This window comes from Mycobacterium sp. IEC1808 (assembly GCF_002101935.1).
Taxonomy (GTDB): domain Bacteria; phylum Actinomycetota; class Actinomycetes; order Mycobacteriales; family Mycobacteriaceae; genus Mycobacterium.
Map to the genome: position 1 here is coordinate 165,736 of NZ_LQPV01000006.1, position 55,610 is coordinate 221,345.

Consider the following 55,610-nt stretch of genomic DNA (forward strand, 5'->3'; position numbering starts at 1 on the left):
TCTCGCCCACCACGTGGTCAGCGAGGCGGCCCGGGATCTCGACACCGCGCGGGTCGACGACGTGATCCTGGGCGAGGGCCTCTACGGCGGCGGAGTCGTCGCCCGCCACGCCGCCATCACGGCGGGCCTGCCGCATGTGCCGGGGCTGGCCAACAACCGGCACTGCGCGGCCGGTCAGGCGGCGGTGCAGGGCGCCGCGGCAAGTGTGCGCGCCGGGATGGATCAGCTCGTCATCGCCGGCGGCGTGAACTCGGCGTCCACGTCCCCCCGGTCGCGCATACAGGTCGACGGGGAATGGGTCGACTGGTTCCCGCCGACCCACCCGGACCGCCCCGACGCACCCAACATGGACATGTCGATCACCGTGGGCTGGAACGCCGCGGTCAAGGCGGGCGTGAGTCGCGAGGAGATGGACGCGTGGGCGCTGCGGTCGCACCGCAATGCCATCGCCGCGATCGACGAGGGGCGCTTCAAGGAAGAGGTCGTCCCGATCGAGACGCCACACGGGCTGTTCTCGGTCGACGAGCACCCGCGCCGCGACACCACCATGGAGAAGCTCGCCGCGCTCAAGCCGCTGCATCCGGAGATCGAGGGCTTCTCGATCACCGCGGGCAACGCCTGCGGCGCCAACGATGGTGCCGCCGTGCTGACCATCGCGAGCGACGCCCTCGGCCTGCCCGCGCTGGCCACCGTGCGGTCCTGGGCGTCCGTCGGCGTCGATCCGGCCATCACCGGTTTGGCGCCCGTCGAAGCCATACCGAAAGCACTTGCACGGGCGGGGCTTTCGATCTCGGATGTGGACCTGTTCGAAATCAACGAGGCGTTCGCGGCGATGTGCGTGGCCACCATCAAGCTGCTCGACCTGGACCCCGAGAAGGTCAACGTCAACGGTAGCGGCTGCTCGCTGGGACACCCGGTTGCGGCAACCGGGGCCCGGATGCTGGTCACATTGGTGCACGAATTGCGCCGCCGCGGTGGCGGAATAGCGGTGGCGGCCATGTGCGCGGGCGGTGGAATGGGTTCCGCGACGGTCATCGAGGTCGCTGCGCCATAATGCGCACATGACGATCGCCGACCTGATTGCGGGAGCGCGCAACGGATCTCCGCGCGCAGCGGGTCGGCTGCTCAGCCTCGTCGAAAGCGACCAGCGGGACGAGGTGCTGGCCAGCATCGGGCCGGCAACCGCGGTCGACGTCCGCGTCATCGGCATCACCGGGCCGCCGGGCGCGGGCAAGTCGACGACGGTCGGTGCCCTGGTCGGCGCCTACCGCGAACGCGGGAGCCGGGTGGCCGTGCTGGCCGTGGACCCGTCGTCGCCGTTCAGCGGCGGGGCGCTGCTGGGCGACCGGATCCGAATGACCGCACATATCAACGACTCCGACGTCCTGATCCGTTCGGTGGCGACCCGCGGTCACATCGGGGGGCTGGCCGCCGCGGTTCCCGCGGCCATCCGGCTGCTGGGTGCCATCGGATATGACGTGGTGCTGCTCGAGACGGTGGGAGTGGGCCAGTCGGAGATCGAAATCGCCGCCGTCGCCGACCCGACCGTCGTCATCCTCAATCCGGGCGCGGGGGACGCGGTGCAGGCGGCCAAGGCGGGCGTGCTCGAGGTTGCCGACATCGTCGCGGTGAACAAGGCCGACCGGGAGGGCGCCGAACAGACCGTGCGGGATCTGCGCGCCGAGACCAAAGCCCCGATCGTCAGCCTCATCGCCGCCCGCGGCGAGGGCATCGCCGATCTGGTTTCCGCCATCGAAGACCATCACCGAACCGACAGCCGGCAGCGACGGTTGGCGCGGGCTCGAGCGCAAATCCTGTCGATGGCGCAGACCCGGCTGCGGACCCAGCCGGGTCTCGACCGGCTCGCGGAGGCGGTGGTCGACGGTCACGACGATCCGTACACGGCCGCCGAAAAGTTGTTGTCTCCCACGCCCGAGTAGATACTCGTTGGTCTTGATTTGCCCAGCGTCACTGTGTTGCATGAACTCATGACACGTTCCGCCGATGAGCTGGTGACCGACTTCTGCAAACGCTGGGCGTCCCCCGATCCGGACGAGCTGTCGGGGTATTTCACGGAAGACGCCGTCTACCACAACATCCCGATGGATCCGGTGCGGGGTCGCGAGGCGATCAAGGAATTCATCGCGGGCTTCCTCGCCGCATTCGACGGCATCGACTTCAACGTGCACCGGCAGGTCAGCGACGGCACGTTGGTGATGAACGAGCGCACTGACGTGATGCGCCGGAAGGATGGCGGGACGTTCCCGTTGGCGGTGATGGGTGTCTTCGAGGTGCACGACGACCGGATCGTCGCGTGGCGCGACTACTTCGACATGGGCGCGATCACCAGCGCGTTCAGCTAGGCGTCCCAAATCTGGCCGGCAACTCGACGGAAGTTCCCGCCCAGTACGGCATGGATGTCGGCAACACTCCATCCGCGACCACGCAGATGGTCTTCGAGCCCCAGAAAAGTCTCGGGCGGCATCCACTGGATCGGACCCCAGCGGGTGTAGCTGTCGTCGAACAAGTGCGGGTTGCGCACGACCTCGTCGACGAAATCGGCGAAATCGAACGAGAAGTCGGTGCTGACGCCGACGTGGTCGATGCCGACGAGCTCGACGGCATACTCGAGATGCCGTGTCATCGCCTCGAGCGTGGGGGTGTTGGGCCCCAGGAAAATGCCGACGCCGGTGATTCCGATGACCCCGCCGGTGGCGGCGCACGCCCGGGCCTGGTCGTCGGTGATGTTGCGCGGGTGATCCCAGAGCGCGCGCATGCAGGAGTGGCTGTAAACGACTGGGCCCGTTGAGACCTCGCACATATCCAATCCGGTGCGGGCGCTGCAATGCGATCCGTCCGGAACGACGCCGACGTCGTTCATCTCCGAGACGAGTAAACGGCCCCACGCGGTGAGCCCGCCGTCCGTGGCGTCCAGGCAGCCGCTGCCGGCGCGGTTGGCCTGGTTGTAGGTGGGCAGCAGCGTGCGCACACCGAGGCCCATCAACGCCGCGAGGTTGTCGAGGTCACCGTCGAGCGGCGCGGAATCTTCCAGGTCGAACGCGACCGCGATTCGACCGGCACGGCTGATCGCGTCGACCTCAGCGACATTGGCCGCCAACTCCAGGTCCGGGTGGGCCTCGACCGCGGCGCGGTAGTGCCGCAGCAGCGCCACCGTGTCGTCGAAGGAATGCGGCGCATACCCGGCGTTGACCGACAGGAACGCGCCGCCGTCGCGCCGGTACCGGGTCAGCGGGTGGACCTCGGCGCCGGTCTGCAACGGCAGGCAGGTGTGTTGGTCCCACAAAAGTGACATTGCGAATGCCGTTAGTCGAGCAAGCGCTGGCGCATCGCCTCGGCGACGGCCGCCGCCCGATCGTTGACGCCGAGCTTCTCGTAGAGGCGTTGCACGTGGGTTTTGACCGTCGAGGGCGCTATGTACAACTCGCCCGCGATCGCCGGGATGCTTTGACCGCGCGCGATCCGGCTGAGCACCTCGCGCTCCCGCTCGCTCAGCACGGGTGCCGTTGGCGCCGCGCGCTGGCGGATTTCCCCGGCAAGCCCCCCGACGAGTGACGGCGCCACCACATCGCGACCATTGGCGCAATCGAGCACGGCCTTGACGATTTCGGTGCGGGTCGAGTCCTTCAGCACGAACCCGGCGGCGCCCTGCTGCAGCGCCTGGTACACAATCGCCGGCTCGTCGTGGGCAGAAATCAGCAACACGCGAGTCGGCAAGTCGTTGCTTCGGACGGCCTCCGCCACCTGCGCGCCATCCATGCCCGGCATCTTGTAGTCCAGCAACGCGACGTCGGGCAGGTGGGCCTTGATCAATTCCAGCGCGGCCTGGCCGTCGTCCGCCTCGCCGACGACATTGACCGAACCGCTCGACGAGAGCGCCCGGACCACACCCTCACGAAAGAGCGGGTGGTCATCGCCAACGACCACACGCACTTTCTCGGCCGCCGCGGAGCCGACCATGGCGATGAGTTTAACCGTTCACCGAAAGGAGCCTTTCGCAATTAGCCGACGATACGGCGCGGATTTCGCATTTGCCGCAAGAACCACAATTCGGACGGTCGCCGTGCGTACGGTGTTTTGGTGGCGGTGACTCGCGACGTCGAACTGGATCGGGTGCGCAGGGCCCACCAGTTGCGTTCGTATCGATTCGCATCGGTTCTTCGGATCGGTGTGGTGGGGCTGATGGTTTTCGCCATGGTCATCGGAACTTACCGATCCGAATGGGCCCAACAGACGGTGTTGGTCGTGATGTACGCGGTGGCCGCGCTGTGCGCGCTGATATTGGCGTTTGCCCCTTTCCGCCGCGGGGCCGGGATTGGCCGGTTCTCCGAGGTGGGCCGATTGGAGCCATTTGCATTCACCGTCATTGACATAGTGACCTTGACGGTCTTTCAGTTGTTGTCCACCAATGGGATCTACCCGCTGCTGATCATGACGATGCTGCCGATCCTGGTCGGTCTCGACGTGTCCTCGCGCCGCGCCGGGGTGGTGCTGGCGTTTTCGATGGGTGGGTTCGCACTCGCGGTGCTCGAAGACCCGGAGATGGTGAAGGACATCGGGTGGGCGCAGGCCGCTTTCCGGTTCGTGCTGTACGGATTCCTGTGTGCCACAGCGTTCGTGGTCGTTCGCATCGAAGAGCGGCACACCCGCTCGGTCGCCGGTCTGAGCGCGTTGCGCGAGGAGTTGCTTGCCCAGACGATGACCGCCTCCGACCTATTGCACCGCCGGATCGCCGGATCCATTCACGACGGGCCGCTGCAAGACATCCTGGCGGTGCGCCAGGACATCGTCGAGCTGGGTGCGGCCTTCCCCGGCGACGCGCGCGTCGCACGCGCGCTGACCGGGCTCCAGGACGCTTCGAAGCAACTGCGGCAGGCAACTTTTCAGTTGCACCCTGCCGTGCTCGAACAGGTCGGTCTGGCCGCGGCGGTGCAGCAGTTGGCCTCCGACACCGCGCAGCGCTCGGGCATCGACGTCTCCACCGACATCGACTACCCGATCCGCAACGAGATCGACCCGATGGTCTTCGGTGCGGTGCGCGAATTGCTGTCCAATGTGGTGCGGCACTCGCGGGCGAGCCACGCGTCGGTCACCATTGGAATCACCGACGGAACATGCGTTTTGCAGGTTCAGGACGACGGGGTGGGGCTCACCGGCGAGGCCATGGCGCGCCGCCTGGGGGAGGGCCACATCGGTTTGGCGTCGCATCGGGCCCGGGTGGAGGCCGCAGGCGGGACGTTCGTCTTCCTCGACTCACCCGCGGGCACCCATGTCCGGGTGCAGCTACCGCTGCGGTAGCCAACCCGCTACTGCAGGTCGACGGATTTCCCGGTCGCGGCCGCATGACCCCCCCGATACCCGAAAACCATTGCCGGGCCGATGGTTCCACCCGCACCGCCATAGGCCCGTCCGGTCACACCGCCCATGGCGTTGCCGGCGGCGAACAGGCCCGGTATCGGGTCGCCGCCTACGTGCAGCACCCGGGCGTCGGCGTCGGTGCGCGGGCCGCCCTTGGTCCCCATGGCACCGATGGACACCGGCACGGCGTAGTACGGTGCGGTGTCGATCGGGCCGAGCGTCTTGCCGGCGAGCGTGGTGGCCGTGTCGTCTCCCCAGTAGCCGTCGTACGCGCTGGAGCCGCGGCCGAAGTCGGGGTCGGCGCCGGCGGCCACATTCCGGTTCCAGTTCTCGATGGTGCGGGCGAGGCCGTCGGCGTCGATGCCGGTCTTGGCGGCCAGCTCGGCGAGATCCGCGGATTCGCAGAACCAGTCCGGAACCGCTTGCCCCGGTTCGACACCCAGGAAGCCATAGCGTTGCAGGTGGACCGAGTCGAACACCATCCATCCGCGGTCGTTGACATACCCGCCGCGCGGGTCGAGGTACTGGAACGCGCCGGCCATCGAGTTGTAGTCGGATGCTTCGTTGACGAACCGACGCCCGGCGGAGTTGACGATGATGCTCCGCGGTCGGGTGCGTTCCAGCCGGACGCTGCGGCTTCGCGGCTTTCCTTCGATGGTGTCGCCCGGGATCTGGACGATCGGTACCCACCAGGCTTCACCCATGTTGGCCAGATCCGCTCCGTGAGACATCGCCATCCGAAGCCCGTCCCCGGTGTTGTACGGCGGGGAGACGGCGCCGTGCATGGGACCGCGCAGAAATGCTTGGGTGAGAACGGGATCCCATTCGAAGCCGCCGGTTCCCAGGATGACTCCGCGGCGCGCGCGCACCCGGATGGTCTGTCCCGGCAAGGCGATCTGGACTCCGGTGATCTCCCCGGCATCGGCGATGAGCTGCTCGGCGCGGGCCCCGACGCGGACCGTCGCGCCGGCCTCCAGCGCGCCGCTGAGGAGGCCCGCGATCAGGGCGGCGCCGGCGACGCACAGTTTGCCGGGTTGTTCGTCGGCCGCCGCGTCCAAGCGCGACGCGTGCAACCGCGCCAGCGTCTCGGCGTCAAATCCCACGTTGGAAAAATCGATCGGAAACGCCGTTATCCGGGTTGCCCACTCGCCCAATCGATTCAGGTCGAATGGAGCCGGGATGTGCGATCGTCCGCCGCCCGGCCGCCCCCCGGGCAACTCGGGCCGGTAGTCGGGGAATCCGGTGGCGATCTCGAAGCGCAGCCTGCTGTTGGTCTCGACGAAGTCGAGCATCGCCGGGCCGGTCCGCACGAACGTCTCGACCAATGCATCGTCCATCGCGCCGAGAGCTTGTGCGCGCAGGTATCGCAAGGCGTCCGCGACCGTCAATTCCCCTTCGGGAGAACGGTTATGGGCGGGAATCCACACCACGCCGCCGGACACGGCGGTGGTGCCGCCGACGGTGGGGGCCTTCTCGAAGACCTCCACCGACGCACCGGCCACCGCTGCCGTCAGCGCGGCGGTGAGGCCGGCGCCTCCGGTGCCGAGCACGACGACATCGACTTCACGGTCCCACGACATGGACGGTTATCCCTTCGGCTCAGTGGCTAGCTCAACAGCTCCGACAACTGCTTTGCGGCGGTGATGACCGCGTCCTTGCCGCGCATCACGACGTCCTCACGGTGCGAGATGAGGTTGATGCACGTCGGCGGGGACGGCGGGGGGCGGTTGACCGGGACGGCCAAACCGTAGGTGTTCGGTTCGATCTCGCCGTAGGTGATCACCCAGCCGCACTCGCGAGTTTTCGCGACCAGGTCTCGCTCGCCCGGGCGCGGCGGCATGTTCGCGAGCAAGGCGATTCCCGCGGCGCCGCGGTCCAAGGGATATCGACTGCCCTCGTGGAAGGACAGTTGATAGGCGACATGACTGGGCACGATCACCGCGACCGCCACCTGCTGATCGCCCTCGGCGATGAGCAGTGACACGGTGGTGCTCAGGTCGTCCGCCAGCGCGCGCAGGATCGGCAGGCTGACCTGTCTTACGTTGCGATCGAACGACGCGCCGAGCACCGCCAGGCCGGCCGCGGGCCGGTAACGCCCGTCTTCTCCCTTGGCCACCAACCGAAAGTCGGTGAGCGTGCCAAGCAGTCGATAGGCGATGGTGCGATGCACCCCGAGCTGGTCGGCCAGTTGCTGCATGGTGAGCCCGTTCGGGGAATCGGCGACCAGCTGCAGCGCCGTGAGCCCCCTGGCCAGCGTCTGGGAGCCGGTCATGACCTTGACAGACCCTCGTGGGAGAGCGAAGCTCTATAGATAGCGCACATCAGTGTGCGATATTAGCACACGGCATAGGCCAAAGACGAGAACGAAATTTCCCACTACCAGCAGGCGTGAGAGGAACCGTGGCGGAATTCGAGAGCATATGGAGCGATCTCCAGGGTGTCGCGTTTTCGCAGGGCTACCTCCATGCCGGGGGAGTGCGCACCCGCTACCTGCGCGCCGGGGATTCGGGCAAGCCGGTGCTGGTGTTCCTGCACGGATCGGGTGGCCACGCGGAGGCATACGTTCGGAACCTGGCGGCGCACGCCGAGCATTTCTGGACGTGGTCCATCGACATGCTGGGCCACGGCTACACCGACAAACCGGGTCACCCACTGGAGGTCGGCCACTACGTCGACCACTTGCTGGAGGTGCTGCGCGCCATCGGGATCGATCGCGCCAGCCTGAGCGGTGAATCCCTCGGCGGCTGGGTGGCGGCGCGCGCCGCCATCGACCATCCCGACGCGGTCGACCGACTGGTCCTCAACACCGCCGGCGGCTCGCAGGCCGATCCGGCGGTGATGCAGCGGATCATCACGCTGTCGATGGCGGCCGCCGAGAACCCGACCTGGGAGACGGTGCAGGCGCGGATCAAATGGCTGATGGCCGACAAGTCCAAGGACTACGACGACCTGGTCGCCAGCCGCCAACGGGTATACCGCCAACCGGGATTCGTCGACGCCATGCGCGACATCATGGCGCTGCAGGATCCCGAGATCCGGGCCCGCAACATCATCTCCCCGGACGAATACGGCTCGATCACGGCGCCGACGCTGGTGCTGTGGACCAGTGATGACCCGACCGCCGACGTGACCGAGGGCCAGCGCATCGCGTCGATGATTCCCAACGCGCGCTTCGAGCTGATGCCCGGCTGCGGTCACTGGCCACAGTACGAGGACGCCAAGACCTTCAACCGCCTGCATCTCGACTTCCTGCTGGGCCGGTGATGGTCGCCGTGGAGCGGGACGCACCGGTCGACGCCGAGGTCCTCGTCGTCGGTGCCGGCCCGGTGGGGCTGACGCTCGCCAATATCCTTGGCCTGCAAGGCGTCCGCACGCTGGTGGTCGACGAACGGGACACGCTCATCGACTATCCACGCGGAGTCGGGCTGGACGACGAGGGGCTGCGCACCTTCCAGTCGATCGGCCTGGTCGACCGCATCCTGCCGCACACCGTCCCGAACCAGATCCTTCGCTTCGTCGACGCCAAGCGTCGCGTGCTCGCCGAAATGGCACCGCCCGATGCGCGGTTCGGCTGGCCGAAGCGCAACGGGTTCGTGCAGCCGCTCGTCGACGCCGAATTGCTGCGCGGTCTGGACAGGTTCCCCCACGTCGAGGTGCGGTGGGAACGCCCCATGACGGCCTGCCGGCAGGACGGCGACGCGGTCACCGTCGAGCTAGGCGGCGACGGCGGCGCATCCACGACGCGGGCCCGCTACGTCGTCGGCTGCGACGGCGGCCGCAGCATGACCCGGCGCATGATGGGCGTGTCGTTCGACGGCACGACCTCCTCGACGCGCTGGCTGGTGGTCGACGTCGCCAACGATCCGCTCGGCCACCCGAACAGTGAGGTGGGAGCCGACCCCGAACGCCCCTACGCGTCGATCTCGATCGCGCACGGAATTCGCCGCTTCGAGTTCATGATTCACGCCGACGAGTCCGACGAGCAGGCCGAGGATCCGGCGTTTCTGCGGCAGATGCTGTCGCGGATGGTGCCACACCCCGACCAGGTCGACGTGATCCGGCGTCGCGTCTATACCCATCACTCGCGGATCGCCGGCGCGTTCCGTTCGGGCCGGCTGCTGTTGGCCGGGGACGCCGCACACCTGATGCCGGTATGGCAGGGGCAGGGCTACAACAGCGGGATTCGCGACGCGTTCAACCTGGGCTGGAAGCTCGCCGCGGTGGTGCGCGGCCTGGCCGACGACGCACTGCTGGATACCTACGACATCGAGCGCCGCAAGCACGCGCGGGCGATGATCGACCTGTCCACAATGGTCGGCCGCGCGATCTCCCCGACCAACCGCCGGGTGGCCGGTCTCCGCGATGTCCTGGTGCGCTCGGCGTCAATTGTGCCTTCGCTCAAGCGGTATGTGCTGGAGATGCGGTTCAAGCCGATGCCGCGTTACGACCAGGGGGCCGTCGTGCACACGGAGCCCGGCCGGGCCGACCCGCCGGTCGGCACGCTGTTCATCCAGCCCCGGGTCGACACCCGTACCAAACAGGATGTGTTGCTGGACGACGTGCTGGGCAACTGGCTGGCCGTGGTGTGCTGGAACAACAACCCGCGCAAGATTCTCGGGGGCGAGGCGTTCGAGAGTTGGAAAGCCTTGGGCGCGAAGTTCTTTGCGGTACGCCCGCTGACCCAACTGCACTGGGATGGGCATGACGACCCTGACGTCGTGATCGTCGGGGACCGCAACGGCGGGCTGAAGGCGTGGTTCGACACCCATCGGGAATCGGTGTTGTTCCTGCGGCCAGACCGGTGCATCGCCGGTGCATGCATCGCCCAGCGCGCGCCCGAGCTGAGCGCCCGCCTCTTCGACGCGCTCGCTCTCAAGCCGGGAGGGGGTGAATTGCCAAGTGACACTGGCTCTGTGCTGTATGTCGCACAGCCCACTGCTGAATCTTCCGGGGCCGTCGCGGGACCTGCTTGACGACATCGAAGGCGCGATCGCGAAGGCACGAGACTTCGTGGCGGACTACCGGCCCGATGTCGTCGTGACCTTCTCCCCGGACCACTACAACGGGTTCTTCTACAAGGTGATGCCGCCGTTCTGCATCGGCACCAGCGCCAACGGCGTCGGGGACTACGGCACCTACGCCGGGCCGCTGGACGTCCCGGAAGACCTTGCCAACGAATGCGCCAACGCTGTTCTGGGCGCCGGGGTCGACGTGGCGGTGTCGGCCAGCATGGACGTCGATCATGGCACCGTGCAGCCGCTGGAAAAGCTCTTCGGCAACGCGACTGCGCGCCCGGTGATCCCGATTTTCCTCAACGCGGTCGCCGCACCGCTGGGGCCGCTGCACCGGTGCCGGGCGCTGGGCACCGCGGTGGGCAACTACCTGGCCACCTTGGACAAGCGGGTGCTGCTGTTGGGGTCGGGGGGACTCTCCCACAGCCCACCGGTGCCGACGCTGGCGACCGCGGCCGCCCCAGTGCTGGAGCGGATCGTGCATGGCCGACCGATGACGCCGGAGCAGCGGCAGGCCCGGCAGCTCGCCGTGATCGACGCGGCCAAGACGTTCGCGGCCGGCGAGAGTGCTCTCCAACCGCTCAACCCGGCGTGGGACCACCGATTCCTCGAGATCATCGACAGCGGAAGGCTTTCCGAGCTCGATCAATGGTCGAACTCGTTTATCGCCCGCGAGGGCGGCAGCTCCGCCCAGGAGATCAGGACGTGGGTGGCGGCGTTTGCGGCCCTGGAGGCCGTCGGGGCGTACCGGACGACGTTGCAGTACTACAAACCGGCTCCCGAACTGATCGCAGGTTTCGCCATCCGGACGGCAGTGCCGCAATGACTTCTTCGTTGCCCGGCGCCCCGGACGTCTTCGACCACATCGTCGAGGTGCTCGTCGTCGGCTCGGGCGGCGGCGGCATGACCGCGGCGCTGACCGCGCACGCGTCGGGGCTGGACGCCCTGGTGGTGGAGAAGTCCTCCCACTTCGGTGGCTCCACCGCCCTTTCGGGCGGGGGCATCTGGGTTCCCGGAGCACCGGCGCAGCGCAGGGAGGGCTACGCCCCGCCGCCCGAAGGGGTGGTCGAGTACCTCCGGCAGATCACCGACGGTCTGGTCGACGAGGCACGGATACGCCAGTACGTCGATTCGGCGCCGAGAATGCTAGAGTTCCTGGAGAACCTTTCCGGCTGGTTCGAGTTTGTCTGGAAGCCGGGGTATGCCGATTACTACCCGGAGCTGCCCGGCGGCTCCGAGCTTGGCAGCACGATCAATGTGCCGCCCATCGACCTGCGCCGACTGGGCCCCGACGAGCAAAAGCTGCTGGCGCCGTTGGCGCTCGCGCCGAAGGGAATCTGGCTGGGCCCCAAGGAGCTTCGGACCTTCTACCGGATCAGACAGTCCTGGGCCGGCAAGGGCGTGCTGTTGAAGCTGATTGCGCGGATGGTCCGGGCCAGAGTGTTCGGTGAGCGGATGGCGGCGATCGGCCAGTCGTTGGCCGCCCGGCTCAGGCTGGCGATGCGGGAACGCGGTGTCCCGCTGTGGCTGGACTCGCCGATGGTCGAATTGCTCACCGACGCGAGCGGCGCGGTGACCGGGGTCGTGGTGGAGCGCGACGGCGCCACCCAGCGGGTCGGCGCGCGGCGGGGGGTCATCCTGGCTTCGGGCGGCTTCGACCACGACCTCGCCTGGCGCAAGGAACAGCTGCCGGTCATCGAGCAGGATTGGAGCTTCGGCAACCCCGCCGCCATGGGCGACGGCATCCGCGCGGGCGAGAAGGTCGGCGCCGCAACCGAACTACTGGACGAGGCGTGGTGGTTCCCCGCGATCCAATGGCCGGACGGCCGAATGCAATTCATGCTCAACGAGCGGATGATGCCCGCACAGTTCATCGTCAACGGCGACGGGAAACGCTTCATCAACGAGGCGGCGCCCTACATGGACTTCGGCCACGCCATGATCGACGGCCAGAGGTCGGGGGTGACCCACATCCCGTGCTGGCTCATCACCGATCACCGTTCGTGGAATCGCTATGTCATCGGCGGCCATCTCCCGATCCCGAAGATCCCTGGCGCGCCGGTACCCACCGGCCGTAACGTTCCCGCCGCCTGGCTGGAATCGGGCGTGGTCAAAGCGGCCATGACGTGGGACGAAATGGCCGCCAAGATAGGAGTACCGCCACGTCAACTTTCCGAAACCGCAAGCCGCTTCAACGAACTCGCGCGCAAAGGCCACGACGACGATTTCAACCGCGGCGACAGCGTCTACGACAATTACTACGGCGATCCGACCTTGCCCAACCCGAACCTGTATCCGTTGGGCAAGCCGCCGTACTACGCATTCCGAATCGTCCTGGGCGACCTGGGTACCTCGGGTGGCCTGCGTGTCGACGAACATGCCCGCGTGCTGCGGCCCGACGGCACCGTGGTGCCGGGGCTCTACGCGGTGGGCAACACGTCCGCCCCGGTCATGGGCCGCAGCTATGCCGGTGCCGGGGCGACCATCGGCCCGGCTATGACGTTCGGCTACGTCGCCGCCAAACACCTTGCGGCCCAGCCTGACAAACAGACCCCTTAACTCATATGGGAGGTAATCAATGAAAATTTCGCTGTTCTACGAGTTCGCCCTGCCGCGTCCGTGGGCACCGGACGACGAACACGTCCTGTTGCAGGACTGCCTGGACGAGGTGGAGGCCGCCGACAAGGCGGGGTTCTCGACGGTCTGGCTCACCGAGCATCACTTCCTCGAGGAGTACTGCCATTCCACCGCGCCGGAGATCTTCCTGGCCGCGGCCAGCCAGCGGACCAAGAACATCCGGCTCGGGTTCGGGATCATGCACCTGCTGCCCGCGGTCAATCACCCCGCGCGGGTGGCCGAACGCATTGCGACCCTCGACCTGCTCTCCAACGGGCGCGTCGAGTTCGGCACCGGGGAGGGTTCCTCCGTCGGCGAACTCGGCGGGTTCGATGTCGACCCCGCCGACAAGCGCGCCCAGTGGGAGGAGGCCCTCGAGGTTTCGATCCGATGCATGATCGAGGAGCCGTTCACCGGTTTCAAGGGCGAGCAAATCCAGATGCCGCCCCGCAACGTCATTCCCAAGCCGCTGCAAAAGCCGCATCCGCCGGTCTGGGTGGCCTGCACGCGGCCGGCGAGCGTACAGATGGCCGCCCAAAAGTGCATCGGGGCACTGAGCTTCGCGTACACGGGTCCCGGGCCGCTGACCGACCGGGTCAACGGCTACTACAAGGAATTCGAGGAGAGCGGCGTGCCCATCACGCCACAAATCAACGCGAACATTCTGGCCATCGGTGGCGACCTGTCGATGATGGTCGCCAAGACGGAAGAGGAGGCCCTGCAGCGACTGGGGCAGGGCGGTGGATTCTTCTCGTTCGGGATCATGCACTACTACCTGACCGGGATGCACGTCCCCGGCCGGACCGGGGTGTGGAAACGGTACCTCGAAGAGGTCGAGAAGGACCCGACGCTGGCCTACGGCCCCGGACGCGGCGCGATCGGCTCCCCGGACACCGTGCGCGAATTCCTGCGCGGTTACGAGCAGAGCGGCGTCGACGAGATCATCCTGCTGCTCAACCCGCGCAGCCACGAGGGCACCATGGAATCCATCGAGCTGATGGGCAAAGAGGTGCTTCCCGAGTTCATCGAGCGAGACGCAAAGGCGGTGGCCGACAAGGCCAAACGGCTCGAGCCCGTCATCGAGAAGGTGGAGGCGCGGCGGCCGAAGTCGACGGCACCGCTGTTCGACGAAACGTACGCGTTCGGCGGCCTGCCCACCGGCCGTGACAAGTTCACCGCCAGCGAGATCCCCGAGGCCATGGCGGAGATCAACGAAGGCCGCGTCCAGGCCGCGCGACGCGCTAAGGAGCAAGAGAAGGGCAAGTGACGCCGGAAGCGGATTGAGCCGTGGGACAGATCGACGATCTGTGGCGTTACGACGGCCGCCGTGCCGTGGTGACCGGATGTGCCTCGGGCATCGGCGAGCACGTGGTGCGGCAGCTTAATGAACTCGGGGCCGACGTCGTCGGGCTGGACAAGCGCCGCCCGGCGTTCGAGCTCAACGCTTTTCACGAGGTTGACCTTGCCGATCCGGCCTCGATCGACCGGGCGGTGGCGTCCGTCGAGGGGCCCGTCGACGCGCTGTTCAACGTGGCCGGTGTCTCGTCCGGGATCGGCGACCCCCCGCTGGTCGTCACCATCAACTTCCTCGGACTGCGAATGCTCACCGAGGCGCTGATCGAAAAGATGCCCCCGGGGTCGTCGATTGTCAGCGTGTCGTCACTGGCCGCGGCGGCGTATCGCGACCACCTGGGGGCGGTGGCGCCGCTGCTGAACACCGCGACGATGGCCGAAGGCATCGACTGGTGTCATGCGCATCCGGATGCGTTGGCCGGCGGCGGCTACCAATTGTCCAAAGAGGCGATCATCCTTTACACCATGCGAAAAGCCGCACCCCTTGGCGCACGGGGCATCCGCATCAACTGCACCGGACCCGGCGTCACCGAAACCCCGATCCTCGACCAGCTGCGCACGGCGTACGGACAAGGCTTCCTCGACGACATCCCCAAGCCGCTGGGTCGCGTTTCGGAGCCGGCCGAACAGGCCTCGGTTTTGGTGTTTCTCAACAGCCGAGCGGCCAGCTACATTACCGGTCAGGTGGTGTGGGTCGACGGCGGAAACGTGGGCGCGTCGATTGCGCGCGAGCTCGAGAAAGGAGCGCCGTGGCCGACGTAACCGACTTTCGGCGAGTCGCTCGCGACGTCTGCAACTGGGGGCGGTGGGGAACCGACGACGAGCTGGGCACGCTGAACTTCATCACCGCCGACAAGGTCGCGCAAGCCGCGGGCCTGGTTCGGCACGGCAAGGTCTTTCCGCTCGGCGTGGACTTCGGCGCCTCGGGGCCGCAGGGCGCCTTCGAGTTTCGGCACAATCCCGTGCATGTCATGACGGTGGACGGTGGGGACGTCCACACGCTCACGAAATACGGTCCCGATTGGGCACGCAACCCGCTGGCCAAGCAACTGAGCGACTATATGACGGCCGACAATCCGTTCCGCTTCAACGACGACATGATCATCATGCCGTTGCAGGCCGCCAGTCAGTGGGATGCGCTGTCGCACGTCTACTACGACGGTCAGCTCTACAACGGCTTCCCGGCGGATTCGGTGACGAGCATGGGCGCCTTCCACTGTGGCATCGACAAGGTCGACGGCAAGGGCATCACCTCGCGCGGTGTGCTGCTGGACCTGGTCCGCCATCGCGGTGCACAGGTCTTCCTGGAGGCCGGAAACCCGATCACGCCCGAGGAACTCGATGACGTGGTTCGCGCGCAGGGGGCGACGATCGGCCGGGGCGACATCGTCTTGATCCGAACGGGTTGGTGGGCAAGGTTTCTGGAGACCGGCAACAAGCTGGAGGGCTACTCCGGATTGGACTGGCGGTGCGCTACGTGGCTGCACGATCACGAGATCGCGGCGGTCGCGGCCGACAACCTCCAGGTGGAGGACCTGGTCTCCGGAGTGGAAGGGATCACCTTCCCCTTGCATCTGCTTTGCCTGCGTGACATGGGGATGATGTTCGGCGAGTACTGGGACCTCACCGCGCTGGCGGACGACTGCGCGGCCGACGGCGTGTACGAATTCCAGCTCGTCGCGCCGCCCCTGAGAGTCGTTGGCGCCGTGGGTTCCCCGGTGAACCCGATCGCGATCAAGTAGACAAGGCGGGCGCTTGGAGATTCATCGCAAGACACTGCTGGTCGACGGCCTGCACACCAGCTATCTGGAGGCGGGCAAAGGCGACCCGGTGGTACTGCTGCACGGCGGCGAATTCGGCGCCAGCGCGGAACTCGGCTGGGAGCGCAACATTGCCGCCCTGGCCGCGCACTACCGAGTCCTGGCACCGGACCAGTTGGGGTTCGGGCAGTCGGCGAAGGTCATCGACTTCGTGGAAGGGCGCCGGATGCGGATTCGGCACGTGGCGCGATTCTGCGAGGAGCTCGAAGTCCACTCCGCGCATTTCGTCGGCAACTCGATGGGCGCCATCAACCTGCTCACCGACGCCACCTCGGACACGCCGCTGCTGCCGGTCCGCAGCCTGGTGATCATCTGCGGGGGAGGCGAGATCAAGCAGAACCGGCATTTCGACGCGCTGCAGCAGTACGACGCGACGCTGCCGGCGATGCGCCGCATCGTCGAGGCGCTGTTCCACGATCCCGGGTACCCGGCGGACGAGGACTTCGTGCGGCGCCGTTACGAGTCGAGCACCGCGCCGGGCGCGTGGGAGGCGGTGGCGGCGGCCCGATTTCGGCGGCCCGACGCCGCGCCATCCGCGACCCCGTCGAGCGCGCGCGCCTACGAGCGCATCACCGTGCCGACGCTCGTCATCGAAGGCGGGGACGACAAACTCCTCCCGCCCGGCTGGGCCGCTCAGATCGCGAAACAGATCGACGGTGCCCGATCGGTGGTCGTGCAAAAGGCCGGTCACTGCCCACAAATCGAACGGGCCGCCGCCGTCAACGAGTTGCTGCTCGACTTCCTCGCGACCGCCTGAGATCTAGAAGACGTACTCGAGCCGGGTCTGCATGCCGGCTTCCTGGTGATAGGTGTTGTGGCAGTGCAACTGCCACACGCCCGGGTTGTCGGCGACCAGCACGGCCTGCACCTTCTGCTTGGGCAACACGATGACGGTGTCCTTGCGGGGGCCGGGGCTGCCGTCGGCCTTGATCAGCTGGTAGGTGTGGCCGTGCAGGTGAATCGGGTGGTACATCATCGTGGTGTTGTCGAACGTGATCGTGGGCCGTTCACCCTCGCGGACGTGCAGCGGATCCGTCTGGCTGTAGGGTTTGCCGTTGATGGTCCAGTTGTACTGCATCATGTTGCCGCCCAACACCACCGGAAGGTCGAGGTCGGGCTGCGGTCGGCCCAGGTTGACGGGCGTTGTGGCAGTGAACATCTCGATGGTGCCGACCCGCTGCTTGAGTTCGGCCGGCTGAAACCCCGCGTCCGGTGGGCTGCCGGCCCCGGTGGACAGCAGCGCGCGCGCCAGGCCGTTTTTCCCTTCCGCGAGCGCGACCAGCGGGAAGACGCCGTCGGCGGCGGTGACGATGACGTCGTAGCGTTCGGCCATGCCGATGAGCAGGGCGTCGACCGGGGTGGGGACGACGGGGAAGCCGTCGGTGTGGGTGACCGTCATCGAATGGCCGGCCAGCGCGACGCGAAATGCGGTGTCCGATCCGGTGTTGATGAAACGGATCCTGATGCGCTGGCCGGGCTTCGCGGTGAATGTGTTGGGCGCCACCGGGATTCGGCCGTTGATCAGATAGTAAGGATAGTCGATGTCACCGGCGTCGCCGCCGAGCAGGTCGCTTCTGCCGCCGCCGTTCCCGGACATCCCGGAGGTGGACGTCGTCGAGGTCGGCGAGCCGCTCGGCGTCGTCGAAATGGTCGAGCTCGTCGTGGTCGTGGTCGTGAACATGTTCGACCTGCTGGGCTTGTTCGGGCCGGTTAGCTCGCCGTAGAGCTGCTGCGGACTCTTGCCGACGCCGTCGGTCCAATCGTCAAGGACAACAATCCATTCGGCGTCGTAGTCGCCCTCGCTGGGATCGTCGACGATGACCGGCAGATAAAGGCCTTTGTCGGCGTCCAGCCCAGTGTGCGGATGACCCCAGTAGGTGCCCGAATTCGGGACGGAGAACCGGTAGGTGAAATCCTGGCCGGCCGGGATGTTCGCAGTGGCCGGCGCGGCCCCGTCCATGTCGTTGCGCAGCGCGACGCCGTGCCAATGCACGGACGTCGCGGCGTCCAACCGGTTGGCGACCGTGACTTCGAGCTCGTCGCCTATCTTGGCCCGGATCAGCGGTCCGGGAATGCCGTTGCCATACGCCATCGTGCGCACGACCGGCCCGCCCAGATCGATATCTGTCAGCTGCGGCGTCAGGCTGGCGGTGACGGTGCGCCCGCTGTGTGGCCGGACCGCCTCGGCGGCGGCGATGGCGGCGGCCATTTGGGCGGACGTGCTCGACCCCTGGGACTTGGTTTGGCTGCAGGCCGCCAGCGCCAGGCCGCCGGCGATGCCGGCGGCCATGAAGCCACGGCGGGTGAGCCGCGTCGCGTCGAAGGGGACGGGCATGGAGCGCTCCTCGTCTCGGTCGAATCACCCCGGCGACTTATACCGTGCTCGGCGGTTGGCCGGAACGCAAGTACCGGCTGGTTATCGGGCGGCGCGGTAGATCTGGTGGGCGGGGATCGAGGCCACACCGAGTTCGGCCGCGACGGCGTCGACCGCGCGCCGGGCGACGTCGAGGTCCACCCGGCCGTCGGCGGTGAAGTGGGGGCCGATGTAACGCTCGTAATGGCGTCGGGCCTCATCGCGCGTCAGCCGGTTCAAAAACGATGCCAGGTAATCGATCGCAACATCGGGTCGGTCGGCCATCGTCTGCAGGGCGCGCCTGTTGGCCCGCACCACGGCCTGCACCGCCGGTCCGTCGATCGCCAGGCGTTCCGCATCCACCGCCACTCCGACGGTGGGGATCTGGAAGTGATCTCCCACCCACGCCAGCACGTGGAAGCCTTCCTCCTCGGCGACCTGCTCCGGGGCAAGAGTGCTACCGACATAGGCGGCGTCGATCGACTTGTCCCGCAGCCGCCGCAGATCCATCTGATAGTCGCCCGGGGACCGCACCACGCACTCAAGGTCGCGATCGGGATCAAGACCGTGCTGGCGCAACACGATTCGCGCGAAACAACCGGGTGCGGTGTGCGGCGCGTGTACGGCGAGCCGGCGCCCGCGAAGGTCCGCCATGGAAGGCACGTCGGCGCCGCCCAGAAACCAGAACAACGGGCGGTGGGTGTTGACGGTCAGCACCGCCCACTCGATGCCATGGGTCAACCGCGACAAGACGGCACGGCCGAGGCCGATCGTGGCGCAAGAGCGCAGACGTTCCGTGTCCCAAGCGATTCCGTCCCGCACGGCGACGTGGACACCCTCATCCGCAAAGCAACCCTCCTGGTCGGCGACGTAGGCGACAAGTTCCTCGTGGACGCCGCGCCCGACATAGGCCAGGTCGATCGTGTGCATGGCGGATTCAGTCCATCGCAAGTCCGCCGTTGACCGGCAGGTAGTGTCCGGTGGTGAAACCCGAATCCTCGCTTGCCAAGAACGCAATCGTCTTGGCCACCTCGTCGGGAGTCACGAGTCTTCCCATCGGTGAAGCCTCTCCGAGCTGACCCACCCGCTCCGGCGAAAGCTGCCCCGTCACCTTCGTTCCGCTGACGGTGGCCGGCGCGACCAGGTTCGCGGTGATCCCGTGCGGCGCCAGCTCGAGCGCGAGGTAGCGGACGAACTGGTCCAGGGCGGCCTTGGCCGTGCCCAGCGCGATCATCCCGTCGCGCGGACGCCGCGAGAGGCCGGTGCTGAGAAAGATCAGCCGGCCGTACTCGCGCGAAATCATGCCCGGCACAACGGCCTTCGTCAGCGAGTACGCGGCGTGCAGTTCGTTGTCCAGCTTGCCGCCGAGCTGTTCCCAGGTGAGGTCGGCGAACGAGGTGACGACGAACGGAATCAACGCGTTGTGCACCAGCACGTCGACCCCGCCCCAGCGTTGCGCGATTTCGGCGGCCATGGCGGAAACGTCACCCGGCGCGGTGACGTCGGCCCGAATGGCCACGGCCTCGCCGCCGGCCGATGTGATGCCGGCGACCACCTCGTCGGCCTGCTCGCCGCTGGCGCGATGGTTGACCACCACCCGAAATCCGCGTTCGGCGAGAACTCGTGCCGTCGCCGCACCGATGCCGCGGCTGGCGCCGGTGATCAATGCGACCCGAGGCATCAGCGTCGATCCCCCGCGTTGGCTTACTGCGCGCCGCTGGAGGTGTGGGAGGCCTTCCAGTCGCTGAACCGGGTGGGGTAGATCGTCGGGTCTTCGCCGTCGATCGGAACGATGCTCTGGTCGTCGAGCACCGCGCCGTAGTAGGGGGCCGTGGGATCGGTCACGACTTCGCGTGCGTCGCCGTCCGCGGCGAGGCTGGCGCGGGCGAAGTCGTCCATGCCCAGCTTTTCAGGACCGGCGATGTTGGTGATGCCGTTGGTCGGATCGCCGATCGCCGCTTGGGTGACGGCCGTGGCAACGTCCTTCGCGGCGATCGGCTGGAACGCCGCATGCGGCAGGTGAATGGTGTCGCCGTCGGCCGCCGAATCGGCGATCCCGCTGACGAATTCGAAGAACTGGGTCGCCCGCACGATCGAATACGGGACTCCCGATTCCTCGACCACCTTTTCCTGCGCGACCTTGGCTCGCATATAGCCGCTGTCCTGGGTACGGTCGGCACCCACGATCGTGAGCGCGACGTGGTGCTGCACACCGGCCTCGCGCTCGGCGTCGAGGAGGTTACGGCTCGAGGTGGTGAAGAAGTTCAGCACGGCATCGTCTTCCCAGGATGGCGAGTTGGCCACGTCCACCACGGTGTGTACGCCCGCCATAGCTTCCGCGACACCCTCGCCGGTGACGGCGTTGACGCCCGAGCTCGGTGAGGCCGAAATCGCCTCGTGTCCCATCTCGGTGAGGTTGGCGATGACCTGCGAGCCGATGAGTCCGGTGCCGCCGATAACCAAGACCTTCATGAAACGATCCCTCCCGAGGTAGCCGTGAAGTGGCGAACTCAGCATTGCACGTACGCGCGAACGCGGATAGGTGCCCAGACCCGGCACCGCTTAAATCACTTGCTTGACTTAACGCCGCGCACGCCGATTAACTCGTCGTGTGGTCAACGATCTGGCGGGCAAGGTAGCCATTGTCACCGGTGGCGCCTCGGGAATCGGTCGCGGCATCGTGGAGAAGTTTGTGGCCGAGGGTGCGCGGGTCGTCATCGCCGACGTCGAAACCGAAACGGGGGAGGCGCTGTCAACGAGCCTGGGACCCGACACCTTGTTCCGGCGAACGGACGTGTCCGATCCCGAGCAGGTGGGGTCGCTGGTAACCGCGGCTGCCGAGAAGTTCGGCGGCCTGGACGTCATGGTGAACAACGCCGGAATCTCGACCACCATGCATCCCCGATTCTTCGACGACGACTTGGCCGACTTCCACCGCGTCATGGCGGTCAACGTTCTCGGCGTGATGGCGGGTACCCGAGACGCCGCCCGGCACATGGCCGCCCACGGCGGGGGTTCGATCATCAACATCAGCTCGATCGGGGGAATCCAGGCCGGTGGCGGCGTGATGACCTACCGGGCCTCCAAGGCGGCGGTCATCCACTTCACCAAGTGCGCGGCAATCGAGTTGGCGCACTATGAGGTTCGGGTCAACACCATCGCGCCCGGCAGTATCCCCACCCCATTGGTGGCGAAGTCGGCGGCGAACATGGATCCGGAGCAGCTCGAGCGCTTCGAGGCGAAGATCCGCCAGACGATGCGGGACGACCGGCCGCTGAAGCGCGATGGCACCCCCGAGGACGTCGCCGAGGCGGCGCTGTACTTCGCCAGCGACCGGTCGCGCTACGTCACCGGAACGGTGCTGCCGGTGGACGGCGGGACGGTCGCGGGCAAGGTGATTCGGTCCAAGCGCAAGGAGTGAGCGCACCGGTCGGAGATATTTAAATCAAGCGCTTGACTTAAACTGGGGGCCGGGGTTGACTAGCAGGATGACCACCACCGCAGGCAGGGCCGTCCGCACCGAGCGGGCCAGCTCGACCCAGGAGGCGATCCTGGCGGCGGCCGAGCGGCTATACGCCGAGCACGGCATGTTCGCCGTGTCGAACCGCCAGGTCAGCGAGGCCGCCGGCCAGGGCAACAACGCGGCGGTCGGCTACCACTTCGGTACCAAGGCGGACCTGGTCCGGGCCATCGAGCAGAAGCACCGCGGGCCCGTCGAGCAGCTGCGCGAGCAGATGGTGGCCGAGCTGTTGGAGTCGGGCACCAAAGACGGGCGGGTCGCGCAGATGCGGGACTGGGTGGCCTGCCTGGTGCGCCCGCTCACCGACCACCTGGCGGAGCTGGGAAACCCCACCTGGTACGCGCGCTTCGCCGCGCAGGCGATGACCGACCCGGCCTACTACAACATCATCGTCAAGGGCGCGCTCAGCTCACCGTCGCTGGTGCAGGTGGTCGACGGCATCAACGGTTGCCTGCCCGACCTGCCGGCCGAGGTGCGATTCGAACGCAACATCATGGCCCGCAACGTGTTGATGCACACCTGCGCGGACCGCGAACGCGCGCTGGCGGCGGGTTCGACCATGCACCAATCGTCGTGGCGCGCCGCCGCATCCGGCCTTATCGACGCGATCGTGGGCCTGTGGCTGGCGCCGGTCACGCCGGACGAGTAGGGGCCCGCCGATGAAAGTTACTGTCGACCAGAACATTTGCGCGTCCTCGGGCAATTGCGTCATGAACGCGCCCGAGGTGTTCGACCAGCGCGACGACGACGGGGTCGTCGTGTTGCTCAATCCGAATCCGTCGGCCGAGCAGGCCGAGGGTGCGCGCCGTGCGGCCGCGGCGTGCCCCGCGCTGGCCATCCACATCGAGGAATGACATGTCGGACACACTGACGAGCACCGAGACCAGAGCGGATCCGCAGATCCCCGACTATCCGATGGCGCGCGATGCCACGTGCCCGTTCGCGCCGCCTCCGGACGTCATGGCGCTCGCCGAGGCAAAGCCGCTGTCCAGGGTTCGGATTTGGGACGGCAGCACACCGTGGCTCATCACGGGCTACGACCAAGTGCGGGAACTGTTTTCCGACTCCCGGGTCAGCGTCGATGACCGGGCGCCCGGGTTTCCGCACTGGAACGCGGGCATGTTGGCCACGGTGCACAAGCGCCCGCGGTCGGTCTTCACGTCCGACGGCGAGGAGCACACCCGCTTCCGGCGCATGCTGTCAAAGCCCTTCACCTTCAAGCGGGTTGAGGGATTGCGGCCCAACATCCAGCAGATCACCGACGACCACATCGACGCGATGCTGGCCGGACCCAAGCCCGCCGACATCGTCAGCGCCATCGCGTTGCCGGTCCCGTCACTGGTGATCAGCCAGATGCTCGGGGTGCCCTACGAAGACGCGGAGATGTTTCAGCACCATGCCACCGTCGGCCTCGCGCGGTATGCGACGGGGGAGGACACCGCCAAAGGCGCGATGAGCCTCCACAAATATCTGAGCCAGCTGGTCGAGGCGAAGATGGAAGACCCGGCGGAGGACGCGGTGTCCGATCTCGCGGAGCGGGTCAAGGCCGGCGAGCTGAGCGTGAAAGAGGCCGCCCAGCTGGGTACCGGGTTGCTGATCGCCGGGCACGAGACGACCGCCAACATGATCGGGCTCGGCGTGCTTGCGCTACTGGAAAATCTCGACCAGTTGGCCGTCATCCGCGACGCCGACGACCCCAAGATTGTCGCCAATGCGGTCGAGGAGCTGTTGCGTTACCTCAGCATCATCCAGAACGGCCAGCGCCGGGTGGCCCTGGAAGACATCAGCATTGCCGGAGAGGTCATCCGCGCCGGTGAAGGAATCATCATCGACCTGGCCCCGGCGAACTGGGATCCGCACGCCTTCACCGAGCCGGATCGGCTGTACCTGCACCGGTCCGGGGCCGATCGCAATGTCGCGTTTGGTTATGGCAGGCACCAGTGCGTGGGACAACAGCTGGCCCGGGCGGAGCTGCAGATCGTCTACCGGACGTTGTTCCGCCGCATCCCCACTCTCGCGCTGGCGATCCCGTTCGAGGAAGTGCCGTTCAAGGAGGACCGGCTCGCCTACGGCGTATACGAATTGCCGGTCACCTGGTGAAATCTTTTTCCAAGCAGCCCGAAGTGCCGATCCGAACGGAGAGTCAACGATGACGACACAGACCAGCGCCCCGTCGCTCTACCCGCCCCAAGGCTTCGGCGCACCGAAGGATCGCCGTGGGCACGCCGACGGGGTCAACGTGGGCCTGCCGGAGGGCACCGTGGTGTTCTCGGCGGACAACCACATCTCCCTGGCCGACGACATTTTCTACCAACGCTTCCCCGACGAGTTCAAGGAGAAGGCCCCGCGAATCTGGTACGAAGACGGCGCCTACCAGGTCGGGCGGAAGGGACAATCATTCCTCCCCGGCGACTTCAGCGCGGTGCTCATGCAGTACGACGACCTGCCCGGCGCCGCGAGCACCAACATCGAGGCCCGGATCCAGGAGCTGCACGACGACGGCGTCGACAAGGAACTGGCATTCCCCAACGCGGTGCTCGCGCTTTTCCACTACCCGGACAAGCAACTTCGCGAACTCACGTTCCGCATCTACAACGAGTACATCGCCGAACTCCAGGAACGCTCGAGCGGCCACTTCTACGGCGCCGGCCTGATCAACTGGTGGGACCCGAAGGGCACGCGCAAGACGCTGGGCGAGCTCAAGTCGTTGGGAATCAAGACGTTCCTGATGCCGCTGAATCCGGGCAAGGACGACGACGGCAATCCCATCGACTACTCGAGCACGTCCATGCGCGCCGTCTGGGACGAGATCGAGGCCTCCGGCCTGCCGATCACCCATCACATCGGCGAAACCCCGCCGAAGAGCCCGTGCGAGTTCAACAGCGTCGTCGTCGGGATGATGATCAACATCGACGGGTTCCGGGAGACGTTCTCCAAGTACATCTTCGGCGGCATCCTCGACGATCACCCGAGCCTGCGGATCGGGTGGTTCGAGGGCGGAATCTCATGGGTTCCCTGGGCGCTGCAAGACGCCGAGCACCTGGTGGCCTCGTACCAGCACATGTTCAACCGGCCGCTGCAGCACGACGTGCGCTACTACTGGGACAACCACATGAGCGCCTCGTTCATGGTGGACCCCCTGGGCCTTGAGCTGATCGACAAGATCGGCGTCGACAAGGTCATGTGGTCCAGCGACTACCCCCACAACGAAAGCACCTACGGCTACTCGGAGAAGTCACTGGCCGCGGTCGTCGAGGCCGTCGGACCGGAGAACGCGGCGCGGATCGTCAGCGGCAATATCACCAAATTCCTGGGCCTGTAGGGGTGGCGTAATGACGACGCTGGCACAGTCGGACGCCGGCCTGGTGCTCCCCGAGACCCCGGATTTGGCCCGGATGCGTCGCGAGACCGGCGCGCGATTGCGCACGGCCATGGCGGAACGCGGTGTCGACGCGATGGTCCTGCTGGGCAACAACGCGGTGGTGTACGCCACCGGAACCAGTTGGCCGCTGGGTGATGCGGGCCTGTCCTACGTCGAGCGGCCGGTGGCCGTGGTGCTCGGCGACGACGAGTGGCCGCACCTGTTCCTGCCGTTCCGTGAGGGCGTCGCGCACGAGTCGGAGCTTCCCGCCGACCATCTGCACGGACCGGTCTACCTCGAATTCGACGAGGGCGTCGGCGATTTCGCTCGTCAATTGGCCGATCTGATACCTGCCGGAGCCGTGATCGCGGTCGACGAGTGCACCGGCGCGATGTCACGTGCCACGAAGTCGTTGTTCCCCAACGGCAGGCCCGCCGACGCGGCGCCCATCGTCAGCGCCGCGAAGGTGGTCAAAACCCCGGACGAACTGGCCTGCATCCGCACCGCCGTGCGGATCACCGACGAGGCGATGATCGACGTTCACAAGGCCCTTGCCCCCGGCGTCCGCCAGACCGACCTATCCGCAAGCTTTTTGCGGCGGGCCTTCGAGTTGGGCGCCATGGCCAGCATGCTCGAGCCGATCTGGCAGGTGATGCCGCCAAGCAAGGCCGAAGGAGTCTGGACGACGCACGGCGACCTGGCGCTGCCACTGCTGAGCACCGAGCGCGAACTGGCCGAGGGGGACGTCCTGTGGACCGACGTCAGCATCACCTACCACGGCTACTGCTCGGATTTCGGCCGCACCTGGATCGTCGGCCGTGAGCCGACGCCTCGCCAGCAGGCGCAATTCGAGCGGTGGCAGAACATCATGACGGCCGTCGAGGCCGTGGCTCGTGCCGGCGCCACCGCCGGCGATCTGGGCAGGGCCGCCATCGCGGCCAACGACGGCACCCGGCCTTGGCTGCCGCATTTCTATCTCGGCCACGGGATCGGCGTCAACGCGGCCGAAATGCCCATGATCGGAACGGATCTCGGTCAGGAGTTCGACGACAACTTCGTTCTGCAGTCGGGAATGGTGCTGGTGCTCGAGCCGGTGGTCTGGGAGGACGGTACCGGTGGCTACCGCAGCGAAGAAGTCGTGGTGATCACCGAGGAAGGCTCGACTCGATTGACCGACTACCCTTATGCCCCTTACGGCTCCCATGTCCGTTGACGTTCTGCCCGATGATCGGGCGCTACGATCGGGTCGCCGTCAGCGCGTCCTGGACCAGATGGCGACGCACGACCTCGATGTGCTGGTGTTGGGTCGTCAGGCCAACACCCGCTACGTCACCGGGACCCCGCAGCTGTGGGTCGCCGGCACCCGGCCATTCGGCCCGTCCTGCGTGCTGGTTCGCGAGACGGGCGCCATCCACTTGCTCAGCACGTGGGACGAGGGCGTCCCGGAAGACATTCCCCACGAGAACCTGTACGGCATCTCGTGGAACCCCGCCAACACTATGTCGGCGCTGCAACGCATCGACGGTGCGGCAACGGCGCGGCGCGTCGGAACCGACGCGCTCTCACCGGCTTTCGCGCAGCTGTTGCCAACCGCATTTCCCAATGCCGAACTGGTCGACGGCGAGCTGGCGATGCGCGCCGCCCGGCGGGTCAAAACCGCCGAGGAGATCGTCGCGCTGCGGGAAGCCTGTGCGGTGGCCGAGTCCGGCCTGGCCGCCGCGGTGGCCGAGTTGCACCCCGGCGTGCCCGAGCAGACATTGGCCGGCGTCATGCTGGAGGCCATGGCGGCGGGGGGTGTCAGCACGCCGTCCAATCAGGAATTCGCGTGGATCACCTCGCGCGACCACTCGTGGCGACGGGTCAGCGGCGACGGCCGCGTGAAAGACGGCGATCTGGTGGCATTTTCGGCCGGCGTGCTGGCCGGCGGCTACATGGGCGAGGTCGGGCGCACCTGGCCGGCCGGGAACGTCTCAGGCGCCGCCGACCTGTATCGGCGCTGTAGCTACCTGTGGGCGAGGCTGATCGACGCCTGCCGGCCCGGCGCCGCGGCCGCCGAATTGCTGGCGGCCTACGAGGCCGCCGGGGAACCGGCGCCCACGATGCCGGTGGCCCGGGGGTTGGGCCTGGGCTTCGACCCGCCGGTTGTGTCGAAGCACCTGCCGCACACCGCGGCCGACGAACGACTCGAGCCTGGAATGGTTTTGGCCGTGACGGGCTACGTGTGGGAGCAGGGCGTCGGTGCGGTATTCGGGCGCGAGGCGGTGTTGATCACCGCCGACGGGCCCGAGGTCCTGACCTCGAGCCCGTCATGGCATGAATGAGCAACCGAGGGCCGAATCACCCTTGGCGGGCTGCACGGTGGTCGACCTCTCCACCGGAATAGCCGGCGCCTACTGCACGAAGTTGCTCGCCGACGGCGGCGCCGACGTCGTCAAAGTCGAAGCACCGGAAGGTGATCCGCTACGGCGCTGGTCGTCCTCGGGCGCGTCCATCCCGGCCGACACCGACGGGGCGCTATTCACCTTCCTGTCCGGGTCGAAGCACAGTGTCGTCGCCGACCCCGCGGCCGGCGACGACGTCGAGCTGGTCACCCGGTTGCTGGCCGCGGCGGACGCGGTGGTGTGGTCTCGGGGGTCGCGGGTGGCCGAACACCCACGGTTCACGCCCGACGCGATCCATCGGGCGCACCCACACCTGATCGTCACGTCGATCACGCCGTTCGGCTTGCGGGGCCCCTGGCGAGACCGGCCGGCGACCGAATTCACACTGCAGGCATGGTCGGGCGGGATCGTCGGGCTGGGCCGCGGGTTGCCCGAACGGGCACCGGTCTTCGTCGGCGGACAGGTCGGGGAGTACATGGCCGGCGCGTACGCCAGCGCCGCGACCCTGGCGTCGCGATTGCGCCGCGAAGGCTCGGCGGGATCCGGCGAAATCATCGACCTGTCGATGCTGGAAACCCAAATCCTCTGTCTGACTTACTATCCGGTGACCTACTTCGAGATGCTCGGCCGGCCCTGGCGAGACGCGAGGCGCCTCACGGTGCCAGGCGTGGCGCAGGCAAAGGACGGCCTGGTCGACCTCGGCTGCGGGACCGCGCAGCAGTGGTTCGACCTGTGCGCGATGGTCGGCCACCCGGAGTGGATCGACGAGGAATCGCCGCTCACCATCACGGAGCAGGCCAACGTCCACGCCGAAGACATCTACGCCTGGGTCGAGGCCAATCTGGTCGACGAGATCCGCGAACTCGCGACGGCCTTCCGGATCCCCAACGCGCCCGTCGCCAACGGCGCCAACATCGAGTCGTTGGAGCACTTCGTCGAACGGGGTTCCTTCGTACGCAACCCACGCGGCGACTTCGACCAGCCAAGCCACCCCTACCGGATGCGCCCCGCGACGCTACGCCAGCCGGCGGCCGCGCCGCGGTTGGGCGAGCACACCGCGCGGTACCGGGCCGCGGCCCTGAGCCCGCGACCCGCGCCGGTGACCTCCCGGTCGCCGAAGCCCCTGCCGTTCAGCGGACTTCGGGTCTTGGACATGACCACCTTCTGGGCCGGGCCCTGCTGCACTCACTTTCTGGCCATGCTCGGCGCCGAAGTCATCCACGTCGAGTCCGCCCGCCGGCCCGACGGCACCCGGCTCATCGCCGGAATACCGAGCACCGAAAAGCAGTGGTGGGACAAGTCGCCGATCTTCGCGGCGCTGAACACCAACAAGAGGGGCCTGGCGGTGGACCTGCAGCGTCCGCAAGGCCGGGAGGTGCTACTGCGGCTCATTGCGACATGCGACGTGATCGTGGAGAACTTCACCCCCCGGGTGCTGGACCAGATCGGGCTGGATTTTGCTGCGGTTCAAGCGGTTCGGGCCGACGCGGTGATGCTGCGCATGCCCGGGTTCGGGCTCGACGGGCCGTGGCGCGACAACCCGGCGTTCGCCTACGCGATCGAATCGGCGTCCGGCCTGAGCTGGCTCACCGGCTACCCCGACCGCCCACCCTACGAGCCGTATTCGATCGGTGACCCGAACGCCGGTGTGCACGCGCTCAACGCTCTCCTGCTGGCGCTGGAGCACCGGCGCCGCACCGGGCAGGGGGTGCTGGTCGAGGCCTCGATGGTTGATGCGGCGCTGAGCATTTCCGCCGAACAGGTCGTCGAGTACACCGCCTACGGGGCGCTGCTGCAGCGCGCCGGCAACCGCGGACCGACGGCGGCGCCGCAAAACCTTTACCGCAGTGCCGACATCGACGAATTCGGCCGGCCCGACTGCTGGGTCGCCATCGCGGTGCAAACCGACGACCAATGGGAACGGCTGTGCGCTGCGCTCGGGTCGCCTTCCTGGGCAACAGATCCCAAGCTGTCGACGCACGCCGGGCGGCGCGCTTGCCAGGACCTGATCGATGAGCGGCTAGCCGCGTGGTGCGAGCCGTGCGGCAGCGACGAGATCGTCACCGTCCTGTGGGACGCCGGCGTGCCGGTGGCCAAGGTGATGCAGCCGCACCGCCAAACGGAGCTGCAACAGCTTTCATTTCGCGACTTCTTCGAAGTGGTCGACGACCCGTTGAACGGCCGGGCCAGGCTCAGCACCGTACCCATGAGATTCTCCGGAGGGCCCGGGCGCTTCCACGCGACTCCCGCGCCCACGCTCGGACAACACAACCATGAGGTGCTCACCGCGCTGGGCCTGACCCCGGCGGAGATCGCGGACCTGGAAGCCGACGGAGTCATCGGCAGCGCACCCGCGATGTAGGCCGCTCGCCAATGTCGCGGCCGCCGTCGTCACACTTCCGGCTGCCGCGGCGTCTGAAGGGTATGGACGCACTACTTCATCGAGGCGCATTGGTTCTGCTGGGCGCCGGCGGCGCAGTCACGGGCGGGTGGGCCTACGCGGCGCCGCGGCACTGGTATGACAACTTTCCCGGTTTCGGCATGAGCTGGCTCCCGCAACTCGGCCCGTACAACGAGCACTTCGTCAAGGACGTCGGGGCAATGTTTCTGGCCCTGACCGCGCTGACCGCGGTGACCTTTGTCTTGGTCGACAACCAAACGCTGGTCCGGGTCACGGCGGTCGCCTGGCTCGTCTTCAACACGCTGCACTGCCTCTACCACCTGTCGATGCTGCAGATGTACAACACCCGGGACGCGACGCTGAACGGAATTCTGTTGCCGCTGCTCGTCGTAGCCGCCGCGGCGCTGTTCGCTCCGCTGCGAACCGCTAGTGCGCCCAGCCCTCGGCCTGCTGCTCGTCAAAAGTGCGATCAATGCGGTCGAATCGACGCTTGACCGAGGCGCGCGCCGCCTCGTGTGGCAACACGTACAGACGATTGGCCAGGATCGCGTCGGCGGTCAGCCGCGCCACGTCGTCGACACCCAGCGTCTGGTCCTGCGCCGGCAGCGGCCCGAGCGAACCCGTCACGTCGGGCGTCGACGCCAGGCCGTAATCCGCGCCGCGGATTCGTTCCGAGTTGGAGACCAACTTGGTTTCGACCACCATCGGGCACAGCACCGAAACGCCGATGCCGTTGTCCTTGACCTCGCGGGCCAGCGTTTCGGCCAGGGCCACAACGCCGTACTTGGCCACGCCGTACGCCCCGAGGCCCGCGTTGGGGACCAGTCCGGCGAACGACGCGGTGAACGCGATGTGGCCCCCGGTGCCCTGATCGAGCAGCCGCGGCAGGAACGCTTCGACGGCGTGGATGGACCCCCACAGGTCGATATCGATAACCCAGCGCCAGTCCTCGTGCGTCATCTGCGCGATCGGACCCGCGACCACGATGCCGGCGTTGCTGAAGAGGACGTCAACCTGGCCGAGCAGGCGAAACGCTTCGTCCGCGAGGTGAACCATCTCCTCGAGATGCCGCACGTCGCACGTCACGCCGTGCGCGTCGAAACCCTCGCCGCGCAAGTGCGAGACGGCCTGTTCCAGCGCGGGCTGGTCGACGTCGGCGAGCACGAGGCGGGCCCCGCGGCGGGCAAACTCGGTGGCGGTGGCCAGGCCGATGCCACTCGCCCCACCGGTCACGACAGCGGCGCGTCCTTCAAATCCGTCCATAGGACGGACTATTTCAGACAGCTACCCGCATCGATCGGCAGGGTCACGCCGGTGACGTAGCGAGACTCGTCGGAGGCGAAGAACAGCACAGCGTTGCTGATGTCGATCGGGTCCACCCACGGGACCGGCAGCGTGTGGAACATCTGGCAGATCGGCGCCATGTCGTCGGGCCCGGGGTTCTCCAGGTCCGGCCGGAACATCCGCCACGTGCCCTCGTTCATGATCATCGCCGTGCTCACGTGCGTGGGATGCACCGAGTTGACGCGAATCATGTGCTGCCCCAACTCGACTCCGAACGCGCGCATCAACCCCACCACGCCGTGCTTGGCGGCGACGTAGTGCCCGGTGTGCGGGTACGCCTTGAGCCCCCCGACCGAGCTGGTCAAGATGATCGATCCGCCGCGTCCGCCGGCCAGGATGTGCGGGACGCCGGCCTTCACCGTTTTCCACACCCCGGACAGGTTGACGTCGATCATTTCCGTCCAGTCCTCTTCGCTGGTTTTGTCCAGCGTCTGACCGCCATTGCCGATGCCGGCGTTGGCGACGATGATGTCCAGCCGGCCCAGCTGCTCCACTCCGCTGTCGACGGCGGCTTTCAGTGCGGCATAGTCGCGCACGTCGACCTCGGCCGTGACGATCCGGCGGTTGTGCCCCTTGACGAGGTCGGCCGTCTCGGCCAGGTCCTCCGGGGTCGACGCCGGGATCGCCGAGCCCTCCGCTTGGCCCTCGCGGATGGGTTTGCAGATGTCGACGGCGATGATGTCGGCGCCCTCCTGCGCCAATCGCACCGCGTGGCTGCGGCCCTGACCGCGCGCCGCCCCGGTGATGAAGGCGACTTTGCCCTCGACACGTCCAGTCATTGCTCCTACCTCATTTCCTCGGTGGCTCGGCGCAGAACAGCCGGCATGGCCGACGGGCGTCAACGGCGGATCCGTTTCGGTGCATTCTGATTCTAGATATTAGAGAACATGGTTCTCCGCTGGCAATGGCGTGCGCTATGTGCTCGGCCCTACGGGGCGAGTAGGCGTATTAGCCGACGAATCCGCGTGAGCAGAAGTCCCACACCTCGTCGGCGGTGATGGGATGGATCGTTGCGTCGTCGGAGCCGCCGCTGGATTGGGCGATGAACATGACGGTCTGCATGGTCATGGCGGCCATCCGCTTCGGGTTGACCTCGGCCCGCAGCTTGCCGGCGTCGGCGGCGGCCTCCATGAGCTCGGTCAGCAACGCCAGCAGGGGGGCATGTGCGACCTTGACCTCGGCAGGATGCGTCACCAGCAAACGGGGCGCAAAGTCGGTAAACAGCGGCCGCTTGGCCGTCGGGTCGGGGCGGGACGCCTCGTAGAGCAGCTCGACGGCGACCTTGAGGCGCTCCAGCGCGTCGGTCTGGCTCTCGGTGGCGGCGCGGATCTGGTCGGCGGACCGGCTCAGGGCGTCTTCGAACAGGGCGAGCAGAAGCTCGTGCTTGCCGTCGAACTGCAGGTAGAAGCTCCGCAACGACTGCCGGGACCGGTCGACGACCTCCTGGACGGTAAAGTCGGTGCTGCCCTTCTCGATGATGATCGCCTGTGCCGCGTCGAGGAACCGCTGAACTCGCTGTGCCGCGCGCAATTTCGCGGTCTTGATCGACCGTTCGACGGCGCGCTGCTTCCAGGCCGGCTCTTCGCTCGGGCTTGTCACGGTCGGCTCAGACGATTGCCGCGTGGGGAGAACATGATTGGACTCTACCGGAGAACGCCGTGCCATCGGTGTGCTCGACCCCCTATGGACGCCGTGTCGGAGATTGTAACTTTCTCATGACGAGAATAGTATTCTCTTACACGTGTGTATGGAAGCTTAATCGCAAGAGCGAACCACGCCGTCCCCGAGAATCCGGAAACCGCCTTTCGCAGGAGTGCTGTGCAACTGAGCTTTGATGCCGACGTCGAGGCGTTCCGCGCCGAGTTCGTGGCCTTCCTGGACGCGCACCTTCCCTCCGAGGCCGAGGCGGTCGAGCGCCCCCGGTCGAGTTCGCACATCCCGGAGTGGGCCCGGCGCTGGCAGCGGCTGCTCTTCGACAGCGGATGGCTGTTGCCCGGCAATCCGCCGGAATTCGGTGGTCGCAACGCCACGCTCTTGCAGCAATACGTGTATCTGGAGGAATTGGGGCGCCGGCGCATCTATCAGAGTTTCAATCCGCAAGGCGTCGGCATCATCGCGGCGTCGTTGCTGACGTTTGGCACCCCGGAGCAAAAGCGGCGATGGGCGGTGCCGATTCTGCGGGCCGAGATCACCGCGTCGTTGGGGATGAGCGAACCGGGCGCGGGTTCGGACCTGGCGTCGCTGAAAACGCGGGCGGTGCTTGACGGCGACCACTTCGTGGTCAACGGGCAGAAGGTGTGGACGTCGGGCGCTCACGACGCCGACGTGCTGTTGGCGTTCGTGCGCACCGATCCGGGCAAGCCGAAACACAAGGGCATCAGCGCGCTGATGATCCCGACCGACACCCCGGGCGTGGTGCGCCGCCCGTTCGCCTCGATGTGCGACGGCGATGAAATCGACTTCAACGAGGTGTTTTTCACCGACGCGCGGGTGCCGGCCGAGAATCTCGTCGGCAAGCTCGATGAGGGCTGGCGGGTGGCAACCGGTTCGCTGGGGCACGAACGGATCATGCTGTGGATGGGGTATGTCGACCTGTTGCACGAGCTGACCGTCGATTTCAGTCCGTCCGGCTCGCTGGAGCGGGACCGCTACGCCACCCTGGTGATGGATTCCTACGCGCTGCGGCTGCTGGGCTCGGCGGCCCTGGCGCGCGCCGCCCGCGGGGAAGAGGACGTACCGGCCCAGTCGGTGCTCAAGCTGCTCGGTTCGGAGGCGCTGCAACGCGCCGCCGAGGACGCGCTGAACGCCGCGGGCGCCGAGGGACTCGTCTACCACGCGGTGACCGCCCCGTTCGCCCCGCTGAACCTCGACAGCCACTACCGCAGCTGGTTCGACCGCTACGCGCGCAGCTTCGCCGCGACCATCGCCGGCGGCACGTCCGAAATTCAGCGCAACATCATCGCCGAGCGGGTGCTCGGCCTGCCGCGCAACTAGCGCGCGTCCAACCAGGCGTAGTAACCGATCGCCGCCAGCCCCGCGGCGATCGCGATAGCCCCTAACACCATGCCCGCCAGGGCAATTCGGGGATTGCTGGCCTCGCCGCGCTGCACTCGTCTACGGGCGACGTCGCCGGTTATCACCGCCGCTATGCCGAAGGGCACCCCGATGAGCAGCCAGCAGGTGAGGAGCGCGACGATGCCCACGAGCAACGAGGCGACGCCGACCTCGTTCCGGGGTATGTCGGGTTGGGTCATTGCGTCCGATCTCTTGGTGGCCTGCCGAGTTTACGCGTCGGCCCCGCCGCGCGTTACAGCTGCGCCAGCCGCGGCGCGAAGCCCTTGGCCCGCAACGTCGTCCCGGCCTCCCGGGTCAACTCCCGCGCGCTACCCAGCAGCCCGTCCAAGACCAGCGACCGCTTGACGTGGTGGTGCAGCAGGTGCTCGGCGGTGAAGCCGATGCCGCCCAGCACCTGTTGGCAGTGGCGTGCGGCGGTGAGCGCCGCCTGACCGGCCGCGGCCTTGGCCAGCAGGGACGCCAGGCCGTCGGCGTCCTCCGGCTGGTCGGCGGCATGCAGGGTCGCCTCGGCGCCCTCGATCGCGACGAGCGTTTCGGCCAACCGGTGCCGGATCGCCTGAAACGAGCTGATGCGCCGACCGAACTGAACGCGGTCCACGGCATGCTGGCGCGCCAGCGACAGCATCGCCCGGCTGCTGCCGACCAGCCACCAGCCCACCGCCCGCCTTCCCGCCGCGAGCGGAACCGGATTTCCCTGCGGCACATGGCGTATCGGCAGCCCGTCCAGCGTCGGGGTGGCCCGGTCGTCGCGCTCCCACACCACCCAGGCCTCCCCGGCGAACGGCAGGGGCACGGTTCCGCGGTCCCCGCGTTCGATGGCTCGCAGCACCACGTCATTGAGCACCGGGGCGTGCGCACCGGTCTCGCCGAGCAGCCGGAACACCAAAGGTATTGCGACGTCTGGTATCTCATCGAGCATGTCGTGCCAGCCGAGATCTGCCAGCGCCGCGTCGAGCTTGGCCCCACTCGCGGCGGTCATGGTGGTGCGCAGGGAGTCGGCCAGCAGCTGCAGCGCCTCGGCGTCCACGATTCACTCCTTCCCGAGGTCGAGCAGCCGGCGGGCGATGATGTTGCGCTGGATCTCGGCGGTTCCGCCATAGATGGTGGCCGCCCGCGAGTACAGGTACTCCGAGCGCCACGGCGTGTCGTCGAGTTCCAGCGTCCCGGGCAACAGGTCACGGACGGTGTCGTAGAGCCGTTGCTCGGCGGTGGCCAGCAGCACTTTGTCGATGGAGGTGTCGGGTCCCAATCGCGCGCCGTCGCGCAATCGGTGCTGGGTGTCCCGGGATCGGCAGCGCAGCGTGTGCAGCGCCAGATAGGCCGAGCCCAAAGCGGATTCGTCGGGTTCCCGCGCTTCGGCAATGAGCTCGTCGAAGCGCGAGTAGAGGTAGGCGATCCGCTGCCAGAAGCAGGCGGAGCGTTCATAGGGCAGCAGGTCCATCGCGAGTCGCCAGCCGTCTCCGGGTCGGCCGAGCATGCGGCTTGACGGGATCACCACGTCGTCGTAGTAGACCTCGCAGAACTCGTCGACCCCGTGCATCGTGCGAAGCGGCCGGATGGTGATGCCTGGGGTGTCCAGGTCGACGAAGAACGCCGTGATTCCATCATGAGAGGGCTGCGCCGGCGCGGTGCGGGTGAGCAGGACGCAGCGGGTGGAGAATTGCGCGAAGCTGGTCCAGACCTTCTGGCCGTTGACGATCCAGTTGTCGCCGTCCGGGGTGGCGCGGGTGGACAGCGACGCCAGGTCGCTGCCGGACCCGGGCTCGGAAAAGCCTTGGCACCAATGCTCCCGGCCGCTGAGCAGTCGCGGCACCATTTCCGCGGCGAGTTCGGCGGGCGCGTAATCGATCATCGTGGGAGCGAGCACTTCGAGCATCGAGTACGGGCCGGGCTCGGCCAGTCGCCGGCCCACCACTTCCTCGCCGACGATCGCGCGGAGCACCGCGGGCCCACCCAGGCCGCCGACCTCGACGGGCCAGCCATAGCGCATCCAATCGGCGTCGTACAACGCACCGCTGACGCGGGCGAATTGCTGCATATGGCCCCGCAGCGAGTGATCGGGTCCCGGGGTCAGATCATTGTCGTCGAGCCACGCGCACAGGCCCGCCCGGAACTCCTCGACATTCACGGCTGCGGACGGCCGACGGCGTGTGGGCGCCCGGAGTCGTGCACGCCGCTGCGTCGGATGAAGGTCATCGCCCTTGTCTTCAGCCGCCACCCGTCGGCGGTGCGGGCGTAGGTGTCGCGGTAGTAGCCGATCCTCATGTCATGGGTGGCGTGCTCGATGAAGCACAGCGGCTGCGTGCCGCTGGCCGAATCGCCTTCGATGTCTTCCACCAGGGCAGTTCCGGTGAGAAACAAGCCCTTTGGCGCCGCGGCGACCAGCTCGGGGAACCTGTCCAGCCGATAGGTGTCGCCGAACGCGCTGTAGGTTCCGTCCGGGGTGAAGACGCCGATGAGTCCCTCGATGTCGCCCTGGGTGATGGTCACCGCGTAGCGGGCGAGCAGCTGCTGAATCTCGACCAGATCGTCAGTTCTGGTTGGCATAGACCTTGCCGCCTTTCATGACGAAGCTGACGTGCCGGGTAACGGTGATGTCTTCCAACGGGTTTCCGGGTACCGCGATGATATCGGCGAGCTGGCCCTGCACCAGCCGGCCCCGGTCGGTCGAGTTGATCAGCTCGGCCGCAGTCACCGTGGCCGCGCGCAGCACCGCCAGCGGCGGCAGGCCCCATTCCACCAGGGTGACAAGCTCATCGGCGTTTTTGCCATGTGGTATCGCGGGGGCGTCGGTGCCGACGGCGATTTTCACACCGGCCTGGTGGGCGGCCAGGATCGAGGTGCGTGACCTCGGGAACATCTCCGCGGCCTTGGCCTGCAGCTCGGGCGGGGCGTGCGAGACGTCCATGCCCTCCGCCAGGCGCCGGGTGGACACCAGGAACGTGCCGTGCTCGACCATGGTCGCGATCGCCTCGTCGTCGATCAGGAAGCCGTGCTCGATGCAGTCGATGCCGGCCGCGACGGCATGCTTGACCGCGTCCGCCCCGTGCGTGTGCGCGGCGACGCGCAGCCCGCGCCGGTGCGCCTCGTCGACGATCGCGCACAGTTCCTCGTCCGAATAATGTTGAGCGCCAGGCGGTCCCGTCAGCGACATCACTCCGCCCGAGCAACAGACCTTGATCAGCTCGGCGCCGTGTTTGATCTGGTAGCGCACCGCCCTACGGATTTCGTCGATCCCGTTGGCGATGCCCTCTTCGACGGTCAGATCGAGCACGTGGGGGGCGAAGGCGGCGAACATCGTCGGATCCAGGTGGCCGCCGGTCGGGGTGATGGCGTGGCCGGCCGGCACCACCCTCGGCCCCTCGATCCAGCCCGCATCGATGGCCTTGCCAAGCGCGACGTCAAGCAGGTAACCGCCGGTCTTGACGAACAACCCGAGGTTTCGCACCGTGGTGAAGCCGGCGCGCAACGTGCGGCGGGCGTTGCCGACCGCGCGCAGCACCCGGGTCGGCGGGTCGTCCTGAACCTGGGACAGGCCGGGTTTCTCCCCGCGCCCGCCCATCAGGAGGTTGACCTCCATGTCCATCAGCCCGGGCAGCAGGATCCGGTCGCCGAGGTCGATGAGCTCACCCTCGGGCTCACCGCCCACTCCCGCGATCCGGTCGCCCTCGATCCGGACGACGCCCGGGGAGACGACCTCGCCGGCGTCGACGTCAAGCAGCCCGGCGGCCTTGAGCGTCAACACCGGTTAGATCACCGGTTCCCGGATGCACTCCACCCAGGCCGCGCCGCTGTCGGGCACTCGCGGCTGCTTCCACGCCTCGATCGGAAACGACACCATCACGAGCGACTGCATGATGTGCATGAGACTTTTTGCGTCGTCGGGCAGATCGTCCAGCGGGAATTTGTCGCAGTAGGCGATGGCGTCGTTGAGGCGCGGGAAGGCGACATCGTAGAACGCCTGCATCTCGGGCATCGTCGAGGCCAGCCGCTTGGCGTAGCGTTCCGGCTCGGTCGCCAGGTCCCAGTCCAAATAGGGCTCCAGGTCGGCAAATTCAGACGGTAGCGCCATTGCGCTGGTACTCCTTTACAAAGTCGCCGGTCGTCTTGTGCAGATGACGGATCAGGACCTCCTGGTCGCACAGCAGGAATTCTTTGACGGCCCGGGTGCCGATCATGGTCTGGGTCGCCTCCAGGGTGTTGGCGTCCTGCAGCGCGTACTCCTTGAAGGTTACGGCGGCCAGCTCCTGGGCGAGGCGTTCCCGCGCGTTGCGCGGCGGGACGAAATACAACGTGCACTCGAAGGTGTGCTTGTCGACGGCGGTCGGCCAATAGTGGTAGGTCAAAAACCAGCCCGGCTCCCAGATCAGCAGCATGAAGTTTGGGTAGAACAGCCACGAGTCGATGCCCCACTGCGGCACTCGTTTCACGTTGACACCCGGTGGCAGCTCGAGGTTCTCGATGATCTCCGGCTTGTCCCAGGGGCCGAACAAACCGCTGCGCAATACCTGGTCCATCGGCTTGACCATCGACATGTCCGGCGGCGGCGCCTGACCACCCCAGGTCGATTGCAGGTTGTGCGGTCCGGCCAACTCGTAGTGCAGCGCCTCGTAGCCGTACTTCTGGATCTTGGCGGCTTCTTCCTTGGTGTACTGCCCCTGGTGCAGGATCGGCGCGTGGTAGAACTCGACGAACGCGTCGATGAACAGCTTCCAGTTGCTGCCGACCTCGGCCCGGTACGAGTAGGTCTCGGTCATCTCGCCGAAGGGGTAGCCCTCGATGCTCTTGGCCAGCGGCCCGAGGTAGTCGGTGAGCGGCGCGGCGTTGTCATCGAAGTTGATGAAGATGAAGCCTTCCCACACCTCGCACCGGACGGGCGCCAGGCCGTATTGGCTCTTGTCGAGGCCGAAGAACTCGTCTTCCTGTTGGACGAAGGTCAGGTCGCCGTCCAGGCTGTAGCGCCAGGCGTGGTACTTGCAGGTGAACTGCCGGCACGTGCCCGAGGTCTCCTCGTGCGGAAAGTCGTTCCACACCAGCTTGTTTCCGCGGTGCCGGCAGACATTGTGGTACGCCTTGACGGATCCGTCCTTGGTCTTGGTGATGATCACCGACGTGCCCTTGCCCGCCGAGGGCAGCTCTCTGGTGAAGTAGCTGCCGGTGCGCGGCAACCGCTCCACACGGCCGACGTTGAGCCAGGTCCTCTTGAAGATCGCGTCACGCTCGGCCTCGAAGAACACCGGATCGATGGAATCGGTGTAATCGACCGGCGCGGTGCCGAGCTCGGGGTAGTTTTCTGTCCAGCTTCCGGCAGCTGGTTTCGGGAAGTGGGGCAAGGCTCTAACCTTTCTCGTTCTCGAGCTGGACGCCAAAAGTGTTGATGGCCATCGCGAGCGCGATATAGCCGCCGACGGTGAAGACGAAGTCCATGCGCTGACGTTCGTCGAGCCGCTCGCTCAGGGTCGTCCACGTCTGATCCGAGACGTTTGACTTCTCGTCGAGTTCGTCGACGGCGGCGAAGACGGCGCGATCGAACTCGTCGTCCGTCTCGCCGGTCTTGGCGGCGGCGATCTCCGCTTCGGACAGCCCGACCTTCTTTGCGATGTCCACGTGGTGGGACCACTCGTAGGCGCAGTCGCATCGATGGGCGACTCGCAGGATGGCTTGCTCGCGGATGCGCGCGGGTAGGGAGGAATCGAGCAGCAGGTACCCGCCGAACCGCAGATACGCCCGGGCCAGCTTCGGGTGGCGGGCCAGCGTCGACATGAGCGTGCCGGCGTCCCGGGGGTTTCGCCGTTCCGGGGGAAGCATGCCGGAAAGCGACTGCTCGACAGCCTCGTCCCACTGGTCCGCGGGCAGCGGCGGCAGGCGCATGCGCGCGTCTCCTCTCGGCGTTCTCGCGGGTAACTCTCGATCCAGGAGAATCGTATTCTCATTTCTAACCAATAGAGTTGCATGATTCGGTCTGTTGGTCAATGCCGACCGCCGGGCCGCGCTGGCCGGGCCCCGCGAGGGTTCCTGGATGTTGATTCTCGCTCCGCGAGAAGATAGTTTTCAAAATAGTGATCTTGGCGCCGGGCGATCATTCGCCGATGCTGTGCGGGAGCGGCGCGTCCGAATCGCTCAGCTGGATCAGACTTGGAGAGGACTGGCCATGAACAAAGAAGACATGATCCTGATCAGCGTTGACGACCACACCGTCGAGCCGCCGGACATGTTCAAGAACCACCTGGCGAAGAAGTACATCGACGACGCGCCCCGGTTGGTCCACAACCCCGACGGCTCCGACATGTGGAAGTTCCGCGACACGGTGATCCCGAACGTGGCGCTGAACGCGGTCGCCGGCAGGCCCAAGGAGGAGTACGGCATCGAGCCAACCGGGCTCGATGAGATCCGGCCGGGCTGTTACAACGTGGATGAGCGGATCAAGGACATGAACGCCGGCGGCATCCTCGCCTCGATCTGCTTCCCGTCCTTTCCCGGTTTCGCCGGGCGGCTGTTCGTCACCGAGGATCACGACTTCTCTATCTCGCTGGTCCAGGCGTACAACGACTGGCACATCGATGAGTGGTGTGGGGCGTATCCCGCGCGGTTCATCCCGATGGCCATCCCGGTGATCTGGGATGCCGAGGCGTGCGCCGCCGAGGTGCGCCGGGTGTCGAAGAAAGGCGTGCACGCGCTGACCTTCACCGAAAACCCGGCGGCGATGGGCTACCCCAGCTTCCACGATGAGTACTGGAACCCGCTGTGGAAGGCGTTGTGCGACACCAACACCGTGATGAACGTGCACATCGGATCCTCGGGCCGGCTCGCGATCACGGCACCCGACGCGCCGATGGATGTGATGATCACGCTGCAGCCGATGAACATCGTGCAGGCCGCCGCGGACCTGTTGTGGTCGCGGCCGATCAAGGAGTACCCCGACCTGAAGATCGCGCTCTCCGAGGGCGGCACCGGGTGGATCCCCTACTTCCTGGAGCGGGCGGACCGCACGTTCGAAATGCATTCCGCGTGGACCCACCAAAACTTCGGCGGCAAGCTGCCCAGCGAGGTGTTCCGCGAGCACTTCCTGACCTGCTTCATCAGCGACAAGGTGGGCGTCGCCCTGCGCAACATGATCGGCATCGACAACATCGCGTGGGAGGCCGACTACCCGCACAGCGACTCGATGTGGCCGGGCGCGCCCGAAGAACTGTGGGACGTGTTGTCTCTCAACAACGTTCCCGACGACGAAATCAACAAGATGGCCTACGAGAACGCCATGCGTTGGTACTCGTTCGACCCGTTCACTCACATTTCGCGCGAACAGGCGACGGTCGGCGCACTTCGCAAGGCCGCCGAGGGGCACGACGTGTCCATCAGGGCGAAGGGCCACGACAAGGATTCCCGGGGCGGCTCGTCCTTCGCGGAATTTGCGGCCAACGCGAAGTCCCTCACCGGCAACACCGACTGAGGCGCCAGGCGCGGTCCCCGCGAGCAGACGCAAAATCGCTATGTCTGGGCCGTAATGGTGCGACTGTGCGTCTGCTCGCGATGAAAAGGAGACCCAGAAGTGCCCGGCGGTGGAATGAATTTCGAGCTGACCGATGACCAGGAGCTGATCCGCCGGTCGGTCGCCGAGCTGGCCCGGAAGTTCGACGACCAGTACTGGATGGATAAGGACCAGGCGCACGAGTTTCCGACCGAGTTCTACCGGGCCATAGCCGACGGCGGCTGGCTCGGCATGACGATTCCGACCGAGTACGGCGGCCACGGTCTGGGGATCACCGAAGCCACCATCCTGCTCGAAGAGGTGGCGAAATCCGGCGGCGCAATGAATGCGGCGAGCTCCATCCACTTGTCGATCTTCGGCATGCAACCGGTGGTCGTGCACGGGTCCGACGAACTCAAGGCCCGCACACTGCCCAAGGTTGCGACGGGCGAGGTGCACGTCTGCTTCGGCGTGACCGAACCCGGTGCGGGGCTTGACACCTCGCGCATCACCACCTTCGCCAAGCGCGACGGTGACCGCTACATCGTCAACGGCCGCAAGGTGTGGATCTCGAAGGCGATGGAGTCCGACAAGATCCTGCTGCTGACCCGGACTCAGAGCTATGACGAGGTCGCCAAGAAGACCGACGGGATGACGCTGTTCATCACCGATCTCGATCGCAGCCGGGTCGACATCCGCCCCATCCGCAAGATGGGCCGCAACGCCGTCAGCTCCAACGAGTTGTTCATCGACAATCTCGAAGTGCCCGTCGAGGACCGAATCGGCGAGGAGGGCAAGGGTTTCCAGTACATCCTGGACGGCCTGAATCCCGAACGGATGCTGATCGCCGCCGAGGCGCTCGGCATCGGACGGGTGGCGCTGGACAAGGCGGTGAAGTACGGCAACGAGCGTGAGGTCTTCGGCCGGCCCATCGGCATGAACCAGGGCCTGCAGTTCCCGCTCGCCGATTCGCTGGCCCGCCTCGACGCGGCCGAGCTGATGCTGCGCAAGGCGACCTGGCTCTACGATAACGGCAAACCCTGTGGGCGAGAAGCCAATACCGCCAAATACTTGTGCGCGGACGCGGGCTTCACCGCCGCCGACCGGGCGTTGCAGACCCACGGCGGCATGGGATACGCGGAGGAGTACCACATCACGCGCTACTTCCGTGAGGCTCGGCTGATGAAAATCGCGCCGGTCAGCCAGGAGATGATTTTGAATTTCCTGGGATCGAACGTACTGAAATTGCCGAGGAGCTATTGACCACGCCCGACGATCCCGCGCTGCTCGTCGATGACCGTGGCGGCGTGCGGACTCTGACCCTCAACCGTCCGCGTCGCAAGAACGCGATCAATCCCGCGCTATGGATCGCGTTGCGGGACGCCCTCGACGAGGCCGGGCGCGACCGCGGGGTGCGTGCGTTGGTTATCAACGGTGCCGGCGGCAGCTTCTGCTCGGGCGCCGACATCTCGGTGCCCGACGACGTTCATCCGAAATACAAACTGCAGCGCCTGACGGACGTGGCCCTGGCCTTGCACGAGCTTTCGATTCCCACCGTCGCCCAAGTGACCGGCGTCGCGGTGGGGGCTGGATGGAATCTGGCGCTGGGTTGCGATCTGGTGGTCGCGACGCCGGAATCCACCTTCTGCCAGATCTTTTCCAAGCGCGGCCTCTCCATCGACCTGGGCGGTTCCTGGCTGCTGCCGAAACTCGTTGGCCTGCAGCAGGCCAAGCGTCTCGCGCTGCTCGCGGAGACCATCGATGCGGCCGAGGCCCAGGCCCTCAACCTGGTCACCTGGGTGGTGTCCGCCACCGAGATCGACGCCTTCGTCCGGGATCTCGCCGACCGGCTCGCGTCCGGTCCGCCGTTCGCGCTCGCACAAACGAAGGCCCTGCTGAACGAGGGCGCCGATCGCACGATGCGCGACGCGCTGGCCAACGAGGCGCGCGCACAAATAGGCAACTTCGCGACGGCGGACGCGGCGGACGCGTATGCCGCCTTCGCCGAACGACGCGAGCCGTCGTTTACTGGTCGGTGGGCGTTATCGAAAACTGATGGAGAACAAGATGCGTGAGACGGTCATCGTCGAGGCGGTACGGACGGCGGTAGGAAAGCGCAACGGAGGGTTGTCCGGCATGCATCCGGCGGACCTGTCCGCGGTGGTCCTCAACGAGTTGCTGGGCCGCGCCGGCGTGGGGCCGGAGATCGTCGACGACGTGGTCTGGGGATGCGTGTCTCAGGTCGGCGACCAGTCCAGCAACATCGGGCGCTACTCGGTCCTGGCCGCCGGCTGGCCGGAAACCATTCCCGGGACGACGGTCAACCGGGCGTGTGGTTCCAGTCAGCAGGCGCTCGATTTCGCCGTGCAGGCGGTGATGTCGGGTCAGCAGGACGTGGTCGTGGCCGGTGGCGTGGAGGTGATGAGCCGCGTTCCGCTGGGCGCGGCCCGCGCGTCGGGGATGCCGTACGGCCCGAAAGTCCTTGAGCGCTATGACGATTTCTCGTTCAACCAGGGACTGTCGGCGGAGATGATCGCCAAGAAGTGGGGATTTTCGCGCGGCCAGCTAGACGAGTACTCGGTCCAGTCGCACGAGCGGGCGGCCGCCGCCCAAGACAGCGGGGCCTTTACCGATCAGATCGTTCCGGTGTTCACCGATGACGCGACCGTCGTCGCCGACGAGGGCGTGCGCCGGGGCACCACCGTCCAGAAACTGGCGGGGCTCAAGCCCGCGTTCGTCGACGAGGGCGTCATCCATGCGGGCAATTCCTCGCAGATCTCCGACGGGGCGGCGGCGCTGCTGGTGACCACGGCGGAGATGGCCGTCGAGCTGGGTTTGACGCCGCTGTTGCGCTACCGGGCCGGCGCCGTCACCGGGGCCGACCCGGTCCTCATGCTCACCGGACCCATCCCGGCGACGGAGAAGGTGCTGACCAAGGCCGGCGTCTCGCTGGCGGACGTGGGGGTCTTCGAAGTCAACGAGGCGTTCGCGCCGGTCCCACTCGCCTGGCTCGCGGAAACGGGAGCGGACCCCAGTCGACTGAATCCGCTGGGCGGCGCCATCGCACTCGGGCACCCGCTGGGTGCGTCCGGCGCGGTGCTGATGACGCGGATGGCCCACCACATGCGTGATAACGGCATCCGATACGGCCTGCAGACGATGTGCGAAGGCGGCGGCACGGCCAACGCCACCCTGGTCGAGCTGGTCTCGTAACACTCGCCGAAAGAATGGCCCCGATGAGACGCTTGTCACAGCCGGGAAACCAACCTACTGTGTGTTCAGTAGGTTGTTACAACGGCTGGCCGAGAGGGAGTCCGGTGCCCGTCGCGCGGCGATACGACACGCTTCTCGCCAAGGGCGAGGACCGCAAGCAGCGGATCCTCGACGTGGCGCAACGCCTGCTCTTGCGCAACGGCTGGCGCAACACCACGCTCGCCCAGATCGCCGGCGAGGCCGGGGTCACCCCCGCAGGCCTACTGCACCACTTCGAATCCAAGGAGCAGCTGCTGCACGCCGTGCTGGACGCGCGCGATCAGGACGACGCCACCCACGCCGACCGCGCCGGGGATCTGCTCGCCGAGATCGCCCGGGTAGCCGATCGCTTCGATCGGGCGCCCGAGATGGTGGGCACCTTCACTGTGTTGCTGGTCGAAAACATCCTCCCCGACGCCCCGCTGCACGACCGCATGCTGGATCGGCAGCGGCAGGCGATCGACATCGTCGCCGAGCTCATCCGGCTCGGCCAGGCGGACGGCCGATATCGCACCGACATAGACCCCGCCGTCAAGGCGATCGAGATTCTCGCCTTCGTCCACGGAATGGAAACAATATGGTTGCTCGACCCTTCGATACCGCTGACAGACGCCTTCAAGGAGTACGCGGAGGCGCTGGCGCGGGACTTCGCGCCGCCGACGACGAGCGAGCAAACATGAGGTACCGGCTCGACGTCGTCGCCAGCAGCGTCGCCGACGTGGTCAAGTTCGCCGGCGGCTGGCTCTTCGACCGCTCGATGGCGGGATGGGACGTCACCGTCCTGCTGACCGACCTGGCCGATTGCCCCAACGTTCGGCCACTTCAGATCATTGGCGCCCGGACGCTCGACCTCGAGGACGCCCTGGCCACGGTGGAAACGCGGCCACACCCCCAGGCGCTGGCGGCCGCGGCGGACCTGTTCGGATGCGACTCGCGCGTGCGCCAGGGCGTGCTGCATGCCCTCGACCACGGCGCCACCGAGGTCACGCTGTGGGGCGAGAGCTGGCCGGCCGAGCTGGACGACAGCGTCGGCCTTGTGCAGCACCGGCTGAGCATGGCGGCGAAGATCTTCAAGGGCCAAGCCCTGGCTGCGGCCGGGACGGGCGACGGGGTCGCGCATGGGCCGATCGGTTACCTCGAAACGTTCCGCAGCGGGCTGCTGGCCTGGCCCTCGGTGGCCGCCGACCTGGTTCCCGCCGGCTAGTCGCCGCTTCCAAACTCGGCAGCCGTCGTTTGACGACGACTGGACCGTATGGAAATGTAATACTCATCTCTGAGAGGCTCATTCTCACTGCTGAGATTCGAACGGAGCGACACGGTGAACGACTTCACCAAGATGGATTTCTTCCGCGGCAAAGAGCTCATCGCGGACCCGTACCCCTACTACGAAGCGTTGCGGCAGCAGTGCCCGGTGACGCGGGAATCCCACCACGGCGTAACCATGGTGACCGGGTGGGACGAGGCCTGCGCGGTGCTCAACGACGCCGCGACGTGGTCCTCGTGCATCTCGGTGACCGGACCGTTTCCCGGGTTTCCGGTCAGCCTCGAGGGGTTGGGAGACAGCGACATCACCGAGCTGATCGAGCAGCACCGCGACGAGCTGCCGTTCAGCGACCAGTTGCCCACGCTGGATCCACCGACCCACACCAACCACCGCTCGCTGCTGATGCGGCTGATCACCCCGAAGCGCCTCAAGGAGAACGAGGACGCCATGTGGGCGCTCGCCGACCAGGCGCTCGACGATTTCCTGGCGCCAGGCCGCGGCGACTGGATCAAGGGCTTCGCCGGCCCGTTCACGCTGCTGGTGATCGCCGACCTGCTCGGCGTGCCGATGGAGGACCGGGACAAGTTCGTCAAGGGCATCGCCGAGCATGCGGGTGGCGGCGTCGGGGGCACCGGTAAGGAATCGCTGGCGCACAGTCCCCTGGAATTCCTCTACGGCCTGTTCTCCGACTATGTCCGCGACCGCCGTCGCGAGCCCCGCGACGACGTGCTGACCGGCCTCGCCACCGCCACCTTCCCCGACGGCTCGATTCCCGACGTCGAAGACGTCGCCCGTGTCGCCAGCAACGTCTTCTCGGCGGGCCAGGAGACCACCGTGCGGCTGCTCGGCGCCGCGCTGCAGACAATCGGGGAGCGCCCCGACATCCAGGCGCAGCTGCGCAGGGACCGCAGCCTGATCCCCAACTTCATCGAAGAGTCGCTTCGCCACGAAAGCCCGGTCAAGGGCGACTTCCGGTTGAACCGGGTGCCCGTCAACGTCGGCGGCGTCGATTTACCGGCGGGCACCACCGTGATGATCGTGCAGGCGGCCGCCAACCGCGATCCGCGCCGGTTCGAGGACCCGACCACATTCGATCCCGCCCGCAAAAACGCCCGCCAGCACATCTCGTTCGGGCGGGGGATCCACAGCTGCCCCGGCGCGCCGCTGGCGCGGGCCGAGACCCGGGTGGCGATCGAGCGACTGCTCGACCGGACATCCGACATCAGGATCGACGAGAGCGTGCACGGCCCGGCGAATGACCGCCGCTACCAATATGTTCCGACGTACATCTTGCGCGGCCTGACCGAACTGCACCTGGAGTTCACGCCCGCATGAAAGTTTCGGTCGACGACCAACGCTGTCGCGGTCACGGCGTGTGCGTCACGTTGTGCCCCGACGTGTTCAACCTGACCGACGACGGTTACGCGGAGTCGATAACATCCGAGGTCCCAACGGAATTCGAGGCCGCTACCCGAGAGGCCATCGACTGCTGCCCCGAGCAGGCGATCAGCGAGACGCAGGGAGATTCGAGTGGCTAAAGGGCCCAAAGGGTACGTCATCCTGACCGAGGCCATCAAGGATCCGGAGGGCATGAAGGCCTACGGCCGGGCCGCGGGAGCGGCGATGGTCGGGGTCAACATATTGGCGGTGGACACCGCACCCACAGTCATCGAGGGCACCTGGCATGGCCACCAGACCGTCGTGCTGGAATTCGAATCGGTGGACGCGGCCCGGGCCTGGTACGAGTCCGAGGCCTACCAAAAGGCGGCGCGGCTACGCCAAGCGGCGGCCGACTGCAACGCGGTCATCCTTTCCGGATTCGGCTAGCCCTCCACGATCGAGATCGCCTGCCGCGGGCATTGACGGACGGCCTCGCGCACGTCCGATTCGATCTCCGGGGTGACTTCCTCTTGCAGCACGGTCAGCATGTCGTCGTCGCCGAGGTGGAAGATCTCGGGATTGATGCCCATGCATACGCCGTTGCTTTCGCAAAGCCCCCAGTCGACTTCGATCTTCTTCGTCATCGCGATTCCCCTTACCGAAGTATCTTGACGGGTACATTCTTCCAGCCGGCGACGTTCTGCATGTTCACCCGCTTGCACCCGGCCCAGTCCACCTCGTAGCGCGGCATGAAGTCCAGCAGCCGCTCCAGCGCGAGCCTGCTCTCCAGGCGCGCCAGCGCCGCGCCGAGGCAGCTGTGAATCCCGTATCCGAGACCCAGGTGTTGCGCCTCGGTCTGGTCGCGCTGGATGTCGAACGTATCGGCCTCGGTGAAGGCCTCCGGATCGCGGTTCGCGGCGGCACCGCAGAGGAACACCGGTTTGCCCGCCGGGATCACGCCGCCGCTGACGTGCGCCTCCTTCAGGGTGTAGCGGACGTTGTATTGCACCGGCCCCTCGTAGCGCAACAGCTCTTCCACCGCACCCGGAATCTTGCTGCGGTCGTCCTGCAGCATCTGCCACTGGTCGGGATGATGGGCGAAGATCACCGCCGCGTTGCCGAGCAACTTGGTGACGGTCTCGGCGCCGGCGCCCCCCAAAAGGGTGGCGAAGCCGGTGATTTCGATGTCGTCGAGCTTGCGCGGCTTACCGTCCTCGCCGGGGATTTCGGCGGCGATCAGCCGGCTGATCATGTCGTCCTGCGGTTCGGCGCGCCGCTCCTGGATCAGGCCGAAGTAGTACATCGCGGTATCGATGTTCGCCTGCATCCCGGCTTCGCTGATCTCGATCTGCCCGGGTTCGTGATGCAGGCTGGTGTCGATCCAGTGGCGCACCTGTTGACGGTATTCCTCTGGAACACCGGCCATCCGGGTGATGACTTCCACCGGGAACGGCCCGGAGAAGTCCTGCACGACATCGAAATTGTCGGGGTCTGCGGCGCCCAGGTATTTCTCGATCACCTCGATGATCGTTTCGACCTGCGATTGAATGGCCCGCGGGGTGAACGCCTTGTTGAGCAGGCTGCGCATGTGGCGGTGCTCCGGCGGGTCCATGAAGATGATCGACTTCTGCTCGGGGGCGATCCCTTTGCGCACCATCGCCAGGTCGCAGCCGCGCGCCGAGGAATACGTCTCGAAGTCCTTGAACGCGGCCGCCACGTCTTCGTGGCGCGTCAGCGCGTAGAAGTCCTCTTTTTCGTCGTAGTACAGCGGCGCGTCCTCGCGCATCCGTCGATAGATGTCGAACGGATTGTTGAAGAACTCCTCGGAGAACGGATCGAAGACGACCTTGGGCTTGGTCACTGCATGCTCCTCATCGGCGGGCTGAACCGTTACAGCGGATTGCCTGACTGTAACGCTAACGGTAGCGCTTTCGTGACGCAGCGAAAAGACCAAAACACCACCAGGTCAGACCTTCCCGCCAACCCCGTCGACTTTGATCACTTGCTCCAGTGCGCCCAGGTCACCGCCCAGTCCCGCGGCGACGTCACGCACGACCGCCACGTCTTTGGCCACGAATTCGCCCGCTACCTCGATGAACGAGCCGACGGAGCCCCGGGCGGCGACGATGTCCAGCACCCGGCTGGTGGCGCTGCCCTGGGGGAGCGCTTCCAGCAGCGTCGATTCCGGGACGCCCAGGCTTTCGCCCAACCGGATGGCCTCCGCGAGCAGCCCGATATGGCCCGCGAAAAGCGCATTGTTGACCAGTTTCACCTTCTGCCCGGCGCCGATCGGCCCGACGTGCAGGACCGGATCGCCGTAGCAGCCCAACACGGTTCGCACCCGGTTCACCGCGGCGTCGGCGCCGCCGACGAAGAGCGTCAGCATGCCGGCGGCGATGTCGTGCGGGCCGCCGCTGACCGGGGCGTCGACCACGCCGACGTCGGCGGCGCGGGCGGCAATGGCCTCGATCGTCTTGGGGCTCGCGGTGGTATGCACCACCAGCGTGGAACCCGGCCGCATCGTGGGTAGCAGGGCGCCGTCCAGGCAGACCTGCCGTACTTGTTCGTCGGCGAATACACAGACCACCACGACGTCGGCCCACGGACCGAGCTCACCCGCCTCGTCCACCGCATGGGCACCGAGCCACGCGAGATCGCGGCGCTGTTCGTCCGACCGGGCCAGGGCCCGGACGTCGTGGCCCGCGTCGATGAGCCGGACCACCATGGGGCGTCCCATCCGGCCCACGCCGATGAAGCCGACTTTCATCGGGGGTGCCCCATCTGGGTCAGGGTGGCGTCGGCCGCGTCGAGCACCGCGCCCCCGCGGGCCGCGGCCCGCTCGGCGAGTTCGACGATCAACCGGACGTCCTTCTGTAGCAGCGTCCCCGCCAGGCCGGCCAGCCGGTCCAGGCCGCCGATGCCGCCAAGAGCGTTGAGCGCAAAGCTGTTTGCGCTGCCGCGCGAGACGACTTCGACGAGGCGATCCGGCGACACGCCCAGCTCGTCGGCCAGCGACAGGGCGGCGGCCGCGGTGCCCAGGTTGGCGGTGAACAGCAGATTGTTGAGTAGTTTGGTGGTCTGCCCGGATCCGAGGTCGCCCAGGTGAACGACGGGGTCGGCGTAGGTTTCGAAGACCGGACGGCAGCGCTCGACGACATCGCCGTCGCCGCCGACCATCACCAGCAGCCGGCCCTCCGCGGCCGCCGGACCGCCGCCGCTGACCGGCGCATCGATGATCGAAACCCCATGAGCCTCGGCCTGTTTGGCGAGCTCACGGCAGGTGTCGGGATGGACGGTGCTGTGCACCGCGATGACGCTGCCCGGTGCCATGGCCGCCAGCAGGCCGTCCCCGCCGCCAGTGAGTTCCTCGATGTCGGCGTCGCCGACGACGCACAGGCAGACGAGATCGCTATCCGCGGCCAGATCGGCCGGCGTCGGGGCGATCTTGGCCGGGGTGTCGGCGAACGGCTCCAGCGACGCGGGCCTGCGCGCCCATAGCGTCGTCTCGTAGCCGCCCTCGATGATCCGGCGCGCCATGGGGCCGCCCTGACTGCCTAATCCGATGAACCCAACCCGCATCAACCGGCCTCCAAATCGGCTTCCGAATCCGTTGACCGCTCACCCGCGCATTCCGCCACGAACGCAAGGACTTTCGCGTGGTAGTCGGGGGCGGTGTGGCCGAGGCTGATGTTGTGCCCGGCGTCGGATTGACGATGCACGACGAATCGCGGCGCTGCGGAGAACAGCGCACTGATCTGGGTCACCGCCGCGTCATCGGCCTGCCAGACCTTTTCGTGCTCGGCGATGCTGAAGTGCACGGGGACGCGCACGGCGGGCGCCAGCTCCGGGAAGGTCTGCCGCGCCCAGTCGGAGACCATTTGGTCCTCGTAGGCCGGCGCCGACGGGGAAACCGTTGCGCCGCCGAGGACCTCGGGCGGATACAGCTCCGCGGGGCTCCACAGCAGGTCGCGCATGCCCGGCGGGCGGCGTTCGCGGGTGGCGGTTTTCAGTATTTCCTTGGCCGCAGGGTGGTAGTGCCGACCGGTGCCGGCCAGTTCGATGCCGAGCAGCTCTGCGCCGCGCGCGTCGGCGGCCATCCGCATCGTCAACTCGCAGCCGCCGGAATGGCCCCACACGAAGACGCCTGCGCCACGGGGTCGTTCGCCGAGGATGCGCTCCACCGTGCCGTAGGCGAGGTTGACCCGCTGCTCGCCGGAGGCCATCGCTTCGGGGTACGGCGCGGAGCTGCCGTAGCCGGGGCGGTCGAGGGCCACGACGGTGAATCCGGCCTCGGCGCCCGTGCGCAACAACGAATACGACGGGTGGCCCGGGCAGTCGAAATACAGCGCGGTGGTGCCTCCACCGTGGATGGCGACGATCACCGCCGTGGGCTCGGCAGCCTCGGCGACCAGGGCCGACATCGGCACGCCGTCGACGATCACCAGCCGCGGACGGACGCTCGTCATGTGTCGCCCCGCAGTAAAAGCACGCCGCTGGGGGTGAGTCCCCCGCTGCTGACGACGCCGACGCGGGCGTCGGCCACCTGCCGGTCACCGGCCTCGCCGCGCAGCTGGCTGACCGCTTCGTGCAGCAGGCCCATGCCGTGGGTGCGGCCGTGCGACAGCTGGCCGCCGTGGGTGTTGAGCGGCAATTGCCCGTCGCGCGCGATGTTCTTGCCGCCGTCCAGGAATTCCTTGGCCTCGCCGATGCCGCAGAATCCCAGCGCCTCGATCCAGGACAGGCAGTTGAAGGAAAACCCGTCGTAGAGTTCGGCGACGTCGACGTCGGTGGGCCGCAACGAGGTGCGGGTCCACACATGCGCGGCCTGGCCCAGCACCTGCGGCTCGTGCGTCAAAGTGCTTTGGTCCCAATCGAGTCGCTCGACGATCTGGGTGCCGACGGCCTCCACCAGAACGGGCGGCTTGGCCAGGTCGCGGGCGGCGTCGACGGCCGAGACGATGACGGCGATCGCGCCGTCACACGGCACGTCGCAGTCGTACAGCCCGAACGGCGTGGTGATGGGACGCGCATTGAGGTAGTCGTCCATCGTCATCGGGGTGCGGTAGATGGCAGTCGGGTTGAGTTCGGCGTTGGCGCGCTGGTTCAGCGCGATCCAGCCCAGCGTCTCTTTCGTTGTGCCGTAACGGTGGAAGTGCCGCTGCGCGTTCATCGCCAGCGTGTGGGCGGCCGAGGTGGCGCCGAATGGCATCTGCCAACCCGACATTCGGCCGATCGAGGGCGCGATTTTGCCCTGCTTCATCAGCTCGCCGTGGGTGGCTTCCCAAACCGTCCGGAAGCACAGCACGTGGCGTGCGAGCCCACCGGCGATCGCCAGCATCGCAGCGATCACGGAGCCACCCGGGCCGAACGTTTCCATCGCGCCGTTGTGCCACGTCGGCCGGATGCCCAATGCGGCCTCCAGGGCGGTGGTGCCCCCCTCGCCCATTCCCGCCACGTTGAGAGCGCCGGGGTAGGTGGACAGGCCGTCGATATCGGCGAATGTCAGCCCGGCGTCGGCGATGGCCGCTTCGCAGGCCTGAACGGTGAGCGACAGCGGCAGCTGCATCAAGCGGCGGCCGATCGGCGACATGCCGATGCCGGTCAGCGCGACCTTGTCCTCGAACTTCTCCTGGGTCAGCATGGGACGCACGTGCTCGCCGAAGCGCTCGGGCGGGATCTCGTCGGACGGCAGGGCTGCGGGTTCGGCATCGGGAATCGGCCGGAACAGCGGAAACCACACGTCCTCGACCTGCTCGAAGACCACCTCCACCTGTTGACCGAGCTCCAGCCGCTCGAAATCGCACTGGACGATGTTGGTGGTCAGTCGCACGCGCGGGTCCTCGGCGATCGCCACCTGCGCGACGACGTAGGGGGCGGCGAGTCCGGGCAGGCTGAACCGCTCGTTGACGGTGAACCCGGCCAGCGTCGCCCGGCCGGAAACGGCCCGCACACCCACGTCCCGGGATCGGCAATATCGGCACACCGGAGCCGGCGGATGGATCAGCGCGTCGCAGCTCTGGCATTCCTGCAGCCGGAGCGTGCCGTCGGCGCCCGAAGTCCAAAAGAACTCGTTGTCCTGCGTGATCAGGGGCAGCGGGCGTCCGGTCAACGCGTGAAACCCCATTCGGCTTCGCTCGCTTCGGTATTGACGTGGGCGGCGGGGTCGTCATCGGTGGTTGGCTGCGGCGGCACGTCGTCCGGTCGGCGTTCGTCCATTTCCATGATGGCGTGCACCGGGCAGTCCATCAGGGCGCGCATGACCGCGTCGCGGTCGGCCTCGGGCACGGTGCCGTCGCCGATCAGGCACGCGTATCCCCAGTCGTCGAGCGAGAAGTAGGCGGGCGCGTGCTTGGCGCAGATGCCGAACCCGTCACACAGGGTGCGGTCCAGGTGGATTCTCATGCCCTCGCTCACGCGTAGACCACCGCCTCCACCTCGTAGGGTCGCCCGGCGCTAAACGCGTTGGCGCGGCACGGTTCACAGGCATTGTCCAGATGCTGGGCCACCGCTTGCGGGAACTGGTCGAGCATGGTGGCGGCCACGTTGGTCGCGGCGTCCAGCGTGGCGCAGGCTCCGCGCCCGCGCAGCATCACCGACCAGTGGCGCAGCCGATCCAGGTCCTCGGGGGTGGCGGCGCCGTCGCGGAGCGCCCCGGCGGCGGCGGCCATCGCGGCGGTGCCGTTGAAGCACGAACCGCATTGGCCCGCGTTCTCGCGATCGAAGTAGGCCAGCACCGACGCGGCGACCGCCACCGGGCAGTCGTCGGCGAGAACCGCGATCGCACCGCATCCCAGTCCGCTGCCGAGGTCACGGAACGTCTCGTGGTCCAACGTGGCGTTCAGCACGCTGCGATTGAGCAGCCCGGCGAAGTAGCCACCCAGCAGCGCGCCTTGGACGCGATCCGACGAAACCCCGTGCAGGGCAAGCAGATCGGCGAACGGCAGGCCGTGCGGGACCTCATAGAGGCCCGGCGGCCGGCCGCCGCCGGTGAAGGTCACGAGGAAGGTGCCCGGCGAGGACGACGTGCCCAGCGAGCGGAACTCCGCCGCGCCGTGCCGCTGCAGGTAGGGCAGGTTGGCCAGGGTCTCCACATTGCTCACCAGGGTGGGCAGCCCGCCGACGCCCTGCTGAAATGGCCGCGGCGGTTTGTCGGTCGGCTTGACGGGTCCGCCGTTGATCGCGCGGGTGACCGCAGTCTCCTCGCCGGCGATGTACCCCGGGGCGACGTTGACCACCTCGATCGCGATGTCGCCGGGCGGCTGCTCGGCGAGCGCGGCCTGGACACTGCGGGCCGATTCCGCGTCGGACAGGTAGACGTAGGCGCGGTCGGCGGCCACCATCGCCGTGGCCAGCCGCAGCCCGTCGAGGACCTGGTGCGGCCGGTGCCGCAGCAGCCACCGATCCTTGATCGAAGCGGGTTCGCCCTCCTCACCGTTGGCGACGACGACCGCGCCACCCGCCGCGCGCCCGTTGTCGCGCACGGCGCGCAGCTTCACCGCCATCGGAAAGGCCGCGCCGCCCCGGCCCTGCAGCCCGCTGCGCTCGACTTCACCAAGCAGTTCGTCGGGGTCGGCGAGTGGACGATAACCGCCGAGTTCGAGGTACGCCGCGCGGTTTTCACCCGCGTGGCCCGG

General features: G+C 67.1%; 57 protein-coding genes and 1 pseudogene (2 of these 58 only partly in view). 31 read left to right on the forward strand and 27 right to left on the reverse strand.

Features of this window, described 5'->3' with window-relative positions; genetic code table 11:
* The 3 genes in view from AWB92_RS04275 to AWB92_RS04285 are tightly spaced (at most 48 nt apart) and all read left to right on the forward strand, a layout consistent with a single transcriptional unit that may run on beyond the window.
* Positions 1 to 1,054, forward strand: the 3' portion of a protein-coding gene (locus AWB92_RS04275) for a thiolase family protein (RefSeq protein WP_085184353.1). The gene continues 86 nt to the left of window position 1, outside the view; 1,054 of the gene's 1,140 nt are visible here — the last part of the coding sequence; its start codon lies beyond the left edge, outside the window; it ends in the stop codon at positions 1,052 to 1,054.
* Positions 1,055 to 1,061: 7 nt separating this feature from the next.
* Positions 1,062 to 1,940, forward strand: coding sequence for a methylmalonyl Co-A mutase-associated GTPase MeaB (gene meaB / locus AWB92_RS04280; RefSeq protein WP_085184202.1), 879 nt, complete (start codon positions 1,062 to 1,064; stop codon positions 1,938 to 1,940).
* A 48-nt stretch (positions 1,941 to 1,988) separates the two neighbouring features.
* A complete protein-coding gene (locus AWB92_RS04285; protein ID WP_085184203.1) occupies positions 1,989 to 2,363 on the forward strand; it encodes a limonene-1,2-epoxide hydrolase family protein in 375 nt (124 codons plus the stop codon).
* Here the strand turns inward: AWB92_RS04285 and AWB92_RS04290 are convergent.
* Positions 2,360 to 3,313: a membrane dipeptidase gene (locus AWB92_RS04290; protein WP_085184204.1), complete on the reverse strand. Its 954-nt coding sequence runs from the start codon at positions 3,311 to 3,313 to the stop codon at positions 2,360 to 2,362. The two genes, AWB92_RS04285 and AWB92_RS04290, sit on opposite strands and share 4 nt — an antisense overlap.
* A gap of 11 nt (positions 3,314 to 3,324) precedes the next feature.
* A complete protein-coding gene (locus tag AWB92_RS04295; RefSeq protein ID WP_085184205.1) occupies positions 3,325 to 3,978 on the reverse strand; it encodes a response regulator transcription factor in 654 nt (217 codons plus the stop codon).
* Between the two features lie 120 nt (positions 3,979 to 4,098).
* Between AWB92_RS04295 and AWB92_RS04300 the strand changes: the two genes are divergently transcribed.
* Positions 4,099 to 5,316, forward strand: coding sequence for a sensor histidine kinase (locus AWB92_RS04300; RefSeq protein ID WP_085184354.1), 1,218 nt, complete (start codon positions 4,099 to 4,101; stop codon positions 5,314 to 5,316).
* A gap of 8 nt (positions 5,317 to 5,324) precedes the next feature.
* Here AWB92_RS04300 and AWB92_RS04305 read toward each other — a convergent pair whose 3' ends face one another.
* Complete coding sequence (locus AWB92_RS04305) at positions 5,325 to 6,956, reverse strand: FAD-dependent oxidoreductase (RefSeq protein WP_085184206.1); 1,632 nt, start codon at positions 6,954 to 6,956, stop codon at positions 5,325 to 5,327.
* A 26-nt stretch (positions 6,957 to 6,982) separates the two neighbouring features.
* Positions 6,983 to 7,648 (reverse strand): helix-turn-helix domain-containing protein, encoded by a 666-nt coding sequence (locus tag AWB92_RS04310; RefSeq protein WP_085184207.1) that lies wholly within the window; start codon positions 7,646 to 7,648, stop codon positions 6,983 to 6,985.
* A gap of 128 nt (positions 7,649 to 7,776) precedes the next feature.
* On the opposite strand from AWB92_RS04310, the gene AWB92_RS04315 reads away from it, so the two are divergent.
* From AWB92_RS04315 to AWB92_RS04350, 8 genes and pseudogenes are all read left to right on the forward strand, one after another.
* A complete protein-coding gene (locus tag AWB92_RS04315) occupies positions 7,777 to 8,640 on the forward strand; it encodes an alpha/beta hydrolase (protein WP_085184208.1) in 864 nt (287 codons plus the stop codon).
* Positions 8,640 to 10,349, forward strand: coding sequence for a bifunctional 3-(3-hydroxy-phenyl)propionate/3-hydroxycinnamic acid hydroxylase (locus AWB92_RS04320; protein ID WP_085184209.1), 1,710 nt, complete (start codon positions 8,640 to 8,642; stop codon positions 10,347 to 10,349). The genes AWB92_RS04315 and AWB92_RS04320 overlap by 1 nt, the downstream gene beginning before the upstream one ends.
* Positions 10,297 to 11,214, forward strand: a complete 918-nt coding sequence (locus AWB92_RS04325; protein WP_241523357.1) for a 3-carboxyethylcatechol 2,3-dioxygenase — start codon at positions 10,297 to 10,299, stop codon at positions 11,212 to 11,214. Before AWB92_RS04320 ends, AWB92_RS04325 begins: the two co-directional genes overlap by 53 nt.
* Positions 11,211 to 12,963: pseudogene (locus AWB92_RS04330) on the forward strand (FAD-binding protein). Before AWB92_RS04325 ends, AWB92_RS04330 begins: the two are co-directional and overlap by 4 nt.
* Before the next feature lie 3 nt (positions 12,964 to 12,966).
* Positions 12,967 to 14,271, forward strand: coding sequence for an LLM class flavin-dependent oxidoreductase (locus tag AWB92_RS04335; RefSeq protein WP_085184212.1), 1,305 nt, complete (start codon positions 12,967 to 12,969; stop codon positions 14,269 to 14,271).
* Positions 14,272 to 14,291: 20 nt separating this feature from the next.
* Positions 14,292 to 15,119, forward strand: coding sequence for a coniferyl-alcohol dehydrogenase (locus tag AWB92_RS04340; protein WP_068179097.1), 828 nt, complete (start codon positions 14,292 to 14,294; stop codon positions 15,117 to 15,119).
* Complete coding sequence (locus AWB92_RS04345) at positions 15,107 to 16,099, forward strand: cyclase family protein (RefSeq protein WP_085184213.1); 993 nt, start codon at positions 15,107 to 15,109, stop codon at positions 16,097 to 16,099. Before AWB92_RS04340 ends, AWB92_RS04345 begins: the two co-directional genes overlap by 13 nt.
* 13 nt (positions 16,100 to 16,112) lie before the next feature.
* On the forward strand, positions 16,113 to 16,934 hold the full coding sequence (locus tag AWB92_RS04350; protein WP_085184214.1) for an alpha/beta fold hydrolase: 822 nt from the start codon (positions 16,113 to 16,115) through the stop codon (positions 16,932 to 16,934).
* A 3-nt stretch (positions 16,935 to 16,937) separates the two neighbouring features.
* Here the strand turns inward: AWB92_RS04350 and AWB92_RS04355 are convergent, their stop codons facing one another.
* The 4 genes from AWB92_RS04355 to AWB92_RS04370 form a co-directional block, all read right to left on the reverse strand.
* The gene (locus AWB92_RS04355) at positions 16,938 to 18,512 is read right to left on the reverse strand and encodes a multicopper oxidase family protein (protein WP_085184215.1); all 1,575 of its coding nucleotides are present in this window, start codon (positions 18,510 to 18,512) and stop codon (positions 16,938 to 16,940) included.
* Positions 18,513 to 18,593: 81 nt separating this feature from the next.
* Positions 18,594 to 19,460 carry an ABC transporter substrate-binding protein gene (locus AWB92_RS04360; RefSeq protein WP_085184216.1) on the reverse strand — a complete coding sequence of 289 codons (867 nt, stop codon included), beginning with the start codon at positions 19,458 to 19,460 and terminating at the stop codon, positions 18,594 to 18,596.
* Positions 19,461 to 19,467: 7 nt separating this feature from the next.
* Positions 19,468 to 20,211, reverse strand: coding sequence for an SDR family oxidoreductase (locus AWB92_RS04365; RefSeq protein WP_085184217.1), 744 nt, complete (start codon positions 20,209 to 20,211; stop codon positions 19,468 to 19,470).
* A gap of 23 nt (positions 20,212 to 20,234) precedes the next feature.
* Positions 20,235 to 21,002 carry an SDR family oxidoreductase gene (locus AWB92_RS04370; protein WP_085184218.1) on the reverse strand — a complete coding sequence of 256 codons (768 nt, stop codon included), beginning with the start codon at positions 21,000 to 21,002 and terminating at the stop codon, positions 20,235 to 20,237.
* A 139-nt stretch (positions 21,003 to 21,141) separates the two neighbouring features.
* Here AWB92_RS04370 and AWB92_RS04375 point away from each other — a divergent pair, with 139 nt between their 5' ends.
* The 9 genes from AWB92_RS04375 to AWB92_RS04415 all read left to right on the forward strand — a co-directional run bounded on the left by AWB92_RS04375 (position 21,142) and on the right by AWB92_RS04415 (position 30,687).
* Positions 21,142 to 21,951, forward strand: a complete 810-nt coding sequence (locus AWB92_RS04375) for an SDR family oxidoreductase (protein WP_085184219.1) — start codon at positions 21,142 to 21,144, stop codon at positions 21,949 to 21,951.
* Positions 21,952 to 22,018: 67 nt separating this feature from the next.
* Positions 22,019 to 22,699: a TetR family transcriptional regulator gene (locus AWB92_RS04380; RefSeq protein ID WP_085184220.1), complete on the forward strand. Its 681-nt coding sequence runs from the start codon at positions 22,019 to 22,021 to the stop codon at positions 22,697 to 22,699.
* Positions 22,700 to 22,709: 10 nt separating this feature from the next.
* Positions 22,710 to 22,904, forward strand: a complete 195-nt coding sequence (locus AWB92_RS04385; RefSeq protein WP_066936812.1) for a ferredoxin — start codon at positions 22,710 to 22,712, stop codon at positions 22,902 to 22,904.
* Between the two features lies 1 nt (position 22,905).
* On the forward strand, positions 22,906 to 24,150 hold the full coding sequence (locus AWB92_RS04390; RefSeq protein ID WP_085184221.1) for a cytochrome P450: 1,245 nt from the start codon (positions 22,906 to 22,908) through the stop codon (positions 24,148 to 24,150).
* Between the two features lie 160 nt (positions 24,151 to 24,310).
* A complete protein-coding gene (locus AWB92_RS04395) occupies positions 24,311 to 25,372 on the forward strand; it encodes an amidohydrolase family protein (protein ID WP_173817352.1) in 1,062 nt (353 codons plus the stop codon).
* Positions 25,373 to 25,382: 10 nt separating this feature from the next.
* Entirely contained in the window at positions 25,383 to 26,624 is a 1,242-nt protein-coding gene (locus AWB92_RS04400; RefSeq protein WP_085184223.1) for a Xaa-Pro peptidase family protein, read from the forward strand.
* The gene (locus tag AWB92_RS04405) at positions 26,614 to 27,732 is read left to right on the forward strand and encodes a M24 family metallopeptidase (RefSeq protein ID WP_085184224.1); all 1,119 of its coding nucleotides are present in this window, start codon (positions 26,614 to 26,616) and stop codon (positions 27,730 to 27,732) included. The genes AWB92_RS04400 and AWB92_RS04405 overlap by 11 nt, the downstream gene beginning before the upstream one ends.
* A complete protein-coding gene (locus AWB92_RS04410; RefSeq protein WP_085184225.1) occupies positions 27,725 to 30,154 on the forward strand; it encodes a CoA transferase in 2,430 nt (809 codons plus the stop codon). Before AWB92_RS04405 ends, AWB92_RS04410 begins: the two co-directional genes overlap by 8 nt.
* Before the next feature lie 62 nt (positions 30,155 to 30,216).
* Positions 30,217 to 30,687 (forward strand): hypothetical protein, encoded by a 471-nt coding sequence (locus AWB92_RS04415; protein WP_085184226.1) that lies wholly within the window; start codon positions 30,217 to 30,219, stop codon positions 30,685 to 30,687.
* Here AWB92_RS04415 and AWB92_RS04420 read toward each other — a convergent pair.
* The 3 genes from AWB92_RS04420 to AWB92_RS04430 form a co-directional block, all read right to left on the reverse strand.
* Positions 30,620 to 31,456 carry an SDR family NAD(P)-dependent oxidoreductase gene (locus tag AWB92_RS04420; RefSeq protein ID WP_085184227.1) on the reverse strand — a complete coding sequence of 279 codons (837 nt, stop codon included), beginning with the start codon at positions 31,454 to 31,456 and terminating at the stop codon, positions 30,620 to 30,622. The two genes, AWB92_RS04415 and AWB92_RS04420, sit on opposite strands and share 68 nt — an antisense overlap.
* Positions 31,457 to 31,464: 8 nt before the next feature.
* Positions 31,465 to 32,316: a mycofactocin-coupled SDR family oxidoreductase gene (locus AWB92_RS04425; protein WP_085184228.1), complete on the reverse strand. Its 852-nt coding sequence runs from the start codon at positions 32,314 to 32,316 to the stop codon at positions 31,465 to 31,467.
* Between the two features lie 169 nt (positions 32,317 to 32,485).
* Positions 32,486 to 33,136 carry a TetR/AcrR family transcriptional regulator gene (locus tag AWB92_RS04430; RefSeq protein ID WP_068179042.1) on the reverse strand — a complete coding sequence of 217 codons (651 nt, stop codon included), beginning with the start codon at positions 33,134 to 33,136 and terminating at the stop codon, positions 32,486 to 32,488.
* Positions 33,137 to 33,355: 219 nt separating this feature from the next.
* On the opposite strand from AWB92_RS04430, the gene AWB92_RS04435 reads away from it, so the two are divergent.
* The gene (locus AWB92_RS04435; protein ID WP_085184229.1) at positions 33,356 to 34,531 is read left to right on the forward strand and encodes an acyl-CoA dehydrogenase family protein; all 1,176 of its coding nucleotides are present in this window, start codon (positions 33,356 to 33,358) and stop codon (positions 34,529 to 34,531) included.
* On the opposite strand, the gene AWB92_RS04440 is transcribed toward AWB92_RS04435, so the two are convergent.
* From AWB92_RS04440 to AWB92_RS04475, 8 genes are read right to left on the reverse strand one after another with little or no spacing between them, the layout of a single operon-like run.
* Entirely contained in the window at positions 34,528 to 34,791 is a 264-nt protein-coding gene (locus AWB92_RS04440; RefSeq protein ID WP_085184230.1) for a DUF4190 domain-containing protein, read from the reverse strand. The genes AWB92_RS04435 and AWB92_RS04440 overlap by 4 nt on opposite strands.
* A 53-nt stretch (positions 34,792 to 34,844) precedes the next feature.
* Positions 34,845 to 35,591, reverse strand: coding sequence for an acyl-CoA dehydrogenase family protein (locus AWB92_RS04445; RefSeq protein WP_085184355.1), 747 nt, complete (start codon positions 35,589 to 35,591; stop codon positions 34,845 to 34,847).
* 51 nt (positions 35,592 to 35,642) lie between these two features.
* Positions 35,643 to 36,740: an acyl-CoA dehydrogenase family protein gene (locus AWB92_RS04450; RefSeq protein WP_085184231.1), complete on the reverse strand. Its 1,098-nt coding sequence runs from the start codon at positions 36,738 to 36,740 to the stop codon at positions 35,643 to 35,645.
* Complete coding sequence (locus tag AWB92_RS04455) at positions 36,737 to 37,159, reverse strand: nuclear transport factor 2 family protein (protein WP_085184232.1); 423 nt, start codon at positions 37,157 to 37,159, stop codon at positions 36,737 to 36,739. Before AWB92_RS04455 ends, AWB92_RS04450 begins: the two co-directional genes overlap by 4 nt.
* Positions 37,143 to 38,357, reverse strand: a complete 1,215-nt coding sequence (locus tag AWB92_RS04460) for an amidohydrolase family protein (RefSeq protein WP_085184233.1) — start codon at positions 38,355 to 38,357, stop codon at positions 37,143 to 37,145. The genes AWB92_RS04455 and AWB92_RS04460 overlap by 17 nt, the downstream gene beginning before the upstream one ends.
* A 3-nt stretch (positions 38,358 to 38,360) precedes the next feature.
* On the reverse strand, positions 38,361 to 38,684 hold the full coding sequence (locus AWB92_RS04465) for a hypothetical protein (RefSeq protein ID WP_068128873.1): 324 nt from the start codon (positions 38,682 to 38,684) through the stop codon (positions 38,361 to 38,363).
* Positions 38,668 to 39,945 carry an aromatic ring-hydroxylating dioxygenase subunit alpha gene (locus AWB92_RS04470; RefSeq protein WP_085184234.1) on the reverse strand — a complete coding sequence of 426 codons (1,278 nt, stop codon included), beginning with the start codon at positions 39,943 to 39,945 and terminating at the stop codon, positions 38,668 to 38,670. The genes AWB92_RS04465 and AWB92_RS04470 overlap by 17 nt, the downstream gene beginning before the upstream one ends.
* A 4-nt stretch (positions 39,946 to 39,949) precedes the next feature.
* Positions 39,950 to 40,483 (reverse strand): carboxymuconolactone decarboxylase family protein, encoded by a 534-nt coding sequence (locus AWB92_RS04475; protein ID WP_085184235.1) that lies wholly within the window; start codon positions 40,481 to 40,483, stop codon positions 39,950 to 39,952.
* 280 nt (positions 40,484 to 40,763) lie between these two features.
* On the opposite strand from AWB92_RS04475, the gene AWB92_RS04480 reads away from it, so the two are divergent.
* From AWB92_RS04480 to AWB92_RS04520, 9 genes are all read left to right on the forward strand, one after another.
* The gene (locus AWB92_RS04480) at positions 40,764 to 42,062 is read left to right on the forward strand and encodes an amidohydrolase family protein (RefSeq protein WP_085184236.1); all 1,299 of its coding nucleotides are present in this window, start codon (positions 40,764 to 40,766) and stop codon (positions 42,060 to 42,062) included.
* A 114-nt stretch (positions 42,063 to 42,176) separates the two neighbouring features.
* Positions 42,177 to 43,343 (forward strand): acyl-CoA dehydrogenase family protein, encoded by a 1,167-nt coding sequence (locus AWB92_RS04485; RefSeq protein ID WP_085184237.1) that lies wholly within the window; start codon positions 42,177 to 42,179, stop codon positions 43,341 to 43,343.
* The gene (locus AWB92_RS04490) at positions 43,340 to 44,155 is read left to right on the forward strand and encodes an enoyl-CoA hydratase-related protein (protein ID WP_085184238.1); all 816 of its coding nucleotides are present in this window, start codon (positions 43,340 to 43,342) and stop codon (positions 44,153 to 44,155) included. The genes AWB92_RS04485 and AWB92_RS04490 overlap by 4 nt, the downstream gene beginning before the upstream one ends.
* On the forward strand, positions 44,148 to 45,293 hold the full coding sequence (locus AWB92_RS04495; protein WP_085184356.1) for a thiolase family protein: 1,146 nt from the start codon (positions 44,148 to 44,150) through the stop codon (positions 45,291 to 45,293). Before AWB92_RS04490 ends, AWB92_RS04495 begins: the two co-directional genes overlap by 8 nt.
* Positions 45,294 to 45,397: 104 nt before the next feature.
* Positions 45,398 to 46,012, forward strand: coding sequence for a TetR/AcrR family transcriptional regulator (locus AWB92_RS04500; protein ID WP_085184239.1), 615 nt, complete (start codon positions 45,398 to 45,400; stop codon positions 46,010 to 46,012).
* Positions 46,009 to 46,536, forward strand: a complete 528-nt coding sequence (locus AWB92_RS04505) for a hypothetical protein (RefSeq protein WP_085184240.1) — start codon at positions 46,009 to 46,011, stop codon at positions 46,534 to 46,536. Before AWB92_RS04500 ends, AWB92_RS04505 begins: the two co-directional genes overlap by 4 nt.
* A gap of 132 nt (positions 46,537 to 46,668) precedes the next feature.
* Positions 46,669 to 47,931 (forward strand): cytochrome P450, encoded by a 1,263-nt coding sequence (locus AWB92_RS04510; RefSeq protein WP_085184357.1) that lies wholly within the window; start codon positions 46,669 to 46,671, stop codon positions 47,929 to 47,931.
* Complete coding sequence (locus AWB92_RS04515; RefSeq protein ID WP_068179000.1) at positions 47,928 to 48,134, forward strand: ferredoxin; 207 nt, start codon at positions 47,928 to 47,930, stop codon at positions 48,132 to 48,134. Before AWB92_RS04510 ends, AWB92_RS04515 begins: the two co-directional genes overlap by 4 nt.
* On the forward strand, positions 48,127 to 48,423 hold the full coding sequence (locus AWB92_RS04520) for a DUF1330 domain-containing protein (protein ID WP_085184241.1): 297 nt from the start codon (positions 48,127 to 48,129) through the stop codon (positions 48,421 to 48,423). Before AWB92_RS04515 ends, AWB92_RS04520 begins: the two co-directional genes overlap by 8 nt.
* Here AWB92_RS04520 and AWB92_RS04525 read toward each other — a convergent pair.
* The 8 genes from AWB92_RS04525 to AWB92_RS04560 all read right to left on the reverse strand — a co-directional run.
* Positions 48,420 to 48,620 carry a ferredoxin gene (locus AWB92_RS04525; RefSeq protein WP_067153045.1) on the reverse strand — a complete coding sequence of 67 codons (201 nt, stop codon included), beginning with the start codon at positions 48,618 to 48,620 and terminating at the stop codon, positions 48,420 to 48,422. The genes AWB92_RS04520 and AWB92_RS04525 overlap by 4 nt on opposite strands.
* Before the next feature lie 11 nt (positions 48,621 to 48,631).
* Positions 48,632 to 49,837 (reverse strand): cytochrome P450, encoded by a 1,206-nt coding sequence (locus AWB92_RS04530; protein ID WP_085184242.1) that lies wholly within the window; start codon positions 49,835 to 49,837, stop codon positions 48,632 to 48,634.
* A gap of 105 nt (positions 49,838 to 49,942) precedes the next feature.
* Positions 49,943 to 50,743 carry an NAD(P)-dependent oxidoreductase gene (locus tag AWB92_RS04535; protein ID WP_085184243.1) on the reverse strand — a complete coding sequence of 267 codons (801 nt, stop codon included), beginning with the start codon at positions 50,741 to 50,743 and terminating at the stop codon, positions 49,943 to 49,945.
* On the reverse strand, positions 50,740 to 51,555 hold the full coding sequence (locus AWB92_RS04540) for an NAD(P)-dependent oxidoreductase (RefSeq protein ID WP_085184244.1): 816 nt from the start codon (positions 51,553 to 51,555) through the stop codon (positions 50,740 to 50,742). Before AWB92_RS04540 ends, AWB92_RS04535 begins: the two co-directional genes overlap by 4 nt.
* Positions 51,555 to 52,442 (reverse strand): alpha/beta hydrolase, encoded by an 888-nt coding sequence (locus AWB92_RS04545; RefSeq protein ID WP_206601288.1) that lies wholly within the window; start codon positions 52,440 to 52,442, stop codon positions 51,555 to 51,557. Before AWB92_RS04545 ends, AWB92_RS04540 begins: the two co-directional genes overlap by 1 nt.
* On the reverse strand, positions 52,439 to 54,100 hold the full coding sequence (locus AWB92_RS04550) for an OB-fold domain-containing protein (RefSeq protein WP_085184245.1): 1,662 nt from the start codon (positions 54,098 to 54,100) through the stop codon (positions 52,439 to 52,441). The genes AWB92_RS04545 and AWB92_RS04550 overlap by 4 nt, the downstream gene beginning before the upstream one ends.
* Positions 54,082 to 54,378, reverse strand: a complete 297-nt coding sequence (locus AWB92_RS04555) for a ferredoxin (RefSeq protein ID WP_085184359.1) — start codon at positions 54,376 to 54,378, stop codon at positions 54,082 to 54,084. Before AWB92_RS04555 ends, AWB92_RS04550 begins: the two co-directional genes overlap by 19 nt.
* 8 nt (positions 54,379 to 54,386) lie before the next feature.
* On the reverse strand, positions 54,387 to 55,610 hold the 3' portion of the coding sequence (locus AWB92_RS04560) for an NADH-ubiquinone oxidoreductase-F iron-sulfur binding region domain-containing protein (RefSeq protein WP_085184246.1). Its footprint extends 57 nt past the window's final position; the window shows 1,224 of its 1,281 coding nt (coding positions 58-1,281); its start codon lies off the right edge, out of view; the stop codon is at positions 54,387 to 54,389.

What these genes read in the sequence shown, in the direction of transcription:
- AWB92_RS04295 (WP_085184205.1), bottom strand. Translation starts at nt 3,978, where the DNA reads ATGGTCGGCTCCGCGGCGGCCGAGAAAGTGCGTGTGGTCGTTGGCGAT.
- AWB92_RS04335 (WP_085184212.1), top strand. Translation starts at nt 12,967, where the DNA reads ATGAAAATTTCGCTGTTCTACGAGTTCGCCCTGCCGCGTCCGTGGGCA.
- AWB92_RS04325 (WP_241523357.1), top strand. Translation starts at nt 10,297, where the DNA reads ATGTCGCACAGCCCACTGCTGAATCTTCCGGGGCCGTCGCGGGACCTG.
- AWB92_RS04305 (WP_085184206.1), bottom strand. Translation starts at nt 6,956, where the DNA reads ATGTCGTGGGACCGTGAAGTCGATGTCGTCGTGCTCGGCACCGGAGGC.
- AWB92_RS04310 (WP_085184207.1), bottom strand. Translation starts at nt 7,648, where the DNA reads ATGACCGGCTCCCAGACGCTGGCCAGGGGGCTCACGGCGCTGCAGCTG.
- AWB92_RS04410 (WP_085184225.1), top strand. Translation starts at nt 27,725, where the DNA reads ATGAATGAGCAACCGAGGGCCGAATCACCCTTGGCGGGCTGCACGGTG.
- AWB92_RS04440 (WP_085184230.1), bottom strand. Translation starts at nt 34,791, where the DNA reads ATGACCCAACCCGACATACCCCGGAACGAGGTCGGCGTCGCCTCGTTG.
- AWB92_RS04525 (WP_067153045.1), bottom strand. Translation starts at nt 48,620, where the DNA reads ATGACGAAGAAGATCGAAGTCGACTGGGGGCTTTGCGAAAGCAACGGC.
- AWB92_RS04360 (WP_085184216.1), bottom strand. Translation starts at nt 19,460, where the DNA reads ATGCACACGATCGACCTGGCCTATGTCGGGCGCGGCGTCCACGAGGAA.
- AWB92_RS04535 (WP_085184243.1), bottom strand. Translation starts at nt 50,743, where the DNA reads ATGAAAGTCGGCTTCATCGGCGTGGGCCGGATGGGACGCCCCATGGTG.
- AWB92_RS04465 (WP_068128873.1), bottom strand. Translation starts at nt 38,684, where the DNA reads ATGGCGCTACCGTCTGAATTTGCCGACCTGGAGCCCTATTTGGACTGG.
- AWB92_RS04455 (WP_085184232.1), bottom strand. Translation starts at nt 37,159, where the DNA reads ATGCCAACCAGAACTGACGATCTGGTCGAGATTCAGCAGCTGCTCGCC.
- AWB92_RS04505 (WP_085184240.1), top strand. Translation starts at nt 46,009, where the DNA reads ATGAGGTACCGGCTCGACGTCGTCGCCAGCAGCGTCGCCGACGTGGTC.
- AWB92_RS04510 (WP_085184357.1), top strand. Translation starts at nt 46,669, where the DNA reads ATGGATTTCTTCCGCGGCAAAGAGCTCATCGCGGACCCGTACCCCTAC.
- AWB92_RS04290 (WP_085184204.1), bottom strand. Translation starts at nt 3,313, where the DNA reads ATGTCACTTTTGTGGGACCAACACACCTGCCTGCCGTTGCAGACCGGC.
- AWB92_RS04420 (WP_085184227.1), bottom strand. Translation starts at nt 31,456, where the DNA reads ATGGACGGATTTGAAGGACGCGCCGCTGTCGTGACCGGTGGGGCGAGT.
- meaB (WP_085184202.1), top strand. Translation starts at nt 1,062, where the DNA reads ATGACGATCGCCGACCTGATTGCGGGAGCGCGCAACGGATCTCCGCGC.
- AWB92_RS04370 (WP_085184218.1), bottom strand. Translation starts at nt 21,002, where the DNA reads ATGAAGGTCTTGGTTATCGGCGGCACCGGACTCATCGGCTCGCAGGTC.
- AWB92_RS04495 (WP_085184356.1), top strand. Translation starts at nt 44,148, where the DNA reads ATGCGTGAGACGGTCATCGTCGAGGCGGTACGGACGGCGGTAGGAAAG.
- AWB92_RS04285 (WP_085184203.1), top strand. Translation starts at nt 1,989, where the DNA reads ATGACACGTTCCGCCGATGAGCTGGTGACCGACTTCTGCAAACGCTGG.
- AWB92_RS04415 (WP_085184226.1), top strand. Translation starts at nt 30,217, where the DNA reads ATGGACGCACTACTTCATCGAGGCGCATTGGTTCTGCTGGGCGCCGGC.
- AWB92_RS04540 (WP_085184244.1), bottom strand. Translation starts at nt 51,555, where the DNA reads ATGCGGGTTGGGTTCATCGGATTAGGCAGTCAGGGCGGCCCCATGGCG.
- AWB92_RS04425 (WP_085184228.1), bottom strand. Translation starts at nt 32,316, where the DNA reads ATGACTGGACGTGTCGAGGGCAAAGTCGCCTTCATCACCGGGGCGGCG.
- AWB92_RS04480 (WP_085184236.1), top strand. Translation starts at nt 40,764, where the DNA reads ATGAACAAAGAAGACATGATCCTGATCAGCGTTGACGACCACACCGTC.
- AWB92_RS04390 (WP_085184221.1), top strand. Translation starts at nt 22,906, where the DNA reads ATGTCGGACACACTGACGAGCACCGAGACCAGAGCGGATCCGCAGATC.
- AWB92_RS04475 (WP_085184235.1), bottom strand. Translation starts at nt 40,483, where the DNA reads ATGCGCCTGCCGCCGCTGCCCGCGGACCAGTGGGACGAGGCTGTCGAG.
- AWB92_RS04320 (WP_085184209.1), top strand. Translation starts at nt 8,640, where the DNA reads ATGGTCGCCGTGGAGCGGGACGCACCGGTCGACGCCGAGGTCCTCGTC.
- AWB92_RS04400 (WP_085184223.1), top strand. Translation starts at nt 25,383, where the DNA reads ATGACGACGCTGGCACAGTCGGACGCCGGCCTGGTGCTCCCCGAGACC.
- AWB92_RS04380 (WP_085184220.1), top strand. Translation starts at nt 22,019, where the DNA reads ATGACCACCACCGCAGGCAGGGCCGTCCGCACCGAGCGGGCCAGCTCG.
- AWB92_RS04485 (WP_085184237.1), top strand. Translation starts at nt 42,177, where the DNA reads ATGAATTTCGAGCTGACCGATGACCAGGAGCTGATCCGCCGGTCGGTC.
- AWB92_RS04355 (WP_085184215.1), bottom strand. Translation starts at nt 18,512, where the DNA reads ATGCCCGTCCCCTTCGACGCGACGCGGCTCACCCGCCGTGGCTTCATG.
- AWB92_RS04550 (WP_085184245.1), bottom strand. Translation starts at nt 54,100, where the DNA reads ATGGGGTTTCACGCGTTGACCGGACGCCCGCTGCCCCTGATCACGCAG.
- AWB92_RS04555 (WP_085184359.1), bottom strand. Translation starts at nt 54,378, where the DNA reads ATGAGAATCCACCTGGACCGCACCCTGTGTGACGGGTTCGGCATCTGC.
- AWB92_RS04445 (WP_085184355.1), bottom strand. Translation starts at nt 35,591, where the DNA reads ATGACCGCCGCGAGTGGGGCCAAGCTCGACGCGGCGCTGGCAGATCTC.
- AWB92_RS04545 (WP_206601288.1), bottom strand. Translation starts at nt 52,442, where the DNA reads ATGACGAGCGTCCGTCCGCGGCTGGTGATCGTCGACGGCGTGCCGATG.
- AWB92_RS04405 (WP_085184224.1), top strand. Translation starts at nt 26,614, where the DNA reads ATGTCCGTTGACGTTCTGCCCGATGATCGGGCGCTACGATCGGGTCGC.
- AWB92_RS04385 (WP_066936812.1), top strand. Translation starts at nt 22,710, where the DNA reads ATGAAAGTTACTGTCGACCAGAACATTTGCGCGTCCTCGGGCAATTGC.
- AWB92_RS04365 (WP_085184217.1), bottom strand. Translation starts at nt 20,211, where the DNA reads ATGCCTCGGGTCGCATTGATCACCGGCGCCAGCCGCGGCATCGGTGCG.
- AWB92_RS04515 (WP_068179000.1), top strand. Translation starts at nt 47,928, where the DNA reads ATGAAAGTTTCGGTCGACGACCAACGCTGTCGCGGTCACGGCGTGTGC.